Annotated in this window: 68 protein-coding genes and 1 pseudogene (1 of these 69 running past the window's edge); 20 read left to right on the top strand and 49 right to left on the bottom strand. The window is 34.7% G+C overall.

Annotated features, from left to right (window positions below; translation table 11 throughout):
- On the top strand, positions 1-532 hold the 3' portion of the coding sequence (locus tag RBB48_RS24045) for an acyl-CoA thioesterase/bile acid-CoA:amino acid N-acyltransferase family protein (RefSeq protein ID WP_257132265.1). The gene continues 650 nt to the left of window position 1, outside the view; 532 of the gene's 1,182 nt are visible here — the last part of the coding sequence; its start codon lies beyond the left edge, outside the window; its stop codon occupies positions 530-532.
- The gene (locus RBB48_RS24040; protein WP_257132266.1) at positions 451-633 is read left to right on the top strand and encodes an alpha/beta hydrolase family protein; all 183 of its coding nucleotides are present in this window, start codon (positions 451-453) and stop codon (positions 631-633) included. The genes RBB48_RS24045 and RBB48_RS24040 overlap by 82 nt, the downstream gene beginning before the upstream one ends.
- Before the next feature lie 46 nt (positions 634-679).
- On the opposite strand, the gene RBB48_RS24035 is transcribed toward RBB48_RS24040, so the two are convergent.
- The 6 genes from RBB48_RS24035 to RBB48_RS24010 form a co-directional block, all read right to left on the bottom strand.
- The gene (locus tag RBB48_RS24035; protein WP_142310377.1) at positions 680-1,360 is read right to left on the bottom strand and encodes a prolipoprotein diacylglyceryl transferase family protein; all 681 of its coding nucleotides are present in this window, start codon (positions 1,358-1,360) and stop codon (positions 680-682) included.
- An 18-nt stretch (positions 1,361-1,378) separates the two neighbouring features.
- On the bottom strand, positions 1,379-1,933 hold the full coding sequence (locus RBB48_RS24030; protein WP_000733169.1) for a TlpA family protein disulfide reductase: 555 nt from the start codon (positions 1,931-1,933) through the stop codon (positions 1,379-1,381).
- Between the two features lie 18 nt (positions 1,934-1,951).
- A complete protein-coding gene (ccdA, locus tag RBB48_RS24025; RefSeq protein WP_000990445.1) occupies positions 1,952-2,665 on the bottom strand; it encodes a cytochrome c-type biogenesis protein CcdA in 714 nt (237 codons plus the stop codon).
- A 53-nt stretch (positions 2,666-2,718) separates the two neighbouring features.
- Positions 2,719-3,531, bottom strand: a complete 813-nt coding sequence (locus tag RBB48_RS24020; RefSeq protein ID WP_306008179.1) for a M56 family metallopeptidase — start codon at positions 3,529-3,531, stop codon at positions 2,719-2,721.
- A 1-nt stretch (position 3,532) separates the two neighbouring features.
- Positions 3,533-3,949, bottom strand: coding sequence for a BlaI/MecI/CopY family transcriptional regulator (locus RBB48_RS24015; protein WP_000495070.1), 417 nt, complete (start codon positions 3,947-3,949; stop codon positions 3,533-3,535).
- A 107-nt stretch (positions 3,950-4,056) separates the two neighbouring features.
- Positions 4,057-4,455: a DUF3942 family protein gene (locus RBB48_RS24010; protein WP_306008178.1), complete on the bottom strand. Its 399-nt coding sequence runs from the start codon at positions 4,453-4,455 to the stop codon at positions 4,057-4,059.
- Between the two features lie 490 nt (positions 4,456-4,945).
- Between RBB48_RS24010 and RBB48_RS24005 the strand changes: the two genes are divergently transcribed.
- On the top strand, positions 4,946-5,644 hold the full coding sequence (locus RBB48_RS24005; protein WP_097889333.1) for a peptidase E: 699 nt from the start codon (positions 4,946-4,948) through the stop codon (positions 5,642-5,644).
- A gap of 56 nt (positions 5,645-5,700) precedes the next feature.
- Here the strand turns inward: RBB48_RS24005 and RBB48_RS24000 are convergent, their stop codons facing one another.
- Together RBB48_RS24000 and RBB48_RS23995 are read right to left on the bottom strand one after the other, a co-directional pair.
- Complete coding sequence (locus tag RBB48_RS24000; protein ID WP_306008177.1) at positions 5,701-7,110, bottom strand: MATE family efflux transporter; 1,410 nt, start codon at positions 7,108-7,110, stop codon at positions 5,701-5,703.
- A 99-nt stretch (positions 7,111-7,209) separates the two neighbouring features.
- A complete protein-coding gene (locus RBB48_RS23995) occupies positions 7,210-7,974 on the bottom strand; it encodes a DUF2087 domain-containing protein (protein WP_097889332.1) in 765 nt (254 codons plus the stop codon).
- Between the two features lie 256 nt (positions 7,975-8,230).
- Here RBB48_RS23995 and RBB48_RS23990 point away from each other — a divergent pair.
- Both RBB48_RS23990 and RBB48_RS23985 read left to right on the top strand, forming a co-directional pair.
- Positions 8,231-8,382 (top strand): annotated as a pseudogene (locus tag RBB48_RS23990) (MBL fold metallo-hydrolase); the annotation flags it as partial.
- A 513-nt stretch (positions 8,383-8,895) separates the two neighbouring features.
- Positions 8,896-9,318 (top strand): PH domain-containing protein, encoded by a 423-nt coding sequence (locus RBB48_RS23985; protein WP_097889331.1) that lies wholly within the window; start codon positions 8,896-8,898, stop codon positions 9,316-9,318.
- Between the two features lie 88 nt (positions 9,319-9,406).
- Here RBB48_RS23985 and fumC read toward each other — a convergent pair whose 3' ends face one another.
- From fumC to RBB48_RS23970, 3 genes are all read right to left on the bottom strand, one after another.
- The gene (gene fumC / locus RBB48_RS23980) at positions 9,407-10,795 is read right to left on the bottom strand and encodes a class II fumarate hydratase (RefSeq protein ID WP_262719565.1); all 1,389 of its coding nucleotides are present in this window, start codon (positions 10,793-10,795) and stop codon (positions 9,407-9,409) included.
- A 123-nt stretch (positions 10,796-10,918) separates the two neighbouring features.
- Positions 10,919-12,322: a Na+/H+ antiporter NhaC gene (nhaC, locus tag RBB48_RS23975; RefSeq protein ID WP_088062946.1), complete on the bottom strand. Its 1,404-nt coding sequence runs from the start codon at positions 12,320-12,322 to the stop codon at positions 10,919-10,921.
- Between the two features lie 324 nt (positions 12,323-12,646).
- Entirely contained in the window at positions 12,647-13,306 is a 660-nt protein-coding gene (locus RBB48_RS23970) for a class I SAM-dependent methyltransferase (RefSeq protein WP_088062945.1), read from the bottom strand.
- Positions 13,307-13,561: 255 nt separating this feature from the next.
- Between RBB48_RS23970 and RBB48_RS23965 the strand changes: the two genes are divergently transcribed.
- Positions 13,562-14,527, top strand: a complete 966-nt coding sequence (locus RBB48_RS23965; RefSeq protein ID WP_098230228.1) for a DMT family transporter — start codon at positions 13,562-13,564, stop codon at positions 14,525-14,527.
- Between the two features lie 16 nt (positions 14,528-14,543).
- Positions 14,544-15,215: a GntR family transcriptional regulator gene (locus RBB48_RS23960; RefSeq protein WP_046959020.1), complete on the top strand. Its 672-nt coding sequence runs from the start codon at positions 14,544-14,546 to the stop codon at positions 15,213-15,215.
- A gap of 56 nt (positions 15,216-15,271) precedes the next feature.
- Here RBB48_RS23960 and fbpA read toward each other — a convergent pair whose 3' ends face one another.
- Together fbpA and RBB48_RS23950 are read right to left on the bottom strand one after the other, a co-directional pair.
- Complete coding sequence (gene fbpA / locus RBB48_RS23955; protein ID WP_000098304.1) at positions 15,272-15,442, bottom strand: Fur-regulated basic protein FbpA; 171 nt, start codon at positions 15,440-15,442, stop codon at positions 15,272-15,274.
- Positions 15,443-15,635: 193 nt separating this feature from the next.
- Positions 15,636-16,535 (bottom strand): cation diffusion facilitator family transporter, encoded by a 900-nt coding sequence (locus RBB48_RS23950; protein WP_088062943.1) that lies wholly within the window; start codon positions 16,533-16,535, stop codon positions 15,636-15,638.
- 212 nt (positions 16,536-16,747) lie between these two features.
- Here RBB48_RS23950 and RBB48_RS23945 point away from each other — a divergent pair, with 212 nt between their 5' ends.
- A complete protein-coding gene (locus RBB48_RS23945; protein ID WP_098133610.1) occupies positions 16,748-17,821 on the top strand; it encodes a WD40/YVTN/BNR-like repeat-containing protein in 1,074 nt (357 codons plus the stop codon).
- A 39-nt stretch (positions 17,822-17,860) separates the two neighbouring features.
- On the opposite strand, the gene RBB48_RS23940 is transcribed toward RBB48_RS23945, so the two are convergent.
- Together RBB48_RS23940 and RBB48_RS23935 are read right to left on the bottom strand one after the other, a co-directional pair.
- Entirely contained in the window at positions 17,861-19,006 is a 1,146-nt protein-coding gene (locus RBB48_RS23940; RefSeq protein WP_306008176.1) for a DUF4179 domain-containing protein, read from the bottom strand.
- Positions 19,003-19,569 (bottom strand): sigma-70 family RNA polymerase sigma factor, encoded by a 567-nt coding sequence (locus RBB48_RS23935; RefSeq protein ID WP_097889327.1) that lies wholly within the window; start codon positions 19,567-19,569, stop codon positions 19,003-19,005. The genes RBB48_RS23940 and RBB48_RS23935 overlap by 4 nt, the downstream gene beginning before the upstream one ends.
- A gap of 419 nt (positions 19,570-19,988) precedes the next feature.
- On the opposite strand from RBB48_RS23935, the gene asnB reads away from it, so the two are divergent.
- Positions 19,989-21,812, top strand: coding sequence for an asparagine synthase (glutamine-hydrolyzing) (gene asnB / locus RBB48_RS23930; RefSeq protein WP_306008175.1), 1,824 nt, complete (start codon positions 19,989-19,991; stop codon positions 21,810-21,812).
- A gap of 42 nt (positions 21,813-21,854) precedes the next feature.
- Here asnB and RBB48_RS23925 read toward each other — a convergent pair whose 3' ends face one another.
- Positions 21,855-22,682: a PP2C family serine/threonine-protein phosphatase gene (locus tag RBB48_RS23925; protein WP_088062938.1), complete on the bottom strand. Its 828-nt coding sequence runs from the start codon at positions 22,680-22,682 to the stop codon at positions 21,855-21,857.
- A 124-nt stretch (positions 22,683-22,806) separates the two neighbouring features.
- Between RBB48_RS23925 and RBB48_RS23920 the strand changes: the two genes are divergently transcribed.
- From RBB48_RS23920 to RBB48_RS23910, 3 genes are read left to right on the top strand one after another with little or no spacing between them, the layout of a single operon-like run.
- A complete protein-coding gene (locus RBB48_RS23920) occupies positions 22,807-23,217 on the top strand; it encodes a MarR family winged helix-turn-helix transcriptional regulator (protein ID WP_000651933.1) in 411 nt (136 codons plus the stop codon).
- The gene (locus tag RBB48_RS23915; RefSeq protein WP_000545644.1) at positions 23,201-23,530 is read left to right on the top strand and encodes a DUF3147 family protein; all 330 of its coding nucleotides are present in this window, start codon (positions 23,201-23,203) and stop codon (positions 23,528-23,530) included. The genes RBB48_RS23920 and RBB48_RS23915 overlap by 17 nt, the downstream gene beginning before the upstream one ends.
- Before the next feature lie 36 nt (positions 23,531-23,566).
- Positions 23,567-24,427: an alpha/beta hydrolase gene (locus RBB48_RS23910; RefSeq protein WP_142314798.1), complete on the top strand. Its 861-nt coding sequence runs from the start codon at positions 23,567-23,569 to the stop codon at positions 24,425-24,427.
- Between the two features lie 18 nt (positions 24,428-24,445).
- Here RBB48_RS23910 and RBB48_RS23905 read toward each other — a convergent pair whose 3' ends face one another.
- The 7 genes from RBB48_RS23905 to RBB48_RS23875 all read right to left on the bottom strand — a co-directional run bounded on the left by RBB48_RS23905 (position 24,446) and on the right by RBB48_RS23875 (position 28,662).
- Entirely contained in the window at positions 24,446-24,817 is a 372-nt protein-coding gene (locus RBB48_RS23905; RefSeq protein WP_046959012.1) for a hypothetical protein, read from the bottom strand.
- An 89-nt stretch (positions 24,818-24,906) separates the two neighbouring features.
- Entirely contained in the window at positions 24,907-25,482 is a 576-nt protein-coding gene (locus RBB48_RS23900; RefSeq protein WP_000208291.1) for a histidine phosphatase family protein, read from the bottom strand.
- A gap of 157 nt (positions 25,483-25,639) precedes the next feature.
- Positions 25,640-26,281: a DUF3885 domain-containing protein gene (locus RBB48_RS23895; protein WP_306008174.1), complete on the bottom strand. Its 642-nt coding sequence runs from the start codon at positions 26,279-26,281 to the stop codon at positions 25,640-25,642.
- Between the two features lie 50 nt (positions 26,282-26,331).
- Entirely contained in the window at positions 26,332-27,423 is a 1,092-nt protein-coding gene (locus tag RBB48_RS23890) for a serine hydrolase (protein WP_306008173.1), read from the bottom strand.
- 98 nt (positions 27,424-27,521) lie between these two features.
- Positions 27,522-28,157: a cupin domain-containing protein gene (locus tag RBB48_RS23885; protein WP_060489788.1), complete on the bottom strand. Its 636-nt coding sequence runs from the start codon at positions 28,155-28,157 to the stop codon at positions 27,522-27,524.
- Between the two features lie 161 nt (positions 28,158-28,318).
- Positions 28,319-28,480, bottom strand: coding sequence for a peptidase (locus RBB48_RS23880; protein ID WP_087983163.1), 162 nt, complete (start codon positions 28,478-28,480; stop codon positions 28,319-28,321).
- Between the two features lie 65 nt (positions 28,481-28,545).
- Positions 28,546-28,662, bottom strand: coding sequence for a hypothetical protein (locus RBB48_RS23875; protein ID WP_002011946.1), 117 nt, complete (start codon positions 28,660-28,662; stop codon positions 28,546-28,548).
- Between the two features lie 41 nt (positions 28,663-28,703).
- Here RBB48_RS23875 and RBB48_RS23870 point away from each other — a divergent pair, with 41 nt between their 5' ends.
- Entirely contained in the window at positions 28,704-29,126 is a 423-nt protein-coding gene (locus tag RBB48_RS23870) for a YfmQ family protein (protein WP_073529983.1), read from the top strand.
- A gap of 52 nt (positions 29,127-29,178) precedes the next feature.
- Here RBB48_RS23870 and RBB48_RS23865 read toward each other — a convergent pair whose 3' ends face one another.
- Genes RBB48_RS23865 through RBB48_RS23845 form a run of 5 tightly spaced genes read right to left on the bottom strand, consistent with a single transcriptional unit; the run spans position 29,179 to position 34,973 of the window.
- A complete protein-coding gene (locus RBB48_RS23865; protein ID WP_000755323.1) occupies positions 29,179-30,012 on the bottom strand; it encodes a hypothetical protein in 834 nt (277 codons plus the stop codon).
- Positions 30,013-30,032: 20 nt separating this feature from the next.
- Entirely contained in the window at positions 30,033-31,295 is a 1,263-nt protein-coding gene (locus RBB48_RS23860) for an MBL fold metallo-hydrolase (protein WP_142291710.1), read from the bottom strand.
- A complete protein-coding gene (locus RBB48_RS23855) occupies positions 31,292-32,962 on the bottom strand; it encodes an ABC transporter permease (protein ID WP_088062931.1) in 1,671 nt (556 codons plus the stop codon). The genes RBB48_RS23860 and RBB48_RS23855 overlap by 4 nt, the downstream gene beginning before the upstream one ends.
- A 12-nt stretch (positions 32,963-32,974) precedes the next feature.
- Complete coding sequence (locus RBB48_RS23850; RefSeq protein ID WP_306008172.1) at positions 32,975-34,003, bottom strand: ABC transporter substrate-binding protein; 1,029 nt, start codon at positions 34,001-34,003, stop codon at positions 32,975-32,977.
- Positions 33,981-34,973 carry an ABC transporter ATP-binding protein gene (locus RBB48_RS23845; RefSeq protein ID WP_088062929.1) on the bottom strand — a complete coding sequence of 331 codons (993 nt, stop codon included), beginning with the start codon at positions 34,971-34,973 and terminating at the stop codon, positions 33,981-33,983. The genes RBB48_RS23850 and RBB48_RS23845 overlap by 23 nt, the downstream gene beginning before the upstream one ends.
- A 160-nt stretch (positions 34,974-35,133) precedes the next feature.
- On the opposite strand from RBB48_RS23845, the gene RBB48_RS23840 reads away from it, so the two are divergent.
- Positions 35,134-36,027: a LysR family transcriptional regulator gene (locus tag RBB48_RS23840; RefSeq protein ID WP_097889321.1), complete on the top strand. Its 894-nt coding sequence runs from the start codon at positions 35,134-35,136 to the stop codon at positions 36,025-36,027.
- A gap of 40 nt (positions 36,028-36,067) precedes the next feature.
- Here the strand turns inward: RBB48_RS23840 and RBB48_RS23835 are convergent, their stop codons facing one another.
- Together RBB48_RS23835 and RBB48_RS23830 are read right to left on the bottom strand one after the other, a co-directional pair.
- Entirely contained in the window at positions 36,068-36,592 is a 525-nt protein-coding gene (locus tag RBB48_RS23835; protein WP_088610065.1) for a DUF4398 domain-containing protein, read from the bottom strand.
- 126 nt (positions 36,593-36,718) lie between these two features.
- Positions 36,719-37,987 (bottom strand): MFS transporter, encoded by a 1,269-nt coding sequence (locus RBB48_RS23830; RefSeq protein WP_088062926.1) that lies wholly within the window; start codon positions 37,985-37,987, stop codon positions 36,719-36,721.
- A gap of 118 nt (positions 37,988-38,105) precedes the next feature.
- Between RBB48_RS23830 and RBB48_RS23825 the strand changes: the two genes are divergently transcribed.
- From RBB48_RS23825 to RBB48_RS23805, 5 genes are all read left to right on the top strand, one after another.
- The gene (locus tag RBB48_RS23825) at positions 38,106-39,320 is read left to right on the top strand and encodes a helix-turn-helix domain-containing protein (protein ID WP_088062925.1); all 1,215 of its coding nucleotides are present in this window, start codon (positions 38,106-38,108) and stop codon (positions 39,318-39,320) included.
- A gap of 66 nt (positions 39,321-39,386) precedes the next feature.
- Positions 39,387-39,566 (top strand): H-type small acid-soluble spore protein, encoded by a 180-nt coding sequence (locus tag RBB48_RS23820; protein ID WP_097889319.1) that lies wholly within the window; start codon positions 39,387-39,389, stop codon positions 39,564-39,566.
- 176 nt (positions 39,567-39,742) lie between these two features.
- A complete protein-coding gene (locus RBB48_RS23815; protein WP_088610064.1) occupies positions 39,743-40,078 on the top strand; it encodes an antibiotic biosynthesis monooxygenase family protein in 336 nt (111 codons plus the stop codon).
- Between the two features lie 2 nt (positions 40,079-40,080).
- Positions 40,081-40,686 (top strand): dienelactone hydrolase family protein, encoded by a 606-nt coding sequence (locus RBB48_RS23810; RefSeq protein ID WP_097889317.1) that lies wholly within the window; start codon positions 40,081-40,083, stop codon positions 40,684-40,686.
- Positions 40,687-41,046, top strand: a complete 360-nt coding sequence (locus tag RBB48_RS23805) for a hypothetical protein (RefSeq protein ID WP_097889316.1) — start codon at positions 40,687-40,689, stop codon at positions 41,044-41,046. It abuts the gene before it with no gap.
- 27 nt (positions 41,047-41,073) lie between these two features.
- Here RBB48_RS23805 and RBB48_RS23800 read toward each other — a convergent pair whose 3' ends face one another.
- The 19 genes from RBB48_RS23800 to RBB48_RS23710 all read right to left on the bottom strand — a co-directional run bounded on the left by RBB48_RS23800 (position 41,074) and on the right by RBB48_RS23710 (position 56,352).
- Positions 41,074-41,472: a DUF5367 family protein gene (locus tag RBB48_RS23800; RefSeq protein WP_141542714.1), complete on the bottom strand. Its 399-nt coding sequence runs from the start codon at positions 41,470-41,472 to the stop codon at positions 41,074-41,076.
- Positions 41,465-42,049 (bottom strand): TetR/AcrR family transcriptional regulator, encoded by a 585-nt coding sequence (locus RBB48_RS23795; protein WP_306008171.1) that lies wholly within the window; start codon positions 42,047-42,049, stop codon positions 41,465-41,467. The genes RBB48_RS23800 and RBB48_RS23795 overlap by 8 nt, the downstream gene beginning before the upstream one ends.
- 87 nt (positions 42,050-42,136) lie before the next feature.
- On the bottom strand, positions 42,137-42,307 hold the full coding sequence (locus tag RBB48_RS23790; RefSeq protein WP_088062919.1) for a DUF3951 domain-containing protein: 171 nt from the start codon (positions 42,305-42,307) through the stop codon (positions 42,137-42,139).
- Between the two features lie 62 nt (positions 42,308-42,369).
- A complete protein-coding gene (locus tag RBB48_RS23785) occupies positions 42,370-42,681 on the bottom strand; it encodes an AzlD domain-containing protein (protein WP_306008170.1) in 312 nt (103 codons plus the stop codon).
- Positions 42,672-43,397 (bottom strand): AzlC family ABC transporter permease, encoded by a 726-nt coding sequence (locus RBB48_RS23780; RefSeq protein ID WP_075310279.1) that lies wholly within the window; start codon positions 43,395-43,397, stop codon positions 42,672-42,674. The genes RBB48_RS23785 and RBB48_RS23780 overlap by 10 nt, the downstream gene beginning before the upstream one ends.
- A complete protein-coding gene (locus RBB48_RS23775; protein WP_088062917.1) occupies positions 43,390-44,226 on the bottom strand; it encodes a TrmB family transcriptional regulator in 837 nt (278 codons plus the stop codon). The genes RBB48_RS23780 and RBB48_RS23775 overlap by 8 nt, the downstream gene beginning before the upstream one ends.
- A 391-nt stretch (positions 44,227-44,617) precedes the next feature.
- Positions 44,618-45,748 carry an RNA-guided endonuclease InsQ/TnpB family protein gene (locus RBB48_RS23770; RefSeq protein WP_088062916.1) on the bottom strand — a complete coding sequence of 377 codons (1,131 nt, stop codon included), beginning with the start codon at positions 45,746-45,748 and terminating at the stop codon, positions 44,618-44,620.
- Between the two features lie 688 nt (positions 45,749-46,436).
- Positions 46,437-47,210, bottom strand: a complete 774-nt coding sequence (locus RBB48_RS23765) for a flagellar basal-body rod protein FlgG (protein WP_097891682.1) — start codon at positions 47,208-47,210, stop codon at positions 46,437-46,439.
- Between the two features lie 42 nt (positions 47,211-47,252).
- A complete protein-coding gene (gene flhF / locus RBB48_RS23760) occupies positions 47,253-48,572 on the bottom strand; it encodes a flagellar biosynthesis GTPase FlhF (protein WP_088610291.1) in 1,320 nt (439 codons plus the stop codon).
- A gap of 14 nt (positions 48,573-48,586) precedes the next feature.
- Positions 48,587-50,653 (bottom strand): flagellar biosynthesis protein FlhA, encoded by a 2,067-nt coding sequence (flhA, locus tag RBB48_RS23755; protein ID WP_064476528.1) that lies wholly within the window; start codon positions 50,651-50,653, stop codon positions 48,587-48,589.
- A 24-nt stretch (positions 50,654-50,677) separates the two neighbouring features.
- The gene (gene flhB / locus RBB48_RS23750) at positions 50,678-51,724 is read right to left on the bottom strand and encodes a flagellar type III secretion system protein FlhB (protein WP_001040117.1); all 1,047 of its coding nucleotides are present in this window, start codon (positions 51,722-51,724) and stop codon (positions 50,678-50,680) included.
- Between the two features lie 10 nt (positions 51,725-51,734).
- A complete protein-coding gene (locus tag RBB48_RS23745; RefSeq protein WP_270726158.1) occupies positions 51,735-52,496 on the bottom strand; it encodes a flagellar biosynthetic protein FliR in 762 nt (253 codons plus the stop codon).
- A 15-nt stretch (positions 52,497-52,511) separates the two neighbouring features.
- Positions 52,512-52,787 carry a flagellar biosynthetic protein FliQ gene (locus RBB48_RS23740; protein ID WP_001098085.1) on the bottom strand — a complete coding sequence of 92 codons (276 nt, stop codon included), beginning with the start codon at positions 52,785-52,787 and terminating at the stop codon, positions 52,512-52,514.
- Between the two features lie 33 nt (positions 52,788-52,820).
- Positions 52,821-53,579 carry a flagellar type III secretion system pore protein FliP gene (locus RBB48_RS23735; RefSeq protein WP_306008169.1) on the bottom strand — a complete coding sequence of 253 codons (759 nt, stop codon included), beginning with the start codon at positions 53,577-53,579 and terminating at the stop codon, positions 52,821-52,823.
- Positions 53,576-53,896, bottom strand: coding sequence for a hypothetical protein (locus RBB48_RS23730; RefSeq protein ID WP_000121176.1), 321 nt, complete (start codon positions 53,894-53,896; stop codon positions 53,576-53,578). The genes RBB48_RS23735 and RBB48_RS23730 overlap by 4 nt, the downstream gene beginning before the upstream one ends.
- 12 nt (positions 53,897-53,908) lie before the next feature.
- Entirely contained in the window at positions 53,909-54,268 is a 360-nt protein-coding gene (gene fliN / locus RBB48_RS23725) for a flagellar motor switch protein FliN (RefSeq protein WP_064449843.1), read from the bottom strand.
- A 10-nt stretch (positions 54,269-54,278) separates the two neighbouring features.
- Positions 54,279-55,265 carry a flagellar motor switch protein FliM gene (gene fliM / locus RBB48_RS23720; protein ID WP_088121777.1) on the bottom strand — a complete coding sequence of 329 codons (987 nt, stop codon included), beginning with the start codon at positions 55,263-55,265 and terminating at the stop codon, positions 54,279-54,281.
- Between the two features lie 14 nt (positions 55,266-55,279).
- A complete protein-coding gene (locus RBB48_RS23715; RefSeq protein WP_000775712.1) occupies positions 55,280-55,504 on the bottom strand; it encodes a flagellar motor switch protein FliN in 225 nt (74 codons plus the stop codon).
- A 62-nt stretch (positions 55,505-55,566) separates the two neighbouring features.
- The gene (locus RBB48_RS23710; protein WP_306008168.1) at positions 55,567-56,352 is read right to left on the bottom strand and encodes a lytic transglycosylase domain-containing protein; all 786 of its coding nucleotides are present in this window, start codon (positions 56,350-56,352) and stop codon (positions 55,567-55,569) included.
- A 255-nt stretch (positions 56,353-56,607) separates the two neighbouring features.
- Between RBB48_RS23710 and RBB48_RS23705 the strand changes: the two genes are divergently transcribed.
- Positions 56,608-56,873 (top strand): flagellin N-terminal helical domain-containing protein (locus RBB48_RS23705; protein ID WP_483861672.1); only part of this gene is annotated, 266 nt, incomplete at its 3' end.

Here is a 56,873-nt window from a genome sequence, read left to right as displayed (position 1 = left end):
CATTGAGTGGATGAAACAACGAGAAGAAGTCACCAAAAATTGGTTAGGTATACATGGTACCTCTCGAGGAAGTGAACTAGCCCTTTTATCAGCATGCTTTTTCCAAGAAATAAATGCTGTCGCCTCTCTAAATGGTTCCGCTATTGCATTAAGTGGTATTGTACCGTGGTCCGATGCTACAACATTACCTCCTGCTTGGACATATAAAGGGAAAGTATTACCGTATGCGTCTCCAATAAATCCCATCTCCGTCGCACTCGAATGTCGTAAAATGTTTGAAGAACATAGGGGAATGCCATATAGAAAGTGGTATAACGCTTTAACTTCAGATTCTAAAGTTGTTGAAAATGCTACTATACCAGTTGAAAAAATTAATGGAGATGTATTGCTAATTGCTGGTGAAGAAGATGAAGCTGATATTGTAAGATTATCAAAAAAGCAATTAATAGATTGGATACATTTCATTCTCCTCATTTTTATAAACAACTCGTATATAAAGGGGCTGGCCATTCTATCGGCATCCCCTATTTAAGAATAAATTATAACCAAGGGAGCAAAAAAGATAACGCTTTTGCTAGTATTGATTCTTGGAAGGAAACCATTCATTTTTTTCAGAAAAGCGCTCAATCCTAATGATAAAGAGGTATGCGTGTATGAAAATCTCATACATGCATACCTCTTATTTTTTCGGCACCAACAAAATCCCTAAACTAATAATAAAGAAGCTCATTATTTGCTGTATTGATAAACCAAATAAAACCGAATTTTGTTCACTAACAAGCGAAATAATGATATGAGCAAATCCCTCAACTATTAGAAAAACACTTATATTCTTTCCATTTCCGAGCCTTTCATTTTTCATCCATAACAAGCCGATTATACAAAGGGCGAGGATGATCTCGTATACGAAAATAGGGTGATATAAAAATTTAGATTCATATATTTTCACACCCCAAGGCAATGTCGTTTGTACACCTATTTTGTGGTTGAATAGAAAATAAAAAATAATGCTCATACATAGTCCAATAGGTAATGCATCAAGTAAAATACGAAGCGAAAATTGTCCCTTTTTACTTTTCCAAACAATGTATATACTCGCAATTACACATCCTGCTATAATATGCTGCATACTTCCTATAGCTAATAATGCTTGCACTGGCGCTTTAAAAGCCCATACTGGATTTAAAATTGCCGGTGCAAATTTCCATACAAATACGATGATAAGAAAGGCATTTGTTACTGCATCCATCATTTTTTCATATGGTACACTTTCGTTCTTCATCTTTCGTTTCATCAACATAAATCCAAATAAACTTCCAATTATAAGAGATACGGGTTGTAACCTCACGATCCACTCCATCAATACAAAATCCCCTCTTTAACTCTCAATTAATTTCTTAAATTTCTCTTCTAATTGATCTGGAGGTAATACGCCTCGTACTTGCTCTACGATAATTCCATCTTTATTAACAAAAAATGTCGTTGGTAACGAAAATACTTTATAATCTAATCCAGCTACTCCGTCCATATCTAGTAAAACAGGAAACTTAAATCCGTGACGATCTGCAAATGCACTCGCTTCTTGTACTGGATCTCCAATTGTCGCATTTACCGCAAAAATTTCAACATCCTTTTTATATTTATCATACATACGAACTAAGTCAGGTGCCTCCATTTCACATGGGCCACACCATGATGCCCAAAAATTAATAAGGTATGGCTTGCCTTTTGCATCATTTAACGAATACAGCTTCCCGTCTAACCCTTTTAATGTTATGTTTGGCGCTTTAAATCCTACTTGTGGTAATACTTCTGTTTCTTGTAACTCCGCTTGTTTTGCTTTTCTTTCTTTTTCTTCTTTCTTTGTATTATAAAAATTAACTCCGGCCCAAATTAATGCCCCGGCCAGTATAATCGCAATTAGTTTCTTCACTTTTCTTCCTCCTCATTTTTAAAAGCCTGTAAATCCACCGAATAGACGAATAAAGAATGCGGTAATTTTCGTCATTTGATTTGTATACAATAAAACCCCTGTTACAATCATCATTCCACCGCCAATTTTCATCATGACATTGGCATATGTAACAATCCATTTTACCTTCCCGATAAAGAATGCCATCACGAAAAATGGAACCGCAAACCCAAGAGTATACGCGGTAATATAAAGAAGTGCCCCTTCAGGATTTGTCGCACCAAGCATGAGTACAGCTGAAAATATCGGTCCAACACATGGCGTCCAACCCGCTGCATATGTCATACCGACTAAAATCGAGCGAATATATCCAGTCGATTTACTTCTGTATTGTACTTTTTTCTCTGCCATAAGCCACTTAGGTTGAAACAAACCTGTCATAAACAGTCCCATCAAAACAATAAAAACCCCACCAATTTGTTGAATCAATTTTTGGTTAGATGAAAATGTTATTCCAATCCAACTTACCGATAACCCTAACGCATAAAATATAACCGAAAATCCGATCATAAAAAATACGGTATGTATAATCGCTGATTTTTGCATAATTCCACGATTCTCTTTTAAATCTTGAATAGACACACCTGTAATATATGATAAATAAGATGGATATAGCGGTAAAGAACATGGTGATATAAATGACAATACCCCTGCCCCAGCTACAAGCCAAATTGTTAAATCTGCTGCATTCATTTTGCTCCCCCTAAAGCACTACAATAAGTAGTGTTAATTCTTAAAAAAAGAGGCTATATGCACTCTCCGACAATAAGTACAATCGACATACAGAATAAACCTAATGTTACATATAACGAATTCGTATGTAATGGAATATTGAGCTTAACAACTTTTTCATTTAACACTTGCTCGATTCGTAAATTTATTGCTGTTTTTGCAAATGAAGCTGTAACACATCGATTTTCCATTGTCTTTATTTTAATTAATTTTAATAACGCGCTACCTAATTCGAATGAAGATTTCATCTTTTGCATTGCATATTGATCTGCTGCTAGCTCCTGATACACATGATAGCGCTGCAATAACCCTTTTAATATCGGGATGTACACCATTCCTTCTGCTAATAACGTAAAACAAAATAATTTTAATGGATCTCGATTAGTTTGATGATATTCTTCATGGAAAATAATCGCATCCATTTCTTCATCTGAAAATGTTTGAAGCATGCCTTCTGACATGACAACTTTCGGACGAAATAACCCAATTGTAAATGCCGCAACTTCCGCGTTCGGCAATATATATATTTGTTTTCCTTTTCGAATGAAAGGGATAAGTACTTTTTGTAATTTTTTACTATAGAAAAATTGTTGCCAAATTCTTTTGCACACTATGAGTACTGTAAGTAATAGTAATCCAGCAATTATAATACGAATGAGCGATAATTCCTTCATATGTTTTTCTAATTGAAACAAGCAAAAATTTGAAAAAAAGAACGCCTTATTTTGAAACAGAAATGGATATGTAACGTAATACACTAACATACTGAAAAAGAGGGTACTAACAATTACTGCTAACAATACGATTTTACGCATTTGCCATTTCATTTCATTGATCCTCTTTTTTTAACTGACTCAATTTGTCTTCTAATTTTTTTATTAAAGTCGGATCAGCCTGCTCTAACTCATCTAGCATATGATTTACTACTAAATCTCCAAATTCCCCCATCAATTCCTGTGTCATTTTCTTCGTTTGATTGGATAAGAATTCTTCTTTTGTTTGTACAGTACGATATATGCCACTTCTTTTCACCGTCTGTTTTTCTAAGTGTAATTTCTCTACTAACCTGTTCATAACTGTCATAACAGTGTTAAAATTCACAGGTGATTCTTCACTTAATTTCTGCTGCACTTCTTTAATCGTAATACCCTCGGTAGACCAAACAATCTCCATAATTTTTGCTTCAAGAGGTCCAAAAAAGTGATTTAATCCTTGCTCATTTAATTTATAGTTTTGAGTAAACATAGTATGGCTCCTTTCACACTACAAATTGTAGTACAAATTAAATGAAAGGTCAAACAAGAATGATATACACTAAAATTCACTACCTATAAATACGTAGGCCATTCCATTCATTTTAAACCTAATTTCTCTCCAAATGTCTCAAAGAGATACTGCTCTAATATTTGTACATTAAACTTCTCATTGCGCCCAAGTGCAAATAATTCCCGATCCTTTGCTACGATAGTATCTAAAGGAATAACGACATTATCCACTATTTTTGTAATTTCAATGATGTTACTTTTTACATTTACCTCTGTTTTAAATTCAACATTTTCTAATACGATATGTGAACGTCTTCCTGATGTAAAAAAAGTAAAATTAGGATTTTTCACAACGCCAATTTCAGCCTCTAACGCATATAAATAGTGAAAAATTATATCTCTATGTCCATCTTTTATTATTTTTTCATCCTTCTCATCATCTAAGTATTCTTTCACCTTCGCTGCAAAATCAAATCGAAAATCCACCTTTTTCACGCTCCCTCTTTGTATTTTTATATTAAATAAATATATTGAAATAATTTTACCATATTGTAATACAAGTTCCTATTAAAAGTAAAAAACGATTTGTGAAATCTCTATTATTTCCGATTCCTTTTTAAAATATAAACACTAATTCAATTTGAATTAATGCTTTGTTATATCCATTTAAACATATTGTTTCCATATTTTGAAACAATAGTATGAAATATTATATATCGATAAAGTGAAACTTTAATCAATGGGAGTTTCGTTCATCCCCCACTGATTATCAGCCCTCACCAATTAAGATTTTACGGGCAGCCCGCAAATAGCCGGTTAATTTGTTTCAAATTCATTTTTCTATATAGTTATCACTACCTTTACTATTTCGATATACTTAAACTATATTTTCTACTTATTCATTACATGAGAGAAGGAATGTTACTCTCTTCTATCGAATTTTTATATAACAAAAATGATTAGGTGGTGCTTTACTATGAAATTAGCTGTCATTGGTGGCGGTGATTTACAAGATTCAAATCACTCGCCTATTAATGAGCGACTTATAGAATTAACAAATAAACAGTATCCAAAAGTATTATTCATTCCTACAGCTAGTCATGATGATGAAAGCTATATAAAGCTATTTTTAGACACGTTCGAAAAACAATTACACTGTGAAGTACAAATTTTACGTACTATAGCTGATACACCTTCTAAATATGAAATAGACGAAATGATTCAGTCTGCTGATTTAATTTATCTCGGTGGCGGGAACTATATTCAAATGGTTACAGAATGGAAAGAACTTAGACTCGATGAAAAATTACTATTGGCTCTGCAACAAGGAACGCTCATTGCGGGGTATAGCGCCGGTGCTATGTGTTGGTTCACATCTAGTATCCGATCAGATTATGAAGGTTCTGGTTATATAGAGTGTAACGGTTGGGGGATTGTTAACAAAAGGTTTTGTCCACATTATAATCAATTAAATAGAATGAACGCCTTCCATTCCTTTTTACAAAATCATCAAGGTAATATAGAAGGAATTGCACTAGAGGATAATTGCGCTTTATATATTACAGAAGAATCTTTTGAAATTATCGGTGAACCTGAAAAAGCGTGGGAGTTTTATATGAGCGATAACAAGCTCATTAGACAACATTTTGATATCACTTTAAAAAGCTATTTGTAAACATACACTTACAAAAAATGTCCCTAAGTATAATAGCTTAGGGACATTTGCATGATTTAACTCACTAGTCGTGTAATTCGTTTCTTCTGCCATGAAAGCTTATAATATGCATACTGTAATATTAAGCTGACAATAAATGCTGCTGGGTACCCAATCCATATCCCTTCTATGCCAAGACTTGTATGGTAAGAAAGGTAATACGCTATAGGTACTTCAACAAGCCAAATTGATACAACTCCGATAACAGTTGGCCATAATACTGTACCACTCGCTCGCATTGTCGCACTAATAATTTGCGCATGCCCGAAAATTAAATAACTCCATAACGTAATCATAACTAGGCTATGAGCAATTTCAATTGTAGTTTGACTCGTTAAAAATAGTGATAGAATGTCTCTTGAGAACAAGTAAATAAGAGATATTAGCACACCACCGATGACGTAGTTCATAATAATTCCGGCCTTCACAACTTTCTGCAATCTATCAAATTGATTCGCACCAATTGATTGTGCTGCAAAAATGGAAACTGTAATACCAAGGCTAACTGCTGGCATTTGTACATAACTTGCAACCTGGTTCACAACGCCATAAGCTGCTGTTGCATCCGAACCATAACGATTCACAAACGCGATTACCGCAATTTCAGATAATGAAACTAATATCATATTAATACTCGCTGGAATTCCTAGTCGTAACAATAGCTTCAATAATTCCCTATCCATGCGAAGATATTTCCTTACCGTACTATCTAATTGTAGTGGGTGATTTTTCTTCTTTAAATACACCAACATGACAATAAACGTAATAACTGTAGATATAACAGAAGCATAGGCTGCTCCATACACATCTAATTTCGGAGCTCCTAACCATCCAAAAATAAGAATTGGTAATAAGATCATATTTAGCGCTGTACTTACAATTAAAAAGTAAAATGGCGTTTTAGAATCTCCTGTACCTCTCATAAATGTTGTGTATGCAAAATATAAAAATAATACTGGCATCGATATAAATAAAATACGTGCATAATGAACACTTATATCAATAATATTTTCTGGCGTTCCCATTAGGCGCATAATATCCATCGCAAAAATACTACCTATAATCGCCAACACAACTCCAATAATAAATGTAAATGTCAGTGTCGTACCAACGATAGCTTTTAAACGATCTTCGTTTTTAGCACCAAACGCCTGACCAATTAAAATAGAACTCCCTGAACCAATACCAATTACAAATGAAACGAGTAAGAAAAATAGTGGAAAGAATGCTGATATAGCCGCTAAATCATTAACGCCAAGCCATCTTCCTACTACTACCATACCGAATAATTGTCCAATCGATTGTAATACATTACTTAATAGTAACGGTACTAAAAACATGGACATCGATTTCCAAATCGGTTTACTCTCACTTTCTAACTTATGTGACTCCGCACCTTCTTTATTATTATCTGTAGGTGGTTTCAAATTTCATTTCTCCTTTTATTAAAAATCTGTTTTTCAACTTCTATTTCTTTGTATAGTTGTTATAATAATGTGCCTCTATTTATTTTCTTTTCCATATTATCATAACTTTACCCAATATTGGCTTCCATCTGCTGTTCTATCTAAAAACCCATATTCGATTAAATACCTTCTTAAAGTTACAAAATCCGGGTATACTCTTTCTATGATAGTATTTACTTCTTTTTCAGTGTACTTTTTATTACTATCAAACTTCGTCACTAAATGGCGTAATATAATTAATTTGCGCTTTTGCTTTTTCGGAAATGTAGAAAGTGGTCCATCTAATCCTTCTGTAAAATGCGCTTTTAATACTTCATCATTTTCTTCTTCCGTAATATTGTAGCGATCATCTACCATCGTTGCGGTTCTATGGATTGGTACAAATTTCGTTTGTACTTTTGATTTTTCTTCTGACAGTTCCATTAATGCTAAAAACACTTTCGCTTGCTTCATTTTCTCTCGAAGTGTAAATCGATGATTACGAATGGTTGATGTACTTCCACCATCCATCTCTTTTACAATCTCTTTATCATTCAGCCCCATATGGAAAAACTGAACCATTTTCTTTTGCAAATCCGTTAAACCCGTATACTTTTTATCAAGGTTTAATAAATAATCAAACATAGACGTATGTTCATTTTGCACATGCAATTGCACAAACTTCTCTGCTTCATACAAAACTTGATTATCTTGATAAATAACCCCCTTAATAAACGCTTCTCCACAAGCTAAACAAATATACTCCTCTGCTTCCACTTCAAATACATACCCTTTCTTCAATTCTTCTACCGAAGCATCCCAAAACTTCTCTGAAATATCACTCATACTAAACACTCCTTTAAAATGTTTATCTAAAAACAGACGTTTCCCAATAACGTTTACTATCTCTTCATCATCTTAACATACAGTAAATAAACATTTCAACATTCCGTTTACCCATTTTACAAACTTTTATAAAAAACGTCTACTAAATAATTTTATAAAAAGAATTAAAGTAACAAAAAAGCGAATGTATTTAATACACTAATGAAGATAGGATGTGAAACAAAACATGACTATTCTGCAAGATCCTTGGTTTACTGTTAATCAAATTTACGGTTCACATCATACTCTTGGTCTCCCCCTACTATACTGAAAGAACTAAAATACGCTATTCAATATTTGAGTGATAACAACCTCGTTCTACACGGAACTGGTACTCACTCATTCCAAAACTTCAGCATTCAATTTTAACTACAAAAAAGGTATTTCCGTATATGGAAACACCTTTTATCCATTATATATTCTATTTATAACCTCGACTAAAGCCTTACTTACCTGTACAAATATATGCTTTCGATTTCCATCCTCAACAAATTTATTTGCACAACTACCCATGACCGTCATACAACTAATTATGACTAGCGCTAACTTTCTATTCTTGTAAGTCACTTCATACCTCTCCACTATTACAAAATTCCATTTAAATTTATCCCACTTTAATGGGCAGTAAGATCCCCACCTCAAAATTCAGCGAAAGCAAAGAAGTTAGGTGGGGGATCAACTGCCCATAAAAGTCCGATTGGTTTAACTAATAATCAGTGGGGGATGAAGAAAACCCCCACTGATTAAAGTTTCACTTTATCCCATCAGGAAATTTTACATGAATAATAAAACGTGTGAATATGCAATTATGCATATATATACGTTTTATTACGATGTTGTGATTTAATTTAGTTAGAGTACACGTAAACCGAGGTGACTAACTTGAAATTCAAAGCGAAAAAGAATCCATTTCACGTCATTTTCATTACATTATTTATCACTATTTTTCTCGTTTCGCTATTCTTCCAAAATGAAAATTCTATTTTTTTCACTCTCATGATGCTGTTAAATATCGTGAATCTTTCTTCATTCTATTTCTCTCACTACGACGTAACGGAATCATCTCTTGTCGTAAAACATGGTTTCATACTGCGTACTGAAATTCCATTTGAAGATATTCGCCATATTACATACTCTGGCAAAACACTTCGCTCAGAAAAGTGGACTAGGCAGCAATTAGAAGTCCATTACAATTTATTTGATTCTGTGACAACTTTCGTACCTCAAGAAGAAGAAAAGTTCATTTCACTCTTAAAAGAAAACTGTCCACAAATGAAAGTATTGAACATGCCTGCTAACAAATAATATATTTTGGCACTTGTAGTAATACAAATGGAAGTCATAAAAATAAATATCAAAAAAGCCAAGATTCTAAAGAATCTTGGCTTTTTTATTACTCTTTCGGAGCAATCATTTTTTTCGGATCGACAATTTCATTAAATTGTTCTTCTGTTAGTAGTCCAGATTGCAGTGCTGCTTCTTTTAACGTTAACCCTTCTTTATGAGCATACTTCGCAATTTTCGCTGCATTTTCATATCCGATATGCGGGTTTAATGCTGTAACAAGCATTAATGAACGATTCACATTCTCTTTAATTACTTCTTCATCTGCTTCAATACCAACTGCACAATTATCATTAAATGAAACAATTGCATCCGCTAATAGATGAGCAGATTGTAAGAAGTTATATGCAATAACAGGTTTAAATACATTTAATTCAAAATTACCTTGGCTCGCTGCAAATCCGATTGTTGCGTCATTTCCCATTACTTGCGCTACAACCATCGTTAACGCTTCACTTTGCGTTGGATTTACTTTACCTGGCATAATAGAACTTCCTGGCTCATTTGCCGGAATAATAATTTCTCCTAGACCACTACGCGGACCACTTGCAAGCCAGCGCACATCGTTAGCGATTTTCATTAAATCAGCTGCTAATGCTTTTAATGCACCATGCGTATATACAACTTCATCATGACTTGTTAATGCGTGGAACTTATTTGGTGCAGTAATAAATTGCTTACCTGTAAATTGGCTAATTTCCTCTGACACCATCTCCCCAAACTTAGGATGAGCATTAATACCTGTTCCAACTGCAGTACCACCAATTGCAAGCTCTTTCATATATGTATTGCTCTCTGCAATCATACGCTCTGTTTTTTCAAGCATACGGTGCCATCCGCTAATTTCTTGCCCTAATGTTAACGGTGTTGCATCTTGTAAGTGTGTACGACCAATTTTTATAATATGTTCAAATGCAGTTACTTTTTCTGCTAATGTCTCTTTTAATTTCGTAATTGCTGGCAACACGTGATTTTCTACTGCGATTACACATGCTACATGAAGCGCTGTTGGAAATGTATCATTTGAACTTTGAGACATGTTCACATCATCGTTCGGATGAATATGTGCGTCAGATCCCTTCTCTTTCAAAATTTGATTCCCACGATTTGCAATTACTTCATTCACATTCATATTTGACTGAGTACCGCTACCAGTTTGCCATACGACAAGTGGAAAATGTTCATTCCATTTCCCTGCGATCACTTCGTCAGCTGCTGCCACAATTGCTTCTGCTTTTTCTTCTGATAGCTTTCCTAATTTTTGATTACTAAGTGCTGCACTTTTCTTTAAAATGGCAAATGCTTTTACAATTTCAAGCGGCATTTGCTCTGTTCCAATCGGGAAGTTTTCTTTACTACGTTGTGTTTGTGCTGCCCATAATTTATCAGCTGGAACTTTTATTTCTCCTATTGTATCTCTTTCAATTCTGTACTCCATTTTTTCATCCCCTTGAAAATAAAATACCTACATTTCTCATTTTAACAGACTTTCACCCAGATGATAAGGATTCTCACTCGTATATATAAAAAAATACCTTCCGCCATCGCAGAAGGTATTTTTTTATGATGCTTGCTCTCCTTTTTCAACGTCATCTACATACCAAATGAATTTGCCTGTGTATCCGTAAATAACCGCCAAAATTAATGAAACAAAGCTTAACCACATAAACGGAACGTATGAGAACGTTGCTACACCTAAAATACCAGCCATAAAAATACCATTATCAGACCATGGAACCATACCTGAAGTTAACGTTCCACCTACTTCTGAGTTACGTGCTAATACACGTCGGTCTATTTTTAATTTATCATAGCTATCTTCCATAATTTTCGGTGTTAAAATTAGTGATACGTACATCGCACAACCAAATATATTCGCTAAGAATGCTACGATTAATGTAGACAATGTTACATTACCTGCAGAATTTAATTTCTTCTCAAATTTAGATACGATTACTTTTAAAACTCCTAGTTTTTCAAGTAATCCACCAAATCCTAAACCGAAAATAATAACGGCTACTGAGCCAAGCATACCGTTAATTCCACCACGGTTTAATAACTTGTCAACAAATTCAACACCAGATTGAATTGAGAATCCATTATACGCTGTTCCAATCGCCTCTCCAAAGTTCATTCCTTGGAAAAGAGTTGCCCAAATTGCACCAATTAAAGCTCCCATTGCAATTGTTGGCATAGACGGTTTCTTCATCGCTAATAGAGCGATAACAACGACCGCCGGAACAAGCATCCATATTTTAATATCAAATTCCTTTAATAAAGCTTCTTTTAAAAACTCTACTCGATTCAAATCTACATTATCGCCGCCATACATCCAACCAGCTACAGTAAACATAATGCTAGTAATAATATAAGCCGGAACATCTAATACGAGCATAGCTCGAACGTGAGCAATAACGTCTACTTTTGCCATAGACGCTGCAAGAACTGTACTATCAGAAAGTGGTGATAATTTATCGCCGAAATAAGCTCCTGAAAGAACTGCACCAGCAACAAGCGGAAGTGGTAAGCCAAGTCCTTCACCAATCGCCATCATAGCAATACCTGCTGTTCCTACTGTTCCCCATGATGTTCCTGTTGCGATAGAAGTAATTGAACAAATAATTAATGTTGCTAATAGGAATATGCTAGGGTGAATAAACTCTAATCCATAATAGATTAATGTTGGTACTACGCCACCAGCAATCCAAGTTCCAATTAAAGCACCTACCGCAACTAAAATCAGTATTGCTTCTAATCCGTTAGAAATCCCTTTCGTAATTGCATCTTGCAATTCTTGATAACGAAATCCTAATCTTAATCCAAGCGCAATTACTAAAAACCATGAAATAAATAGCGCTAATTGAATTGGGAGATCAAAAATCGTTTGGAAGGAAAAGACAACAGCAAGAAATAGTAATAAAAGAACTATGATTTCTAGCATCGATGGTAATCTTACACTTTTCATTTTTTTCTCTCCTTACAAGTCGATAACATGACGTATGTCGTCTTACATGTATGTAATATACAATTAGCGAAGACAAAACAAAATTTTCATATTATTTCGATTTATTTTTCCAGTATAATATAACACCTTTTCTATTGTAAAAGTAGATGTTACTTTTCGCAATGGAAAATATAAAAAATGTTACATTTTTATATAGAACAATCCAAAAATAACTTTTTTAATATTTGCCACAACAAAACTTTTTACTATTATCCTCCCCTTTTAAGGAATACCATTTTTCTCCACAAAAAAGCACACATCATTAAAATGATGCATGCTCTACTTTTATTTATACATATTTTGTATTTCTTCTTTATTTTTAAGTATTTCCACAAACTGATTGCTACAGCCTTTCGGAAATAACACTCCGAGCCCATATGAATGCTCAAACTGAAAATGAGGGTACTTCGCCTTGACCTCATCCCAAAATTTATATACACCGAAGTTTCGATCTTTCACCTCAATATCATGAAATAACACAATACCGTTATTCGCAAGTTTCGGTAGCCATGTTTTATAGTCATGAGAAACTGCTTCATACGTATGATAGCCATCAATATGCAACAAATTTATCGTTCCATCTTGAAACTGATCCACGGCCTCATCAAAAGTAGACCGAATTAAATTCCCTATTTGAGGATAACTCGTGCTCACGAATTTACTCACTATTTGAAAAACACCTTCTCCATATGGACCTGTGTGCTCATCTCCTGCCCAAGTATCTACAGCAAAGCATTTTGTAGATAATCCTTCATCTTTTACCCCTTGGCAAAAACTGAAAAAAGAAGCTCCTAAATGTGTACCTAACTCAACTAATATTTCTGGCTTTTCAAATCTTACTAAATCATAAGCGAAGTTTAAATGTCCCACCCAAGCAGAATTCATACGAATATATGGATTGTATTGATCAAATTCAAATGTTGGTTTATGAGTAACCCAGCTCATCACATTTCTCCTTCTACACATATTTTTAACAAACCAAATTACTCTTATCTTTATTTTTTTATCCTCTTGATTATGATTTATTTTTATAATTTTATCTCGCTTTATTTCACCTCCTCACTTGTATCGTAAACATAACTGGAACTACTAAAATTCCTACCTTCTAACACAGAAATTTCAGTTTATTTTTTATTCATTTCGTGATATATTGCATATTGTATCCGAAACGAATTTGTAGAAAAGGAGAATGAAAACTATATGGATCCAAATCGTTTAAAAGGAATCATAATGGTTGTAATTGGTGCTTGTTTATGGGGATTGTCCGGAACAGCTGCACAACAACTTTTTCAATATGAAAATGTTTCTACTGAATGGTTAGTTACAATTCGATTGCTTATATCTGGCGTTATCTTGCTCCTTATTTCATCATTCGGAAAGAGAAAAAAAGAAATATTCGGCATATGGAAACAAAGATCTAATGCTACTAAAATGATATTGTTTGGCCTATTCGGTATGCTTGCTGTACAGTACACGTACTTCGCTTCTATTAAAGAAGGGAATGCTGCCGTCGCAACATTATTACAATATTTAGCTCCTATATTTATTACTGTATACTTACTTTTCAAGTGGAACGTTCGGCCATCAAAAATTGATTTCATTTCCATTACCCTTTCATTAGTAGGCACTTTTCTCTTACTAACAAATGGGTCTGTTCATAACTTGGCTGTTTCTACACCGGCTATTATTTGGGGTATTTTATCTGGATTATCTCTTGCTTTTTATAGTTTATATTCAAAGGGATTACTAGAAAGATGGTCTTCCTCTGTCATCGTTGGATGGGGCATGATTATTGGGGGTATTGGCGTTACGATTCTACACTTTATTTCTACAAACGAATTCATTTTATTATCGACTATGAAATATGTAAAACTAAGTACCCTACCGCTCATCACATTTGTCGTCATTTTCGGAACACTGATTGCATTTTATTTATACTTAGACAGCATACGATACCTGACTCCGAAAGAAACGACATTATTCGGTTGTACTGAACCACTCGCAGCTATTATTTCTTCTGTACTTATATTACACGTACCCTTTCAATCTTTTCAGTTATTAGGGGCTTTTTGTGTCATTGTAATGGTGCTCATCTTAAGCCAAAAACCGGATGAAGGGAAACAGGAATTAAAGTTTGTTCATGAGAAAAAAGAAAATATACAATGAAAGGATTGAATTCACTATGCCTATCCCTCAAAATTATAAAAAACAAGGAAGAGTTTCGGCAAAATCACTCGTTTTAAATCAACTACAAGATTGGATTATTGAAGGTGTACTGCAGCCTGATGAAAAAATTAATGATGGGGAATTGGCTGAAGCACTAGGAGTAAGCAGAACACCTGTAAGAGAAGCACTTCAAATATTAGAGCTTTCTGGATTAGTGGAAATGGTACCTGGGCAAAAAACAAAAATTGCTCCTATTAAGTTAGACGACATTCCTATCATTTATGAAACGATGGCTGGTCTTCACTCTATTATAGGAAAGCAAGCACTTCAAAACATTACAGACGCTGATCTGAAACTACTTTCTGAAATAAACGCTGATTTTCAGCGCTCTATAGAGAAGAAAAACGCAAAACAAGCTTTAAAACTAGATATACAATTTCACAATACAATTTCTTCTATTGCTAAAAACCAATATATTGAACCCTTTCTAGAAAATATGCAACTTCATGTTCTACGCCTTGAATATTTGTTTTTCCAAAACTTTGTTCCAGCAAGTCAATCTATTGAAGAACATCACTCTATCATTCAAGCATTGCAAAAGCAGGACGAAAAACAAATGGAACAAATGATGTCTCAAAACTGGCTCCGTCCAATGAAAGAAATATCAAAAATAATTTCTACGAAATAATAATAGAGCTGGTTACACAAAATCGTAACCAGCTCACCTTTTACTAATCTATATAGTTATGCCTGAATATCTGCATATTCTTCCATATCTTCGTACTCTTTTTCCAATTCCTCTAAAGACAGCTCGTATAATTGTCGGTCGCGAATTTTAAACACACCTGCTCCAATTAACTCATCAATTAAATGCCTCTTACGATTTTCAACAGCAAAACGGAGTTGACTACTCATCTTTTAAAAAACTCCTTTCTACAATCATTGAAAATGATAATCTTTATCAATTACCATTTTTGATTATAAAAGATGACTCTTTATAAGTAAAGTAATTTCATGAAATATTTACCTTACAAAGTATTTGTGGCCACATTATATATATGTATGCCGTGCGAAAAATGTTATGACACATTTTCTTATCCTTTTTCTTTCATACTTTGCAAGTTGTCTCAATATGATTAAATTCACCATCTATTTCTACTTGAATAGTGACATGTTCTACATGAAACTTCTCCTTTAATACATCCGTAGCCTCTTTTAATACATTTTGCGTTTCATCACCTTTAATAATCAAATGGCAAGTTAATACTTGAAAATCAGATGTGACAGACCATATGTGCAAATCATGAACTTCTTTTACAACCGTAATATTTAATAATGTACTTTTTACCTCTTCAACATTTATGTGCTGGGGTGCACCTTCCATTAATATATGGACGGTATCACGTGTTACACGCCATCCACTAATAATGACTAAAATAGACACAAGAATACTAGCAATCGCATCAGCAACAGTCCATCCGAAAAATTTAATACATAGCGCTGCAATAATCGCTCCGACTGATCCTAATAGATCGCCTAATACGTGTAGGAAAGCACTTCTTAAATTCAAGTTACCCTTCACATCTCCGCCTCTCATTAATATCCAAGCTGATAAAATATTAATAAGCAGACCAAGTACAGCAATAATGAGCATCCCATTACTAGCAATCTCAACTGGTTCTTTAAAACGGCGAATTGCTTCAATAAAAATGTATACTGAAATGACAATAAGAACGACACCGTTACATAATGCCGCTAACATTTCGACTCGCTTATACCCGTATGTTTTCGCAGCTGTTGCTGTTTTTTCTCCAAGCTTAAACGCAAGTAAACTTAATGCTAAGGATACTGCATCACTTAACATATGCCCCGCATCAGATAGTAGTGCTAAACTATTTGTTACAAATCCCCCAATCACCTCAGCAATCATAAAACTTGTCGTTAATACGAAAGCAATTAGTAACGCCTTTTTATTGTTAGAATGACCGTGATCATGTGAATGCCCCATACCAATACTCCTTTAAGTGCAATATCTGTACATTAGTATGAAACAAACTCCCCGTCTTTATCCCGTATTAACTGCCCGTAAACGCCCGCTTCCTCTGTATACACACTTCGCTTCTTTTTAAATAAGTCCTTTTTCTCAACAAAAAATAAGACTACTTCTTTTTCAGCTTCATATTGTTTACTAATGAAAGAATTTTTAAGGAGGTTACTAAAATGAAACGTTTATTTCTCTGTATGGAACGTGAACTAGTTGTAGTGAAAGAACAATATGGTAACTATGAAACAACGTATCACTTACAAAATATGCAACCTACCTGTATCGCAGTTGATCCATTCCAAAAGAATCGTGTATATTGCGGCACATTTGGACGAGGTTTATGGCTAAGTGACGATGGCGGGGATTCGTGGAAACCGATTGGAGATTCATATCGTTACTTTGATTTCCCTAAAGAAGATGGTATTTTACACTCTTCGATAACTTCCATTACGATAAGTCCTAATGAACAAGTTAACGGCTATGGCGTCGTTTATGTCGGCTCAGAACCGAGCGCTTTATTCCGTTCTGAAAATGGTGGTGAAACGTGGACTGAACTTAAAAATATGAAATCATTATTATCTTCTTATACGTGGGCTTTTCCGCCTAGACCTTTTACCCATCATGTACGCTGGATTACAGTTGATCCAAACAATCCAAATACAATCCATGTTTCAATTGAAGCTGGTGCTGTTATTCAAAGTAATGATAGAGGGCATACTTGGATTGATAAAAAATTCGGTGCTCCTATCGATGCGCATCAATTGCTTATGCACCCTGAAGCTCCAAATCGCCTTTATGCATCATGTGGTGATGGTTTTATGGGCGGACCTGATCGCGCATACCTTGAAAGTTATAACAGTGGAAACAGCTGGATCTCATGCAGTGAAGGACTTGAACACCATTATTTATACAGCATGGCTATCGATCCGGCTGATTGTGATACAATTCTCGTTTCTGCCGCACCGAGTGCTGACCTCGCTCATCACCATATTCCTTATGAATCTTATATTTATCGTAAAACGAAAGATACTCCTTTCGAGCAAGTACAACAAGGTCTACCATCTGCAATCGGTACAGTCATTTCGATGTTTGCGACAAATCCAGCAGAACCACATACATTTTACACTTTAAATAACAACGGCGTGTTTCAATCCAATGATAGCGGCGAATCGTGGGAACAACTAAACATTCCGTGGAAAGATGAGTATAAAACGCAGCATCCGCATGCATTGCTCGTAACTAATTCTTAACGAAAAAAGACTGCCTAATGGTTTTAGGCAGTCTCTTTTTTATTTCTTTAAGTCAATTACAATATCATCTAACGCAATACCCTTATTGCCTCCCAATCTTCGAGGCACAAAACGCTCCTTTACTTCTCCTCCAACTATTGTTACCGAGCCATAATTTTCAGGAGTGTGAATTCTTAAATTAATGTAAGGCGTTATTATTAACTTAGTCGCATTCTCATTAAGTTGTTGGAATGTTTCACTCCAATTAAAATTATAAGGATCTTCACCTGAGCCTCCATTTCCTTCTCCATAATACTGATTACCTATATCATCTCTCACTTTTAAATCAACATCCACTCCATCCCATACACCTCTTATTTCTTGAGCTACTTCTTGGTTGTAATATAGAATAAACGACATGGGTGTTATTTCCATTCTCTCCATATTAACTTTTACACCGTCTTTTTCTGCACTACCTCTAATCAATTTCTCTTTATTTTCTATTCCTTTTAGATTAATATTAAAATTCCAATCTCCTTTTATCTCTTCTTCTGTTTCTAAAATGTTTATACTTTGTATACTCCATTCAACATTCACTGTAGTTCCTTTATTACTAACTAGATCACTACTTGTTTTTATTAAACCTTCATATTTCCTATCAGCGACCTTAATAATTTCATTGCTTCCTGATTGGGCACCTGCTCCTTTAATAGTTAAAAAATCCAACGTACTTGGATTTTTACCTAAATCTCTGTTACTTTCTATAGAATAGTTTATTGATACTGTCTTACCATCGAAAATCGCATTATTAATCGTTATCTTAATTCCATTGCTTTCTTTTGTCATATTTAGTACTGTGGCGTATTGTTGATAATTATTATGAAGCCCCGTTTTCTTCTCTGCGTCCGCTTTATAATTTTCATATAACCCTGTTCTACCATTATCTAAAAATCGGAATATGTCACCTACAATTGGCAATCCCCCGGCATATGTAGGAAACCCGATACCAAGCGTTGCAACTGATAATCCTACTAAAATAGATGCAGCAGCAACACCTTTTTTCCAACTTTTCATCTTTTTCTTCGTACGTATCGATTGTTTTACATTACGTTTCACTTTTTCTTTTTCAATTTCAGAAGCCTCAATTTCCTCAAGTTCTTTTTCATCTATATCAATATCATTTAATAGTTCATAAATGTCTTTCATATTGCACTACCTCCAAAACTAATTTTCGTAGCATTTTGTTGTAGTTTCTTTTTTCCACGGTACACACGATTATCGATCGCTGCCCGAGTTAACCCTAACTTATCTCCTATTTCTTCTGTCTTCATACCGAGAAGATATTTCATAATGAACACCTTTTGATCTAACGGTTCTAATTGATTAATAAGCTTCAATAACTCTTCCCTATCTTCCATAACGATTAATTCATCTTCCGCTGACTTTTCCGTACTAATATGAAACTCATCTGAAATAATTTCTACTTTTCTAGTCGCTTTCCGGTAATAATCAATCGCCTTAAATTTTGCAATCGCCGCTATCCATTTTTTAAAGTCACTCGGCTCTCCATGAAATTTATTTGCGTTACTCCAAATGGAAAGAAATATATCGTTTACACATTCCTCTATTAATCCATCATTTTGAACCGGAAGAAGGACTTTATGCGTTATTCCTTTTATAAGTGGTAAATATGTATCGACAACGAATTCTAGCGCATCTTCTTTTTGCCGTTGTAATCTTTTTATAAAATTTTTCTCATTTGATTTCATGTAGCGATTCCCCTTATTTTTTTGTAAAAGCTTTTACACCCTATATAACGTCTTACAAAATATTTTCTCTCATCTCTTTTTATTTTTTGTATGTTATGGAATACTTTCCCTACGCCATTGTCTCACATAACTATGTATTACAAGAAAATTTTCTCAAGTCTGCAATTTAATTCATGTAGTACACTATTTATATAGTCATTCTTTAACCTGGTGTACATTTTACCCCGCATTAACGGGCAATAAATCCCACCTCAAAATTGGGCGAATGCGAAGAAGGTAGGTGGGAGATAACTGCCCGTAAAAGCCCGATTGGTTCAACTAATAATCAGTGGGGGATGGAAAAAAACCCCACTGATTAAAGTTTCACTTTATTTCATTAATCTACTTTTCAACATTTTAAACTAGGAGATGAGATGTGTATGTGTGGAATTACAGGCTGGGTAAATTGGAATAAGGACCTTTCCAATGAACATGTTATTTTAGAAAAGATGGCAAATAGTATCCAGCATCGCGGTCCGGATGCTGAAGGATTTTGGTTTTCACCTCGTGCGGCCTTTGCACACCGTCGGTTAATCGTAATTGATCCAGAAGGCGGGACACAGCCGAAGACATTTCGTGCTGGTGATTATGTGTATGCTCTTACTTATAATGGAGAAATTTATAATTTTCGCGAGCTTAGAGAGCAACTTCAAAAATGTGGTCATGCATTTGAAACGCATTCGGATACAGAGGTGTTACTACATGCTTATTTAGAATGGAAAGAAGACTGCGTACAACATTTAAATGGTATTTTTGCCTTTGCAATATGGGATGATCAAAAGCAACAATTATTTTTAGCACGTGATCATTTAGGCGTAAAGCCACTCTTTTATACAGAAAGAAATGACAGTATTATTTTCGGATCCGAAATAAAAGCACTATTAGCCCATCCATCTGTCCCTGCTGAAATTGATGCAGATGGCATAAACGAAATATTTGGATTAGGATTATTTCGAACTCCAGGATGTGGCGTCTTTAAACATATTCAAGAAGTGCGTGCTGGACATTCTATAACGTTTACACGTGATAAAAAAGTAGTTAAGAAATATTGGAATTTAGAAAGTAAAGTTCATACAGACTGTACTGAGGATACATCATCACATATTTTATCTCTTTTGCAAGATACAGTAAAAAGACAATTAATTGCCGATGTTCCTCTCGTTTGTATGTTATCAGGAGGATTAGATTCTAGCGGTATTACTGCTCTAGCGGGTAAAGAGTTTGCAGCGGAAAATAAAACACTTCATACGTATTCCGTTGACTTTGTAAATAGTGCAAAAGATTTCGAGCTGACATTTGCTCGCACTGGTTTAGACGCTCCTTGGGTAAAACGTGTTTCCGAACATGTAGGGACATCTCATCATGACATTATTGTGAATGCTGAAGAATTAGCAAATCACTTATTCGTCCCTCTCCGTGCAAAAGATTTACCGAGTGCTGGCGAAATGGAAACTTCACTCTATTTACTATTTTGCGAAATGAAAAAAGATGCAACTGTAGCTTTATCCGGCGAATCTGCTGATGAAGTATTCGGTGGGTACCCTTGGTTTCATCAAGAGGATTTACTATTTGTCGATAAATTTCCTTGGCTAACAAATTGGAAAAACACTTCCCCTCTTCTACTAAATGAAGTAAATAACCAATGCAAATTAGAAAACTATATTGATGCACGCTTCCAAGAAGCGATTCTTGAAGTACCTACTCTTGAAGTGGAAAGTAAAAAAGCCGCGAAACAACGCCAAATGTTTTATTTATTTTTAACGAGATTTCTCCCGTTCTTACTTGATCGTAAGGATCGTATGAGTATGGCTGTAGGCTTTGAAGTACGTGTACCGTTTTGCGATTATAGATTAGTTGAATATTTATGGAACGTTCCTTTCAATATAAAAAGCATTGATAATATTGAAAAAGGCATTTTACGTAGAGCACTGCAACCTGCTTTACCTGACGATGTACGCAATAGAAGAAAAAGTGCTTATCCAACTTCACAAGATCCACATTATTTACACACAATCCGTCATTTATCACTCGACTTGTGCAGTAATAAAAACAATCCTATTTTCTCACTTATTAATCATTCCACATTACTTGCCATTGCCGATGAAAGCAATAAAGAAATTAACAATTTTGAAGCAAGAAGTGCTATGGAATATATGCTACAAGTAAATGAATGGTTGAAAACGTATCATATTCATATTGCTTAACAAAAAGGAGTTCAAGGATAACAACCTTGAACTCCTTTTATATTAATTAGCGCATTTTTTATTTTCAGTATCAATGGACCATCCAATAATTGTGGCACAATCTCTACCTTTCCACTGCAGTACATTTGTTAATACTGGCTCAATCTGTAAGCAACTTCCGTCGTGCAATATTTCTACTAAAGATTGATCATCATCAAATTTTCGTTTATCACACTCTAAAATACCGTCCGTTGCCATTACAATGTGATTCATTCCTTTTTCTAATCCTCTGACACCTGATGTAAAGCAAGGTGTATTTGCAGCAAAAATATTTTTCCTACCAATATATTCGTAATTCTTCCGTTTATTTAACCGCCCTTTACCATTCTTCGTTTTTTCAGAATGGAATAAATATGCGAAGCAATCACCAACTGATAGCCAATATAAAAATTCGCCTTTTCGCAAACAAATTAAGCATGCAAGTTCCTCATCATCTTGATCACATTTTTCAATAAACAATTCATCTGTAAATAACGCTAATAAGTACATATGCGTATGATGAAAAGCTAAATGTATCGGGTAAGAAAATAACTCTTTTAGTTTCTCTTTTCTTGCTGAAATTGCTTCTATTATATAATCAATATTTTTTGTTTTGTGGTGTGTATCAAAAATCATAACAAATTCAAATTGTAATTCAGGATCCCACCAAGCAAGTACCGCATCTCCTCGTTCATATGCATCACTCTCTTGATTTCCCCCATATACGCCGACTGAAAGAGGACCACATTTTTCAACATGTATTTCATCTACATACATCTGTTCATGACTCATCCATTTGAATGTATTCACAGCTATCATCCTCTCTCTTGCTAAATGTATACCTTTACACATAGATTACCTTATATTTCAATAAAAATAAACTTTTTCAACATTTTTTATCCAAATAAAAGGATTTTATTTCTACGTTCACGAATATATCTTACTATACGATATAAAAACAGGGGGATTTATCATTATGAAAGACATCAATCAACATTGGGAAAGCATTTATTATCACTTACGATATGAGTATGAGGACAACCTTTCTCACCAAGCCATTCGTATTTTACAACTCATTTCTCGTGAGAAAGATATAACAATTGGAAAAGTCGCTACTGAGCTTAGTCTCTCTCATAACACAGCATCAGAACACGTAAAGCGCCTTATTCAAAAAGGATTTATTATAAAAGAAAGAAACAAACAAGATGAAAGGGTCGTAAACCTTACTTTAACGAAAGAAGGCATTGAAATATTAGAAAAGCATACTTTACTAGATAAAGAAAAGATAAAAATATTAGAATCACAGTTATCAAAAGAAGAACAACAATTAATTGAAAAAGCCTTTTCGTTATTAGCGAAGGAGGCAAAATATGCATTTCCTCGTTAAAGTAATCGTTTCTGCACTTATTATTGGCGTTATTACTGAAGTCGCTAAACATTATAGTACGATAGGCGGCTTTATTGCTGCCCTTCCTCTTGTAAGTTTACTAAGCCTATTTTGGATTTCTTTAGAAGGCGGGAACAAACAAGAATTAAGTCAATTTGCTATAGGCGTATTATATGGATTTCCTGCATCCGCACTACTACTATTTATCGTCTATATTGGTCTAAAAAACTCATTTTCACTTAGTACATCTGTCCTGTTTGGTATAGGTGTTTGGTGTATCGTTTTTGCTTGTCAAAAATTATTTCAAGCTTAGTTAGGAGGGTTTATTATTTATAAATTTGTAGAGGTATTGGAGCAAACTATAGAAGTATATACAAAAGGAAGTAGTAAACAAACGGTAGTTATTCAGACCGGAATGGGTTGCTCATTTTATGATTGGCTCCCTATTATAGAAAAACTTTCACAACATTTTACAGTCATTTCATACCATCGCCCAGGTTACGGAAAAAGTGAACTAGGAAATTATTCGCGTACTACAAGACAAGCGACAAACGAACTTCATATGTTACTACATGAACTTGCTATTCACGAGCCTATCATTTTAATCGGTCATTCCTATGGAGGCTTATGTGCACAACATTTTGCGATGTTACATGAAGATAAGCTGCAAGCACTTATTTTAGTTGATTCTACTTCTATGAGCTTACACCGATTAGATGAACTGCATTTACCAATTTCTGATCAAACGGATTCGGATGATATGTGGCTTCAAAAATATAATACATACTCCAAAATGGATATAGACATGCTTAATAATGAACTAAAACCTATACTCGTTGATCAATCAAGACAGTACATTGAATTTTCTACCTCCCCTCTATTATATAAAGCGACAGTTTCCGAACTATGTGAGTGGAAAAATTGTGCTCGCTCAATAAAAGAGCTATATAAAACATTAAAAGTACCGTTAATCGTTATCGGTAGAGACCCTCAATATTCTATTACTCAGTTGACTGAGGGTGGCATGCCAAAAGAGGAAGCGACACAACTTGAATCAATGTGGCAAGAACTGATTCATGAACAATTACACCTTTCAATATATAGCCAATATATACTTGCTGAACATGCTGGTCATGGTATAGAAAATGATCGACCAGATATTATTATTGAAGCAATTCACTCTTTGCAAATAAAAAAAGGAAGCAACTAACGCTGCTTCCTTACTTATCTATTCATAATCTTCTTCATCATCGATTTCTTCATAATACGAATTCCCATTACTTACATATATAGGACCATTCGCAACGTCAATACGTAATACCCATGCCCATGGCACAGCTAAACGCTTATGTATTGCTCGCCAAAAGCTCATTGATTTTCTTTCGTACTCCTGGAACTCCTGAAGTAACTCTTTGTAGGAGGAACCGTCTAACTGAATATTTGCTTCTAACAAACGAGAATGGGCATAGTACTGCAGCTCTAGTTCAGCAGCAATTTCCATTTCTTCTTCCGTTGCCATACCAATAATTGCTCCATCTGCTGGTACAATTTCAAATACGTTCTGAACTTCAATAAGCCCTTCTTTCTCTTTCTCAAACATGTAAACAGCCTCCTTTAACACATATTTTTTATGTTACAAAGTCATACTTCTACAATAACTTCTCCCTTTCCTCTTTTTTTGATAAACTTTTACAAATTATTTATCTGATAATCTGTAGACTGTATTCTTTCAGCAGAACTGAAACAATTATTATCAAAAGTTAATTTATACACGTCAGGCATATGAAGGGTTTTCCAAAACTGAAAATCATATTTCGAATCAAAATAATTCATTAGTAATACCATAATATTCCCATGAGTACCTATTACAATATTCTTACCTTTATATTTTTTTAATATACTTTGCATACATATTACAGCACGTCTTTGCGCTACATCATTTGATTCTCCGCCTTCGTATGCAAAAGTCCAGTCTTCCCATACCTTCTGAAGAGCATCATTAAAATCCTGTACTGGTTCTTTACTTAATAGCCTTTCCCGTAAATCTTCTTCCAGTTGTATTGATAAATTATATGTATTCGCAATTCCTTGCACAGTTTGCATTGCCCTTTTGTACGGACTAGAAATCACAACATCAATATGTTTATCTTTTAATAAGCGTGTTACATGCTGCGTATCTAACAAACCTTTTTCAGATAAAGGCCTTTCCCGTTCTTCTTTTGTATATGTAGAGTGGGCATGGCGAACAAAATATATTGTCGTCATTCATTCATCCCCCTTTTCTGTTTCTATCCAAATTCAATACATTACCATCAAATCCCTTTACCTTTATAATAAGTGCTGTCAAATTTGAATGTTGATTTTCATATTAATAAAAGGGAAACACCTCTATGGTATTTCCCTCATTTAAAATAGACTACATTCAATTAAATACTTTATCAATTTTATTTCTGTCGTATTCTAATATCCAATCATTATATGTATGATAAATATCTCTAATTGTATTAGGAGAGGTAGCTAATACATCACAACCCCTATCATCATAAACGTGAAATATAGTATTCTTGTTAATATTTATGAAATACACCCTATGAAAAATACGCGGTTTTATTCCCATATCTTGATTACAAATTGCTTTTAGCATAGGAATGTATTTCAAGTCTGAAACTTTACATTTCAAAGTATATCTATGAGTTTTATATACCCCGTCTTCATCGTCTTCTGGAAAAATATAAGGGATTGTATTTTTCTGTAACTTAAACAAATCGGACTTCTCTTTTACATACTTAGAAAAGATATTCAATTTGTGTTTGAAAATTTCACCGTCTGCATAGTCATTTACATCCACTACGATATAAATATCATCTTCTGTTGCATGTAAAGACTGAAATAAAGTAATCGCTCTATTATAAACGCCTTCTAAATATGGGCAGTTTTCATAAATGTTATTGCAATCATAGTTCACACCTAATCTAAAGCGAATACCAATATCCCCATTATAAAATAGAGGTGGTCTAAGTTCTAAATTTGGAAACATTTCAAGCTTATACTCATTCAACCTCATCTCAACACCTACCTTTAATAGCACCTTGTTTACATAATAAAATTATTCTATTATAATTTATTTTTAAATTCCTCACTTGTTATAATGTCTCGAATAAAATAATCTACATTATTTCTCAGCTTTTGATATGCAACTTGATCTTCTATATCGTTAAACATAATGACAACTTCTACTTTATTCCCTTTCTTATCTGTAGTATACAAGCTTTTTGTCAATACGAATGCGGTAGAACCACCTTTTTGACCAGCATATTCGAACTTACTATTTTTAACTGTTCCTTTAAAAATGTTCTCGATTTCTTCTTGCATTGATTTTGGAAAATAATTTCTACTATTTATTTTTTCCATTATACTCATATAATCTTTAGCGTTTGCACTCACTAATCGATCTGACCAAATTCGCTGAAATTCCATATCTACCTTTAATGGAATATCCCGTTTTTTCCATTCTTCTTCATCTTTCATCCATTCATGAATTTGTAACACATGTTTATTATACTCATCCTTTGACATGTTACGTATCATTTCTAATGATTGATTTTCTGGCTCATGAAGCTCTTTTTCTACATACCCTCTCATATATAGTGAAGCAGTATACGAAGAGAATTTGTCATGACTAGTAAGCTCTAATTCTTTTATACTTTCATTTACCCTTTCTATTCCAAGCTTATCTAACAAATATGTTGTATTTGCATTAGAACTATAATGAATCATCCCTTTAGCGACTTCTTCTAAAGCGATCTGTCCATTTTTCACTAACTCTCTCGCTTTGGCATCTTCTAACCAGTCAGGATGAGCTCCACCATCAGTGTTTTTAACGTAATATTTTTCTAACTCCTGCAATGAAATTTGTTCATCCCGACTTATTTTTCCTTCTGACACTTGCTTAGCAAATTCAACTGCTATTACAATTTTGGCCATACTCGCTAATGGCAATTTTACATCTTCATTTATAGATGTTAATACTTCCCTATTTTTTCTAATTAGTAATGAACATGTTTTATCACCTTTATGCTCTTTTATGTACTGTAATACGTAATTAGGATCTTCTTTTGACAAATAGTACTTCATAATAAAAAAGAAAGCTATAGCGGCTACTATAATAATTCCTGCAATAATTCCTATAATCTTTAATATGTTCACAATATGCCCCCCTTTACTAAGTTCCCTACTATATAATTATAACGAATTGAATTACAAAATTATACAAAACAGAGTAACTCTTCCTAAAAAAGAAAGAGTTACTCTATTTCACATGATGTTATTTGTCCATTTAACGTAACGACTATATTTGAGTCGCCACTTTCTTTAGCACCTTTTAATCGATTGGAGTTAGGAGGACCAATGACAACTGACTCCTTAATTTGTGAAAGGTCCTTCCCTAATTTTTCCGCACTTACACCGTATGCAGCTTGAAATACTTCTGGCGGTGTTAATCTAAGTATGTCTGATCCTTCTGCTGTTTCAAACTGATCGTTATTGAAGAACAAATGTAATTGTACTTCTTCTGTTACCGCTGTGATCCAATGCCACCATCCCATTGGAATAAAGACGGTTTGCCCCGCTTTTACATGATAATTTTGCAATTGATTCGTTTCCGGATTTAAGATAGATGTAATCGCTTCTCCTGATACAACAACATCTAATTCCCACGCATTCGGATGCCAATGTGGTTCCCGCATGTGCCCTTTTGTCATAAATAAATCGACAAACGCTCCACCGATCATTGCTGGTAACTGCGTTGACGTAACTTCATAAGCAACGTTTTTCTCATCTCTTTTAAAAAAGATGTTTTTTCTCGAATCAAAGAAAAGGTTTGGAGTTCCTGAACTTTTCTTTAAATTTTTATTATCTGGAACATAACCTGAACTACTCATTTTATCCCTCTTTTCCACTCCGAACATTTCTAGTTTCACACTGTAGCGTATGGAAAAAATGTATGAATGTGCCTATCATTCACATAACAAAAAAACATGCCTTCATAAGGAGAGCATGTTTTGTGATATTCTTCACATTATTTAGTTAAAAAATAAATTTTTTACTTACCATGATGTAACATTAAATCACTAAGTTCTTCTTCAATGTGATTTAATTTCGCAACGCCTTCTTTCCATTTATGAATATAACGTGAAACCCCAACGATAAATAAAATGATAATTGTGGAAAGAATAATACCATACACGATTGTTACAGTACTCATAGTTACACTTCCTTATAATTAGTAATGTGGTTATTAGTTATATTTTTATTATAAACCTTTTTCTCTTAAAATACTTCGATTTCAACTTTTTGTAACAAAATTGATTTTTCTAATATTTCATTCGTAAAAATGGCATATTTTTCACAAATTATACAAAACTTCACCATATGTACTATTACCATATGAGTTATATTATTTAATAGGAAAAAGGGGATGATATACTATGACGACTTGGTTTATTGTTATGTTAGTTGTATTTGGGGCATTTAAAATTATCGTTTCGAGCCTTCCTAACACTGTTATTGAATCCATTATTAGCAAGTACGAAACACATCCGCAACTTGAAGAAGAGAATGCGACTGTTACAATCAATGGAAATAACTTAGAAGGCGAACAAAAATCCAAAATTATTCATGATTTTAACGAAGGTTTATTTTTAGATCGCTATTATGCACCGCCACACAATGAGGGTACGCCTTTAATAATCAATGCAAAACGTGGCAAAAAAGATTTTACATTTTATATTTATAGTCATGAAGAGCATGTTGATGTTGTAAAGCAACATAAAAAGAAAGTAGTTGCTTATAGTTTACGCTCTAAAAACCTTCAAAATAATGATATGTTCGTGTCAGCTGATTTAGCTTAATACTCATATATTAGAAAAAGGAATCCGTGGAATATGGATTCCTTTTTACTATTCACTGAAAAATAAGCTCTGTCTTCAAACTATCTTTCGGTAACAACCATCCTTTTTGTTCTAAACTCTTCATTAATAATTCTCTTTGTTTTGTTGCAATACTTTCCTCTTTTGTTTTAAACGATACTTCTATTACGAAATCATCTTCTATTTTCCCTGTATTACTTAGTGGCCAAACTTCAATATTCGTTTTAATATTTTCAAATTCAGCTGTATACCGTTTCATTAATACAGGACCGTAAATACGAGAATTGTTGAGCATTTCTTCTCCCCAATTCGTATACAACCATTTGTTCATTTTCCCTGGCAACTTTTCTATTAACATGTTTTGAGCATCTCGTTCGTTTGGTAAATCAAGTACTCCATACCCTTTAGCACTGTAGCTTTTCTTATTTGAAATACTTAACGTTTTCTTCTCAAATCCCCAATCTATTTCTGCCTCATAGTTATCAGTTTTACTATCAAATCCATCCTTTTTAGCCACTTCTAGTGCATCTTGAATTACACCATTTTGAATGGGATATCTTTTTTTATATGTTAGCTCAAAATCTTTACTAAATTCTTTCTTTCGAATTCTCGCAAACCAACCTTCATTACTTAAATTTTTATTTGCCGTATCTAAAAATTGCACTTGTATTCTTTCATAATTTGTACCAGCCTTGAAATATTCTAGTACCTCTTGATTTATCTCTTTGTTATAACCTAATACTTGTTCTGGTTTTAATAATAATTTCACTTCAAAACTAGGTGTCATCGGACTGGCAGCAAACCCTTCCTTAACGTTATAAAGGAAACAACAAAAGAAAATGCTTACGAATACAAATACTTTTTTCATATACCTATCCCCTTTACATTTCAAATGACTTCTATACGTTCCATAGTAAGTGAATGTACATTTTCATACCCTGCCGTGCTAAGCTTTTTCTGTAATCGATCCGTATCCTCTTTCAAAGCGTGTACTAACACCGTATGTTCTGGTAATAGTGTATTTAACATTGCCTTAACGTCACTTATACTTTGATGAACTTTATAAGGAACTCGCTTCACCCTACATTCTTTATTTACACGTTCTTTCATAACCTTTTCTGCAAAACTCCCTTTAGCAATATGTCCTGTAAATATAATGGAATTTCGTTCTTCATATCGCAGTTGTTCATAATATAACTGCGCTCGTTTCGTTTGCATATTCGCATCACTCATTACAACTATTCCATAACTATTTTGCGTACCGATGTCATGATCCATAGCGATTATGTTTCTTTTTAAACTCTCCATAAGCCCTTCAAGTTCTTCATTATTTTTGAGCCAATCTTTATATGCGAACATCTCCTCAAATCCATGCAAAATTTCTTGATCTACTATAATGGGAAGTTCTTTATATTTTTTATACAAATACAATACGATATCTTGCGCCCTACCAAGCGGTGGCAACGGTAGTAATGCTATTCCTTTCTTTTGCGCAACTCCCTCAATTTCTGTACATAGTTCGTTTACTCGTTCATGTTGCGAAACATCATCAGTATGATAAGCTGCATCAACAATTGCGACTTTTATATCAGCGCGCAAATTCTCAGGTAAATTAGCTCGTAGTATGTTAGACTCTGCTGAGTAATCGCCAGAATAAAATACATATGTATGACTCATGTCCACTAAAAACCAAACAGCCCCCAATACATGCCCACTATACCCCCATTGAAAACGCAATGTAGGTGTAATCTGTATCCATTCATTCGGATTACTAATTTCATCAATATATACATAATTTAAATCTTTAACATTTTGGTCGTTATAAGGTACATTCCATCCTTGCGTCAAATTATAGTTTCTCCATTTTTCATAATAAACGGGAAGTTGCTCCTTCGTATAACGAGTCGTCCAAATTTTTTTCTTATATCCATACTTCGCTAATAAAGGTAAGCCCATCGTATGATCTTCATGAATATGTGATAAAAATACTGCATCTAAAAACGGTACAACTTCCCTCTCTATTTTTGGATAACTATCCTCATATGATCGATTAATACCACAATCAAATACTATTTTCGTCTCTTTATTTTTTACGAAGTAGCAAGAACGACCGTATTCTCCCGCTCCTCCCCATACTTCTATCCTCATCATGCTACCCCTTTTCGTTTTTGCTCCATATGTTGCAGAAGTAATAAACATATTGTTGTAAGTCCAACTGAAACGACAGCCATTGCCATGCCAATAGATACTTCTCCTTGTTCAAATTGAGCAAAAATAAATGTTGCTGAAGTTTCTACTGATGGAGGCAGTACGAGAAGGGATGCTACTAACTCTCTTATCGAGATTGTAAATGTCATCGCCCACCCAGCAAGAACTCCCGGGATAATAAGAGGTAATATTATTTTTCTAAAAATATAAATATAATTTCCAGAAAAAATACTTCCTGCCTGTACTAGAGAATCATCAATTTGCACGAGCGATGCTTTTACATATTGCACCGTATAAGGTAAAAAAAGAACAACGTACGTTACGATAACCATGACTGGCGTATTGTAAATTGACATGGGCATATAGGGTGAATTCCAAAATAAAATAAGCCCTACAACCATCACGATTCCTGGTACCATATTCGGTAACATACCGCACATATCAAGCCATTTTTCAGAAGAGTTTTTCCCCTTTCGAATCATAAGCGCCAAAAACACTCCAATAGTAGCAGCAATAATCGCTGTTATAAGTGAAAAAAGAAAACTGTTCCATAAAGCCTCTAATCCTGGAGATCCAATTGTAAACAATGCTTCATAATGGCTCGTTGTAAAGTTGTTTATATGTAAGCCACCGCCTCTTAATTTTGATAATGAAGCAATCATTATAGAAAAATACGGGATTCCAATTGATACGATTAATAAACCAATTACATAGCCCCATGCTACAATGCGTGTAAATATAGACAAAGTATACCTTTTAGACTTCACACCTTTTCCACTAACCATTGCATATGAATACTTTCGATTCAATACATTTTGCATATACCAAATGAGCATACACGCACTAAGTAATAAAGAAGATAATGCTGTTGCACTACTAAAATCAATCGGCCAACTCGAAATAAATTTATGAATCTCTGATGTTAACACATGAAATCCTATTCTTCGTCCGAATGTAGCCGGTGTTCCAAATTCAGCGATCGTCTTTACGAAAATGAGTAAAGCACCCATTACATAACTTGATACTAATAGCGGCAATATTATTTTTCGTAAACGATAGAAAAAGTTTCCACCATGAACTGCTGCCGCTTCTTCTTTACTACTTCCAATTTGAAGTAACGTGTTTTTCAACATGAAGTAAAGAAATGGGAATAAATGCAGACTCATAATTAAAACCATACCACCTAAACTAAAAAACGAAGATGAAATCGTCTTTAGCATCGGAAAAAACTGTTCGAAATAGCCGTTCGGTTGCATGAACAAAATCCAGCCCATCGATCCAATATACGGCGGAGTCATAAATGGAATCATAAAAATAATATCCAATTTACTATACTTTCCAACATCTGTTTTGCTCATAATGAACGCCAATGGAAATGCAAATACGGTTGCTCCTATTACTACGAGTACACCTAGAAGCATCGAGTTTAGAAAAATCCCAGCTAATCCACCACTCTGCATCACTTCAAAAGGCTTTAAAAAATTCCAACTACTATTTTCATATACGCTAGAAAATAAAATGAGGAAAAGCGGAATGACGATTAACATCGCCACAAGTAATAACGCTACCGTCATTCCAACTTGTCTTACTGATACGAATCGATTTACCATGTAATCACCATCTTATTGAAATACTTTCTTAAATTGTTTTCCTATTTCATCTTGTTCTTTCTCAACTGTTTTCCAATCAATATTTAATACCGGAATCTCTTCTACATTCGGTCTATTTTCTGCTTTTATATCTGTTCTGCCTGGTAATAAATACGCTTTAGCAACTTGTTTTTGCACATCATCTGATAATAAATAATCAATAAACTCTTTTGCACCTTCTACATTTTTACTATCCTTCATAATACCTGCTGCACGTGGACTAATAACTGTTCCGCTTTTTGGATACACAATATCAACCGGTTCACCCTTTGCTTTTGCACTGTACGTCATATAATCAACACCAGCAGCAATGACCATGTCTTTCGCACCTGTTACTACTGGATCTAACGCTTCTTGGTTTGCCCCTGCTACTGTAACTTCATTTTTCTTAAGCTGTTCAAATAAATTCCAACCATCTTTTCCATTCTTTTTCACATATCCTGTTACAAAGTCTAAAGCTGAACCTGAAAGTGCTGGATCTGGAAGATTCACTTTTCCTTTCCATTCCGCTTTCGTTATATCACTCCAATCTTCCGGCGCTGTCTTCACATTTTTTGTGTTATACACAATTCCTAACGCTGAAGCACTATATCCGAAATAATTTCCTTTATCGTCCGACCATTCAGAACGAAGCTTATCAGCTTGTTTCGCTTCTTTATAAGCTAACGTTTGCCCATCCTTTTTTAATCCTTCCATCGCTGGTAATGATGCAAGTACGACTACATCAACGACTGGATTTTTCTTTTCAGCTTCCATTCTCGCTAAAATCTTACCTGTTGTTCCTTGAAACATTTCTACTTTTATACCTGTTTTCTTTTCAAAGTCCTTTTGAATCTTTTCTGCTAATCCTTTTGGTCCTGCACTATATACAACAATTTTCTTTTCATTCGTATTTTTACTTTTTGCATCTGCATTACCTGTCTTTGAACTACACCCTGTTACTACAGCAGAAAATAATAACGTACATACAAATAAAGACTTAAGCGAACTGAATCTCTTCATACGATTCTCCCCCTATATGATGAATACATTTTTTTGGCACATATAACGATACTGGTTTACCGATGCTTAATTTACTATTGTGATAAACTGTCCATATTCCAAGTGCACCCATGTTTACTTTCATTTCATACCGTTCTCCTACATATGTAACGTGCTGAATTTCACCTGTATACATTTCGCAAACTTCATTTTTCGTCCAGCTCACATGCTCTGGACGAATCATTTGTTTACCCTCTACAAGCCAATTTGCCTTACCAACAAATTTTGCAACAAATTCATGAGATGGCTTCACATAAATGTCTTCTGGTGTTCCTTTTTGTAATACTTCTCCTTGTTTCATGACAATAATTTGATCTGACATTGACATTGCTTCTGTTTGATCGTGCGTGACATACAATGCCGTTAAACCAATTGAATGAACGATGTCCATAAGCTCTAATCGCATTTCTTCTCGCAAAATTGCATCGAGTGCACTCAGCGGTTCATCAAACAAAATAAAATGCGGTTTTGTTACAATTGCTCGAGCAAATGCGACACGTTGCTGCTGTCCACCAGAGAGTTCATGCGGATATCTTTTCTCCATCCCTTGCAAGCGAACTCTCTTTATTGCATCTTCTACTTTTTCCCGCAATTGATTCGTTTGCTTTGTAGCTCTTAAACCAAATGCAACATTTTCAAACACTGTCATATGCGGCCATAAAGCAAAATCTTGAAATACCATACCGATATTACGTTCATGAGGAGATGTTTTTATTTTTTTTGCACCAGAATACATGCACTTATCCCCAAAATATATTTCACCTTTATCTGGCTCTTCAAGTCCTGCAATCATTCTAAGTAAAGTCGTTTTCCCGCATCCCGAAGGTCCTAAAAGTGTGGTGAATTCGCCTTGTTTCATAACAATTTGTAATGGTTTCAACGCCTGTGTTTTTCCAAAGTTCTTTTCTAATCCATGAATTTTAATATCCATCGTATCACCTCTCTCCCCTTACTCTTAACCTGCTTTCATTCTATATGGAAGATTTATACTGAATGTTAATGTACTGTAAAGATTAAATTAAAAAACTTCTAATAAACTATTTATTTCTATAGATTTTTTCTATAGTTAGAAGAAAAAGGAGCAACTTGCCATGAATCTCTTAAAATTAGAAATTGTAGTGCTTATTAAGAAATATAAAAAACTTACACTTGTTGCAGAAAAACTTGGTGTTAAACAACCTACTATTACATTCCATATAAAAAGCTTAGAAGAGGAACTTGGTGTACCTTTATTTGAGTTACGATCCGGGAGATATTTCTTAACAGAGGCTGGTGAGGCATTGCATCATTATGCTTGTAAAATAGATGCACTTATGAAAGAAGCTAGGCGGGTCACGCAAGAGTTTAAAGATTTTCATAAAGGTGCTATAACAATTGGCGCTAGTTATGTACCAGCGACTTATCTTTTACCAGAAATGATTCACCAATTTCAATGCGAATTTCCAAATATAAAAATAACACTCATGGTAAAAACAGCTCCTGAAATTAGAACGATGCTACAAAATCATGAAATTGACCTCGGGGTAATTTCTGCAGCACCGTTTGATGAATCCCTTTTAAAACAGACGAATGTAATGCCTGATACACTTGTTCTTGCTTTCTCCAAAGAACATCATTTTTCAAAAAAAGAAAATGTATCACTACAAGATATCGAGAGGGAACGTATATTATTGCATCGTAATCCATCTACAACGAGAGATTTACTTACACAATGGACGTTAGCACATAACATTACGTTCCAATCTGAAATTGAATTAGATTCATTAGAAACGATGAAACAAATTTTAAAATACGGTAATGGAATTGCTTTTATTTCTAAACTCGCTATCGAACAAGAAATACAACGACATGAACTATGCTACATACCTATCCCTGGATTTGAATTTCAACGTAACATTTATACGATTCATCATGAGGACAGATGGAATTCTAAAATTATTTCTTTTTTACTACATAGCATCACTTCTTATGCCGCAAAAAATTAAAAGGCTGTCGTTATGCACGACAGCCTTTCAAACTATAACTCTATTTATTTTTCTTCGCTTCAACTTTTGCCTGCGCCTCTTCAGCCTTATCTAATGCTTCTGAAACTTTCTTCTCTTTTTCTTTCACGTCATCTATACTATCGACCGCTTTAATGAGTTTATCGATTCCTTCTTCTTCTACTTTTCTCCGCTTTGCCACTCTTTCATTTACTTTCTTTTCCACATCTTTTGCTTTTTGAAGCATATCCTCTGCATTTGATGTCACAGCTTTTTCAAGTGCATCGTCTTTTTTCTTTTGTAATACCTCATTTGCAATATCTTTCGTCTCTAAATACTTACCATCTTTTAATGATGTAGCTCCGCGCTCCAATAACTGAGCGACTTCTTTATATGCCTTCGCTTCATTTCCTGTTTTCTCTTTTTCCGCTTTTTCAAACCACATCGTTGCATCACTATATTTTTCATCTTTCAATGATTGCATACCTGTATCAATATACGTGCCATAATTACTACATCCAGCCATTACGGCTAACAGAAAAAGCATAACAAAACTTAATTTTTTCATGATGTTTTCTCCTTTTCTTTGTCTGCTCACTATACTGTAACATACATGAAAAAGAGTTTCAAAAACTAAAATACTAATTTGGTCATTTCCATGATGATAAGTCAAATTTTTATTATTTTCTTATTTTTAAGCAGACATATCTACTTGTTTTTTCGCCATATGTTGCTTTACTCCAACTAATACAACTAACAATAACCCCCCGCCTATCGTCATCATAACAATGCTAGTTGGCAACATATCTAATAATAATCCATATACAATCATACCGAGTGGTGCGATTGCAGTAGCAATTGTTTCAAGTAGGCCAAACACACGCCCTAAGTAGCTCGGATCTGTCGTTTTTTGCATATGTACTTGCATCGGAATATTTACAATCATAATTGCTATACCCGTTAACATCATAAAAGCAATATAGTAAATAAAACTTGCCCCTTTTGAAATGGTAACTACCAATGGGAAGACTGTACATAAACTTAAACCCGCAAACAAAAACAGCCCAGTATAAATAGAACGAAACGGATTATTCACTTCTTTACGCACCGATAAAGCAATCGCACCCATTAACATCCCGACTGCTAACATTCCCTCTACAGTACCGAGTTGCTTTGAAGATAGATGCAATGTATGGACGATAATATATGGAAGTGCTACGGTTAGCCCACACGCAAAAAAGTTTACCCACAATGCTATTTTCATTAAACCATATATTTCATGCTGTCGTTTTACATATGAAAATCCTTCTTTTATACTCGTCAAGAAACGCTCTTTACTCTCAGCCACTTCTTTTTTGTATAAATCAAATACAATAAATAATTGCAAAATAACTGCTAAAAAGAACGTAATACTATTTAACAAAAAGAACGACTTAATGGAAAAGAAACCAAATACAACTCCACCAATAATCGGCCCTAAAATATTTGATAAAGAAGCTGCCGTTTGATTTAAAGCACTCGCTTTTTGAATACGCCCCGCATCTACTAAATTAGGAATAGAAGAAGTTAATGCAACAGAATAAAAACTTGCACAAATTGATAATAATGCCGCTGAAATATAGATAAAAAGAAGTGACGGTCCAAATATAGTAGCAAGAATAAACATAATAAGCATCGTTAAACTACTTAATAAATCAGTGCCAATGACAAGCCATTTTCGATTCACACGATCAGCTACAGCACCTGCAATCGGACCACAGATCATCCTTGGTAGTGATCCGCAAACGAGCGTAATAGCAAACCCCATCCCTGAACCAGTTGTCTTTAATACGTATAACCCCATTGCGAATGTATAAATACCTGCCCCTAATAAAGACGTCATCTTTCCAATCATCATCAAAATAATATTTCTCGTTGCAACTTTCATTCTTGAATCATTTTCTCCTATACTTATATCTCCCATAATGACTTTCTCCCCTTAAAAGTTAAATTGTGTTAAACTTATTATATAATCAACTTTCCAATTTTTACAACAAAAAGTTAAATACAATTTAACTTTTTAATTATAAAGGAGCAATAATATGGCAACTCTCGGTGAAAAAATTAAAGCGTTACGTAAAGAAAAAAAACTTACACAAACAGAACTGGCAGGTTCGGAACTTACAAAAAGTATGCTTAGTCAAATTGAAAATGGAAAAGCTACCCCTTCCATGAAAACATTACAATACATCGCTGAAAAGCTTGAATGTGAAGCGAGTTTTTTATTAGAAGATGATGATGGAGAAATTGTGGAACTCATTACAAAAATGGAGCAACTCATAAAGAAAAACAAATGTGATGAAGTGTACGAGACTTTACTACCTATCGTTCAAAAAGAGCTCCCTTCTACTTTAAATACGGCTCGTATATACAAACAATTCGTAACTGCTGCGGTGATTATGAAAGATTACAACATTGAATCTTACGTAGAAAAAGCTGTTTCTATTTTCGAAAAATATAAGTTATACCGAGACAGTACGGAAACAAAATTAAAATTATCTTTTGCGATATTCACACGTAAAAAGTATGCAGAATGTTTACAACTTATATCTAATATTAGAAATGATTATGAAGAGAAACATTTAGAAATGGATCTTATTATACATATTGATTTATGTTTATATGAAGCCATCATATTACTGGCATGTGGCGATTATGAAAAATGTGAAGAAACGATATTAGAGACACTCACATTTTCAAAAAAACATCAAGTGTATTATAAAACAGATGTATTTTACCGGATTTTATCTTATCAAAAAGTCATTACAGTTGATAAAGAGCGTTATTTATATTACATAAAGAAATCTGAGCAATTTGCCATTTTTACAGAAGATACTCTATCCATTGCGATGACTAATATTTTAAAAGCCTATTACTACAACACGATTACTAATGAATATACAATCGCATTAAAACATCTAGAACAATATCGAGAAAAACTAAAAGATCAGCCCATTTTTCAAGACGACGGATTGTATTATCTTGAAAAAGGAAAATCTTTATACGGATTAAAACGTTACGAAGAAGCTTTAGAAGCATTACAACGTGGCATTATACCGGATTATATGAACCATCCATTGGATCAATCGTGGCTTACAACAGCAGGTGCATATCGTGCACTTTGTTACGTTAAACTGAATGATAAAAAAAGAGCTCTTGAAGAAGCAACAAAAGCAAATGAAATGATACAATCGTATCCGGATTCTATTTTCTCTTCATTTATTAAAGAAACATTACAAATAATACAAAAACTTTAAGAATGTCTCGAAATGGTATATTATTCCTCTTTTTTAGCAAAGATAATAATGATGGGAGGAATATAAATGAATATTCAACGTGCAAAAGAGCTTTCTGTTTCATCTGAACAAGCAAATGTCAGTTTTCAAGGCATGCCTGTTACAATTCAACACGTCGATGAAAACAACGAAACCGCCCGCATATATGAAGTTAAAAATCCAGACCGCGAATTAACGGTCCCCGTTAATAGCTTAGAGGAAATATAAAAAATGCCGCTTCGATTTTGAAGTGGCATTTTTCTTACTTTCATATAAATTCTCTATACCCCCTTGTTTTACAACAACTAAAAAAATAAGAATCTTCTACTTCTTTTCTTTTTTTAACCTGCTAAAATACAAACTATAAATGAATTATTCGCACTATATATTAAGGGGGAAAGATAATGAAATCTGCTTTAGAAAAAAACAATCATTATTATGCAGTTATATTCACTTCTCATTTATCAAATGATACGACAGATTATAGTACCGTTGCCGACAAAATGGAGGAACTTGCAAAGCAGCAACCTGGATTTTTAGGTGTAGAAAGTGCACGAAATCATTCGGGACTCGGAATCACAATTTCTTATTGGGAATCACTTGCGGCAATTGACAATTGGAAACAGAACGCCTTACATAAAGAAGCGAAAAAAAGAGGTCGTGAGCAATGGTATGAAAACTTCCACCTGCGTATCTGCCTTGTTGAAAAAGAATTTAAGTTTCATAGAGGTACATTGTAACGATGAAGAAAAAATTAGCTCTCGTTATTGTTCATGAAATATATGGTGTGAACGACCATATGCATCACGTTACCCAACACTTCACTTCATCTCATATAGATGTATTCTGTCCTAATCTTCTACAATCGCAACATGCATTTCATTATAGTGATGAAGAAAAAGCATATCAACATTTTGTAAATAATATTGGATTTGATGATGGAAAAGAACAAATTAAAGAATTCATCAATACTCTTTCAAGTAATTATACACATATTGGACTTATCGGATTTAGTGTTGGCGCTACCATCTCCTGGCTATGCAGTAACAATCCGAAAATAGATTTTATTATCGGCTGTTACGGTTCCCGTATACGTGACTATATTCATATAAAACCAACATGTGCTACCTTACTTATTTTCCCTGAAAAAGAAGCTAGTTTTTCAGTATCCTCTTTCATTCAATCGTTGCAGCAACAAAAAAATCCTTTATTAGAAATAAAACAACTACACGGTGAACATGGATTTCTAAATCCGTACACAGAAAAATATAACGAGCACTCTACAAAGCAAGCATACAATGTAATAGATGCATTTCTTGTAAAAAACACTTTTATAAAGGAGCTATAAATGACGCTTACATTATTCTTACTTATTTTCATATTCATTGCCTTTTTCTCAGCACTAACTATCATTATTGTAACTATAAAAAAGGGGGAGTTTTCCAACCGCCCCTACTTACAATCTATTATCGTTTTCGTTTTATTTTCCACAAATTGGATTTTATATGTAACATCTTTTTATTCGTTACTCCCAGAGAAAGTTAGCAAGTTTATATTCTTGCCGATTTGGTTTTCCCTTTGTATGTTAGGGCTTATCGTTTTCTGGCGCGAATGGAGAAATAATCGTGTGTTCTCGATATGTATCGGTTTTCTTTCCTTTATTAGTTTTTTATTTGGGTTATTGTTGTTACTTCTGTCGGGGATGTAATTGTTGTAAAGAGGATAACATACCTCTTTACAACAACTTTTTTCGTTCCATGGCGAAAGGGATTAGTAAATATAAAGCATAAGCAATAACCATCCAAATGGTAAATGATATAATTTGCTGTGAGGAGAATTGTGAGAATAGATTAGAAGAATTATATAAAATGTAAGTATCTAAAATTAAACCGATTGCTGTACCGCATATACCTAACTTAATAACTGCATATTTTGTAGTATCTAGTTTTTTGTATAACCACATTACAAAGTATAAAGCTATAGCCGTTCCTAATTCAAGAAACGTCAATTGTAGAAAAAATCTATTTGAAGTATATTCTAATAAAATGGAAGAACCAAAAATAATGAAAAATGCTGAAGCAAAAAACCAAACGCCAATCGAAAATAAAATGGTGAGCCAAAGTCTATTATCCACTGACATTACCTCCCTTTTGTAGCACTGTAAGCTTTTCCAAGAGCATATACAAATCACCATATACTTTGTCTGTAGAAAAAGATGGATTGAATAATGCTTGCAATGCCAATCCGTCAATTAATGCATTACATAAAACGCTCCATGTTTCCGTTGAAATTTGAGATGTCATTGTATCTCCTATTTTTTTATTTAACACGCCTTTTAATTTTTGATTTTCATAATGTAACAATCCACCAATTTTATCTTTCATCGCATCATTTTGTAATCCACTTGCTACTAATTGAAAGAACAAATGATGATACATTGAATCTTTCACACATCTACTTTCCGCGGACTTTAAAGCCTTCTCTAACTGTACATCCTTTCCTATTTGTTCCCACGATGCTTTACAAAACGATTCAGTTACTTCAAGTAATAATTGATCCTTCGTTTTAAAATGATAATATACGGTACCTTGTGTAACTTGAGCACTTTCTGCAACTGCTTTTAATGTCAACTTTTCCATCCCTTGCTCTGCAATAATTGCTTTTGCCGCTTCTAATAACTTCTTCTTATTAACAACATTCGGTTTTGCCACTTCTACGACCTCCTTTTAAGTTAGTTGTATAACTAACTTAAATTATACAGAAAACTCAGATAAAAGAAAAGGAAGAAAAGCCAACATTCAACTTTTCTTCCTTTTATCTTTACCTTTAGCTTTCACTGTCACTGATTCACAAGGTGTATAATATATTTGAGGTGTCGCCTTATCAACAAACATCATAAACGTAATAAAGCCGATAATAAAGAAAATAAACAACGTTAACAAAATTGCTCCTATCGTTAAAAGTATCATAACACCACCCCTATATTTTTCATGTTATTACACTTTTCGCTATTATATGAGCGTAATCCTTTTTAGAAAAAGAAACGTAACAAAATAATCACACTCACTCCCGTTAATACTGTACCTAATAAACTACGAGTATATATTGCAACAAGAAATGTCGGGATTGCTGCGATAAGGTAATCCCACTGTATCGTCTCATGCATAAATAGTACTTGTGCTAAAAGTGCTGCTAATATCGCAATTGGTATGTAATTTAGCCATTTTAAACCCCAGTCTGGAATTTGTAGTTTGCTAAATACGAGTAGAGGTAAAATACGTGGCACGAGTGTGACAGCTCCAGCTGCTAGTAAAAGTAATAGTACGTCTAATCTCATTTCCATTTTTCAATCACAACTCCAATCGTCGCAGCTAGTAATGTTGCGATAATAACCGCTATACTATCTGGCATAAATAAGTGTGAAACGTATGCGATCATAATCGCTACAATTGCAACAGTAAGATGAATTGCTAGTTTCGGTTTACTACTTATGAGCTGAAGTACAAATAATCCGATAAACATTGCTGGTAATGCATAATCCATCCCGTACGTATGTGGATCTGGTATCCACTCACCAAACAGCCCGCCAATAATAGTAGCAAGAATCCAATTTAAATATGCTGTTACATTTAAGCCCATCATCCACCTGTCGCCTACATATCCTTTTTGCGCTGCATGCTGCACTGCAACGCCGAACGTTTCATCTGTAATTTGAGAACCGATAAATACGTTTTTTAATAGCGGAAGTTTCGTAAAGTATGGTGCAAGCGCAGCACTCATTAGAAGGTGGCGTAAATTAACAAAAAAGACGGTGAAAATGATTGCTGAAGCAGGAGCACCGGCTGCATACATACCAGCTAATATAAATTGGGCAGAACCTGCATAAATTAAAGTGGACATAAATGCAATTTCAATGATGGAGAAACCTGCTGTTTTTGCAATTACACCAGCTGCTATACCGATGCTTAAATAACCAAATACAGTTGGTAAACAATCTTTTACTCCTTGCTGAAATGTATCATCGCTCTGCAAAGCTACATGTGCCTGAGCTTTACTCATTCGTATCATCCTCCATTCTTTCCATCGTTCTTTTTCCTGTTACGACATGAACTAAATCTATATTTTCACGCCACAACGTATCTAACTTATCAGCCCCAAATTCCTTCGTAATTTCTTCGACCATAATATCGTGCCGCACATACTCTGTAGCAACGAGAACTAAAGCTGGGTCATACGTTGTAACGGCCCATGAAGTGCTATCATTTGAGAAGTTCGCAATTAATACTTCCTCTCCATCACGAGCAATAACAGTTAAATGACCACCCATTCTCTTTTCAACAACGTGGGGCGTCATATAATTATGGTGAAACGTCGCGCCTATTTTTGTATTTGGAGCGCCAAATAAGATTGAAAATATATGTACACCTTCCTCTTCCTTTTGACGAATATATGGCTCAATTTCATGCACTTGATCTTCCCAAACAGAAATCCATAGCTCTTCCTTCGCCCTATTAATTATATTGCATATTTCTTTTACAACACGATCATTGGAGCGAATATGCGAAATTACATCTATTTGTCGCTCTTGTTCTAAACAATTTAATTTCCGGTCTAAAAATTCAAAGGACTTTTCAAAATCTTTTCGCATTCGATCCATTAACTCCGTAGCTGGTACTGGTACATATTTCACTGGTTCAGTAGGAACGATATGCACTGCTCCTTTATCCATCAATTTACCAAGCACTTCATAAATCATCGAACGAGGTACTCCTGTCTGTTTACTCACTTCATACCCAGTTACTGGGGAATGTTTTAGTAGTCCAATATAAGCTTTACATTCATACTGGGAAAAACCTAACTTTTGTAATTCCTTTATAATTTCATCCATCAGTACCCCTCACAATCTATATAACTCTCATTTCAAAACGATGTATGTACGTTAGTAGTTATTAGTATACCTACTAATATAAAAAAACAGAACTGTAAAGTCAATTGATAATTCTGAAATTTCATCCGAAAATAAAAAGCCTTCTAATTAAAAGGCTTTTTTTACATACTATTCCACTTATTTTAGCTGCAACGTATTTGATAGATTCTCCTCCAAATGCTCCCGTAAAGTAGAACCTGTATACTCTTCCGATACGATAAACTTAACTAAATCTATACAATTCAATCAAATTTATACAAATTAGTGCTTCATCGTGTTCTCGCAACCCCGAGGGGACGAGGGATATAACACTCCACACGAGGCAGTATCGTTACCTCCTATTATCAAGCATTTATTTTACCCATCTTGATAAATTTATCGAAGCATTTACATCCCTATCGTGATGGCTATTGCATGAAGCACAACACCACTCACGTATTTTTAAACTCCACTGTCCTTCTGGTTGAACTGAATGGTCGTATTTTACTCCGCAACATGAGCAAATCTTGCTTGAGGCGAACCATTTATCAGCTTTTACATACTCAATGCCATACTTCTCGCACTTGTATGATAAACATTGAAAGAAGAAGTTTAATTTTTGAAATGAAAATGCTTTCGATAGTTTTTTGTTTTTTAACAGGTTTGAGATAGATAAGTCTTCCACAACAATCCTCATTGGTTTGGTTTTCACCAATTTAGCTGTTGCTTGATGGATATGGTTATTTCGGATATTCATAATTTTCCTAGATAACCGCAGGTGCTCAGTTTTGGCTTTTTCATATCCGGCAGATTGAATTTTTACACCTTTTTTAAATCTCCTAGACATATCTCTTTGCGCTGACTTTTTCCTTTTCAAAAGTTTTTTAACCTTAGCATCTTTGTTTATATTTCGTTCTTTCGTACCATTAGAAGCTACAAACAGCTCTTTTAAACCAACATCCACACCAATCGACTCATTGGTTAGTTCTTGTGATGCAAAGTCTTCTTGGAACCCTACACTAATCCACCAGTGACGCCCATCAAAGGTAACTCTTGGATTTGATGGCTTTTTGTTTCTTGGTAGTTGTTGGCTTGTTTTCACTTCTCCAACGGACTGAATATGAACTACTTTCTTTCCTATAATCAGTCTTTCATAATTAGCATAAAATCCTTGGATTAAATCTTTTTTGGATTTATAAGAAGTGTGAGAACCATTTTTGTACTTTTTGAACGAATGTTTCCTCGCCTTATCAAAATCTTTTGAAGCCTGTTTGGGAACTTGTGCGTTGATGTCATTTAACCACTCATATCTCTTTCGCTTCTTGATCTTTGTAAATCGTTTCTGTAAAGCTAACTGTGAAACAGATTTTCCAAATAGCTTATAGTATCTATCACTCATTCTTTTACAATAGTTATAAGCGAATCTTGCAGCACCAGCATGGTTTCTAAGCACTTTTTCTTGTTCAGGCGTTGGAATCAGTCTGACTTTCTTCGCCAATATCATCAGAAGCGTACTCCACCAGCATTCTCCTAAGACTACTAGGATACAAACCTGTTAATTCCGATACTTGACTAACTCGTGAAAATTTCATTATTATTCTCACCTCATTGAATCCACCATAGCACATACGTTCTATATATTCAATGAAGTTTGATAGATTCAATAAAATTTATCTCGTTCAACTAAGGGCGCAATTCCTTAGCCAGTTCTCTTATGAACTTCTCATGTTTTCACATGAGCGCAGACTATATGTTTATCTCTTTAGAGATAGAGGATTTTCCACCACCATAGGCTTGTGGTGTACTCTCGTCAGTTATACGAAATAGTCGTTGAACGTTCATCTTATCCATTTTGACTTAGATGATTCGAGGCGGAAGACCCATTATTCTAATGTTTAGGATTTAACCTTGCACCATCTGATTGATTTTTTCTGCTTTCGCGACATTCACACTCGCTATTTCTAGCCACGTTGTAGTTCAATCAGCTTTAGGGATTGCCCGCAGTTAACCCTCACTACTAGCCAATCACTTGACTAGCAGGGCTTGCTGATATATTTAATTCACTTAGTTAAATAAACATTGCTATCATTATGAAATTCTATCTTCACAATAACGATGTTGATAATTATTATCATTTCATGATGTAACTGTAATAAAAGCAATAAAAAAAGACTTCCGCTAACGGAAGTCTCCTATCTCAATATTTCGTTCGCTTCTTTTTCATAAATTTTATCAAATGAAGTCATAACGCGTTGTGACGCTGAAATCATTTTTTGATCCGTCATAAGATCAGCCATCTCTTTCGTCATATCTACATTTGAATTTTCTAGCATATGATTTTTTACTGTCCCTACTCCGTTCGGTAAATCAGCAATGTTTCCTTCTGCTAGTGTAAAGCTTTTGTTCTCTCTTTGTACGAGACGATTATTCGCTTCTGCACCTACTGTTTTTGTTTGCAGGCGGGCAATATTATTTTGTGTTACTGCATCATATAACGTACCGTCTGCTTGTACAGCTACTTTTGCTCCTTCTGGAATACGAATACGTTCATTATTCTCTCCCATTACGAAAGCGCCTGAAGTTGTTTGCAGGTAACGATCACTATTTAATGTAAAACTACCGTCTCTCGTTAAAAACGTTTCATTATTTTTAGATGTAACGAAAAACGAAGCTGTGCCAGCAGTTCCATCATCTAAAAAGAAATCTGTATCACTATTTGTCATTTGTATATTTCCTTGTACTAAGTTCACATGCGTTGCGGCTGGTACTACAGCGTAATCAGTTGAACCGATATTTGTCACAGCCCCATCTCCGCGGCGATATGTGTCTTGTACATCAAATACTTTCGAAGTCATATTTTCTGCTTTAAATCCTGTCGTTTGAGCATTTGCAACGTTATTCGAATGAACATTAATACGCTGCATGTAATTCATCATACCCATAGAACCTATATAAAGACCGTTCATATTCGATTGAATAAGGCAAGTGCCTTATTCTTCACCTCTTTTCTATGATGTTTGCAACATTTGTTTCGCTAAATGTTCAGCTGTAGCGATATGTATATGTTGCTTCACGTCTTGTCCGTCTGTCATTAATACAATTGGAGCTGATGATACTGCTGGAATTTTCAATAATTCACCACTACTTGCTGTTTCATCAAATTTCGTAAATACGATACCATCAATATGAATATCTTTAAAATTTGTAATGATTTCAATCATGTCTTTACTTTTCATCGAAGCTGATAACGTTAAACAAATATAATCTGGCTCTACTTGTCCCATCGTTTCAATCATTTCTTCTACTGTTTCTGACGCACGATAATTTTTTCCGGCTGTATCAATTAAAATATAATCGACGCGCGCTTCTTCTTTAAAATACGTAAGCGCTCTTGTCATTGCAGCTTCATCACGTACAGCGATTACTTCAAATCCAATCGTCTTGACGTAATCTTGCAGTTGCTGTACTGTTCCAATGCGCGAATGATCTGTCGTAATAAAACCGACCGTTTTTTTCTTACCGTGAAACTGCCATGCCATTTTCGCAAGTGTCGTCGTTTTTCCAACTCCAGTTGGACCGATTAATGCAATTGTTTGCACTTCTTTTTCAAAAACGTTTTCCGTGTTGAAATGGGATCTCATATCTTCCAATATGTATCCGATCACTTCTTCTTCTGTAATCATCGTTGCATTCTCAAACTTCACTTTTAACTTCTCAGCATATGCATGAATGAAATATTGTTCTACATCGTTTTGCTCTAGCATGCGAATTACTTTTTGAATAATAAACGGTACAGATTCTTGGTTTTCTTTTTTTACAACCACTTCTTCTTTCTTGACCGGAACAACTTTTTTCACAGTTTTTTGCTTTTTTGTTACTTTCGCTACTTTCGTTTCTTCCGTCTGTTTCACAACGACGATACCTTTTTCAAACAGCTTTAATAGTTTCTCTTTCTTTCTTGTCCATTCTTCACTATTTCCTGTTTGCATCGCCGCATATGACATAGAAGTCGTCACGTTTTCTAAATTGTGCAGTACCGATTGAATTCCGTTCGCCTTCACAATTTGTTCTGAAGAATCATTGACAACATCCATTAGTTGTTCATGAAATTGAGCTGTGCCTTCATTCACTTCTTCCTGTTTATCCTCTGGAAAAGCAACTAGCATTTCATAATTCTTTTTCCAAAAAAACGGGATATTTCGTTTTACACTTTCATCGACAACGTAATAATAATCTGTACCATATTGGTCAAATAACTTTCGATACAATTCATTTTTCGAAGCTGCTTTTATTCGCATTAACGCTTCTTTCTTTTCTGTACTTTCCATTACTTCACCCCCTACTATTCAATATAGGCAATTTGATCTACAACAATTTCCGGTGCTAATTCGCTAATACAAAGTACTTGCGCTTCTACTTGATAACGCTCAAGAAGTCTTACAATCGCAAATCTGAAATCTTTTCTACGCGTTAATAATACTGGTTCTCTTCCCATTAAACGAGCTTGTTTAAAGACACGCTGTACTTGTTCAACAACACGTGTTTCTAAATCTAAATCCCAGTTTAATAAGTAACCTTGGTATGAATTATTTACAACATCCGCATCTAACTCTATTGAATCTGAGAAGAGCGCCGCATATATTTTACCGTCAGGATTTTTCGCATTTTCACAAATCACTTTTGAAATACATTCACGGACGAATGACGTTACACCGTCTACATGATTTTGATAAATTTCTTTTCCGTCAATAATACCTTCGATAATAGTTGGTAAATCACGAATAGAAATACCCTCTTTTAGCAATTGTTTAATAACATTTTGAACGAGTGATAAGTCGATTTCTTTCTTCTTAATCTCTTCTAATAAAACACCGTTATCATTTTCAAGCGAGTTAATTAAGTCTTTTACATGTTGACGCTGAATTAACTCATGAAGATTACGTCTAACGACAACATCTAAATGTGTAATTAATATGCTAAGTGGCTCTAATACTTGATAGCCTTTCATTTGTGCATCTTGTACCATATGCTCTAAAATCCAATATCCATCTTCACCGAAAATTGGATCTTTCGCTGGTTCTGCATCTAAATCGGCCATTACATTCGGTGTTTTCAATGCTAATAAATAACCTGATTTTAAAACACCTTCAGCTGCCTTCGCACCTTTAATACGAATAATGTAACGTCCGCGTGGTCTAAAACTCGTATTATCTTTAAAGTTAATGCCAGGAACGTTAATACCAAGGTCGGTAATAATCGACTTCCTCATAAGAACAACTTTATCACGAGCTGTTTCCCCGTTAATCTTCTGCTTTACAAGGGCTGCTAAATCTAAACCGAGTTCTACTATAATTGGATATTTATCTGTAAATACTCCGAATGAATCTTCCACTTGTTGCAGTTGCTCATCTTCGCCTTGAATCATTTCTAATTCTTTTTGAAGCTCGTCTTCTTTTTCTTTCTTTATTCGGTTTTTATTACGAATTCCTAAGAAAATAATTGTCCCACCAACAAGAGCAAACGGTAGAAATGGTAGCGGAGTGAAAATACCCATCGCAATAAATAAACCACCAAGCGCATATACAACAACTTCATGTGCTAATAACTCTTTAAAGATACCTTCAGTTACCGTATCCGCTGAACCATCAAATACACGTGTTACGATAATACCTGTTGAAATCGCAAGCATTAACGAACCGATTTGGTTTACGATTCCGTCACCGACAGTTAGCTGTGTATAGTGAATAGCTGCTTCAGCAAAACTCATGCCCTGCTGCATCATCCCGACAATTAAACCGAAAATAATGTTTACGAATAAAATGACAATCCCGAAAATAACGTCCCCTTTAATGAACTTTCCGGCACCATCCATCGCTCCGTAAAACTCTGTTTCCATATTTAATTTCTTTCGTTTTGCCTGTGCATCTTTTTCAGTAATAATACGCTGGTTTAAATCAGCATCGATCGACATTTGTTTCCCGGGTAAAGAATCAAGTGTAAAACGAGCTGCAACTTCAGCTGTACGAGATGCACCGTTTGCAACGATAAACTGGAATATGATTAATACTATGAAAATAACGATACCAATTAATAAGTTCCCGCCAATAACAAACTGACCGAACTCTTCAATAACATGCCCCGCATTTCCGTCTGTCAAAATCGCTCGCGTCGTCGATACGTTAATCGATACGCGGAAAATCCCGATTAATAACAGCATCGTCGGAAATGACTTTAATTCATCCCACTCGTTAATACTTGTTGCTCGCATATAAATAAGCACTGACATACTTAGTAAAAAAACGATAACGATATCAAGTATAAATGGTGGAAGTGGAATTAAGAGCGCCACTACGAATGACGCTGCTAAAAAGATAGAAAAATAGGTTCTTGCAGAATCTATCTTAAACACAAGAGATCTCCTCCAACCGCGCTATTATACTTCAAGTTCATTCGTTTGAATTAAATAGCGCATAACTTCAATTACAGCTACGTATAAATCTTCTGGAATCGTCTCATCTTCCTCGACTTGATAATATAAAGAACGAGCAAGCGGACGGTTTTCCACCATTGGTATTTCTTGTTCGCGGGCAAGCGTTCGTATGTATAATGCGAGCTCATCTTCCCCTTTTGCAACGACAATTGGCGCCGCATCAACCTGTTTATTGTACCGAAGTACGACCGAAATATGAGTCGGATTGTTTACAATAAACGTTGCACCATCCATCTTCTTCGCAATTGTCCCTTGCAAGATCGCATGCATAAAGTTTTTTCGCTTTCCCTTTACTTGCGGGTCCCCTTCATTATCTTTATGCTCTCTTTTTACTTCTTCTTTTTTCATCTTAATATCTTGTTCGTACTCCCATTTTTGATAAATAAAATCAATAATAGAAAGAACGATTAATATAATTAAAATAGCTAAAAAGATAAATTTAATTTGCCTAATAATTTCAGTAAGTGACGCAGTCCAGTTAAATCCAATCATACTAACGATTTTCTCTAAATTCTTTTTAAAGAGAACGTAAGCAACGTAGCCGATTAATCCCATATAAAATAGTGATTTCAAAATATCTACTAAACTTTTACGACTAAACAATCTCGTAAAATAGTTTTTGGGGTTAATACGCGACGCTTTCGGCTTAATAACTTTAGAAGAAAATAAGAAACCGACTTGAATCATATAATTAAATAAATGAAAAGCGTATACGAGTATTAATATCGGCGCGGATACTTTTAATAATAAAATCCCCATTAAATAAAAATACTCAGTTGAATCTGTATTTTTTCCAATTTGATCAAACAGCACCGCTACAGAGTTTGCAATCTCATATCCGAGCCAATCTCCGAAAAAGTAAACGACAACTGCTAATACAAGTATAGAAAATAAATTATTTAAATCTTTACTCCGGGCAATATTCCCTTCTTCACGCGATTTCTTACGCTTCTGCGGGGTGGCCTTTTCTGTTTTATTATCCTTTGCCATGCGCGTCCCCCTACTTCGTTAAGAAAAAATTAAATAGTTTCGTATATTCCTCAAGCAATACATCCGTCATATTTTTAAACACATAACCGAGCATTGGTACACTCATCGCAATAAACAAAATACCACATGTAATTTTAATAACATACGCATTCATAAAAACGTTTAATTGCGGAGCGTTTTTTGCGATTAAAATTAAAACAAAGTTAATGATAAATAAACTTCCCATAAGCGGAAGAGCAATTTCAACCGCTGATGTAATCGCAAATAATAACGTTGCGAGTAGACTATCTAAAAAACTAGTCGTCAGCAATTTTGAAATCGCCTCTGTATATTGAAACGACTTTAAAATCGTGGCAACGAAATAATTAATGCCGCCAAGTGAAATAAAAATAATGAGGAAAAATATATCAAAAATGGTTGATAGTAAAGTAGACTGTGCACCTGCATTTACATCAAACAAACTTGCCTGTGATAAACCGATGTCAAAGTCTAAAATATGTCCCGCCATTTTCGGAATGTTCCACAGCATTTCTACAATTTTTGAAAGTGATAATCCAATTACAATTTGCGTACCTGCATAAGCTGCTACGTCCCAAGTTGTCTTTATGTGAGAGACATCAACTTGATCGGCCACTGTTATGGAAAGAGCAAGTCCAAATGTAACCTTCGCCATTGCTGGAATAGATCGGCCTGAGAAAAATGGTAAAAAATATAAAAATGAAGTAATGCGGCAAAACGCAAAAAACGTCGCCGCCCATAATTCCATATTCATTTCAGTTCACCTATCTTAGTACGAACGCAATAGCGATGGGATTTTATCAAATAAATCTAAAATAAGCGTCGTTAACTCTTGAAACATCCACGGACCTAAAATGATAATAACGAGTACGATACTCGCCATTTTCGGTAAAAACGTCAGCGTTTGCTCTTGAATTTGCATCATCGCCATAATGACAGCGATGATAATAACGACAATCATACTTACGCCGGCAACCGGCATTAAAATCATAACCCCTTTATAAAAAAAGGTTTGAAAAATATCTATAATTGGTGACGTATTCATTTATATGACTCCTATCACATAGCATCAAACGCTTCAGGCGACTGTTTTAAACATAATGTCGACGATTTTTGTATATCCACCTAAATATACGAAAACGAGTATTTTAAACGGTAAACTTAAAATCATCGGCGGTACCATCATCATCCCGAGGTACATTAACAGTGTACTAATAATCAAATCTATAAATACAAACGCTAAATAAATGAACATCCCCGTTAACAATCCTTTTTGGATTTGCGTTAACGTAAAGGATGGTACGAGCGTAAATAAGGAAAGATCTTTCAAATCTTTCGGCAACTCTTCTCCGCGCACTTTCAGCATCATTTTTAAATCATGCTTATACGTATGCTTTGACATATACTCTTTCATAATCGGAGCTGTCGTCTCTGCAGCTTGACTTACTGTTATTTTCTCTTTCGTCATCGGATCCCACACATCGCTCTTTAGCTGCCCAAGTACAGGCTGCATCGTAAAGAGTGATAAAAATAATGCAAGTCCAACAAGCACTTGGTTTGGTGGTAAATTCATTACTCCAAGTCCTTGACGCGTAATCCCAAGAACGATCATAAAATAAGTAAAATGTGTAAATAATAGAACGATAGATGAAGATAATGACAAAAGTGTAACGAGCGCAAATAGCTGAACGCTTGAATTACTCGTAAACTCTTTTCCATTTTCGAAATTAATAAAACCGTTTTGGGCGGCATACGCTGGATTTACAAAAATAATTGAAAAAACGATAGAAAATACGAAAATAACGGCTAATACTGATAAATGTTTCTTTATTCTCATGATGGATCCTCTACTTTTTTCGTTTCACTCTTCACCGCGTCTTCTAGCGCTTGTTGAAACTGATTTCCTGTTCCTGTTAATTGCACGGATTGCACACCGTTATTACTAATAACAGTGAACACTTGCTTGCCGTCCACTTCAAATAAAAAGGCGCTCGTTTGATGATTTAAATAAACGCCGTCCTTCACTTGAATATGGCCATTTTCACCTTGTTTAAAAAACTGCTGTTTGCGCGTCTTTTTCGTCATATAATATGCACCGTAGCCGAGCGCGCCAAACAGTAAAACGACTTGAAATAAGGTCGTCATATACGACATATGACTCCTCCTCTACTCTTTATCTTGCATTTGACTTTGCGCTTTCATAAGCGCGGCTTGCTTCTTGTCAGCTTCAATTTCAGAAATGATAATACCGAACTTTTCGTCCATTACGATCGCTTCACCGATGCCGACTTTCATATTACTTAAATACACATCTACTTTATGTCCTAAGTTTTTCTCTACTTCCAGAACATCGCCCACTTTTAATTGCTTCACATCACCGAGCGTAATAGATGCCTTCCCAAGCTTTACACCAAGTTCAATAGAAATATCTGAAACAGTATCAATATGTGCCTTACCTGCTTCATTTCGCTTTCCTGCAAAATCTTCTAATCCCATTAATGATACAGGAGATACTTCATGCTTCATATGGATCCTCCTACTCTACAAAACTTTTAAATAAGAGCGCCTTACGCGTTCCATCTTTTCCAATAAAACAATTAAATTTATGCTTTCCATCTACATAACCGAGTAATTCATCCGAAACTTTCGTATGAAGCGGAATAATATCGCCTTCTTCAATTTGTTCAATCTCGCCCATTGTCATTTTTTGCTCACCAATTGCAACGTGAACAGGTTTGTACACTTGATTTACTTTCACTTCCACTTCAGACGTATACTTTTTACGTTTATCCGAAGAATGTTCGACAATATTTTCAGATGTTAACTTATCCATAATTTCTTCAACAGATAAGAATGGAATTCCGATGCGCACCGTCGTATCCCAAAACTCTGTTTTCATATTTACATTCAGTAATGAAATAATATCGCTTGCTGTCGTAATCTTTAATGCATTCGGGTCTGTCTCCGTCGTTACAAATTTTGGTTCAATCGCAACAACGCTTTCAAATGATTGCTCTAAATTTTTACAAAGGAGCATAAAAATATTATCCAGTGTTAAAAACTCAAATGCGGTAAGTGGTCTGCGCATCGTAAAGTTACGCTTACTATCTCCACCAAGCCAACATTCATGAATATAAATAACGAACGCTAAATCAATTTCAATGACAATTTCTCCAAGCTCTGGAAGGCCAAGATCAATAACGCAATATAAATAGTAATCTTTCGGCATTTTCTCCACATACTCACTCGTGAATGGAACTTGTTCAACCGTAGAAGGCTCTAACTCAATCGGAATACGCATACGCGCTGACAACGTCTGTGACGTCTGTTTACCAAATGTAGAGGCAATTGCTTGCAAGCTACGTAAATGCTCAACACCGAACTTCTCCGGTCTATTAAAATCATACTCTTGAAATTTCTCTTGCTTTCCTGCTTCTTGTGCGAAAGCTGGCATTTCCTCGCCTTCATTTACCGCCTTCAGCAGGGCATCAATTTGCTCTTGGCTTAATTTTTCGCCACTCATGACAATCCCCTTCCCTACCTTTTCAATTCAACGATTTCAACGTACATCTTCCCGTTTTTCGTCAAAATCTTTCCGGTTCCAATCTCTTCATTCTCAAGCATAAGACGCACCGTATTTTTCGTTGAATTTTCAAGACGATACAATGTACCTTTCGTAATATGAAGCAAATCTTCAATTTTCTTTTTCGTATTTCCGATTTCAAAATAAATTGTTAACGGAATATCATCTTGTAATTTCAAATCTAGCCAACTCCCATATCATGTTCACGAAAATTTCATGTTCTCTCTATATATGAAACTTCTTATTTTGAAACGTCGATATTTAATATTTTTTTAATATATCCTTGCGTTTCTTTAAATGGTGGTACGCCTCCGTACTTTCTCACATTACCAGGACCCGCATTATAAGATGCAAGCGCTAATACGAGATCGCCGTTATTTTTCTTCAAATAACCGCTTAACTCTTTCACACCGCCCTCAATACTTTCAGCTGGTGAAAATGGATTTTTTATACCCATCTCTTTCACATTCGCTGGCATAAGCTGCATAAGACCCATCGCACCTGCATGTGACACCGTTTTCGGATTAAAATCAGATTCTACTTCAATCATTTTTTGAATTAACGTTTTCGGAATTCCGTATGTACGACTTACACGATCTATAATATCCTCATACTTCCCTTCATTGGAAGAACGTATTTTTTGAATATTATACTTCTTCGTTAATCCCCACGTATCAACAGCCTCATTTTTCGTTTCTGGGAAACGTCGTTCAAACTCTTTTTGTGCGACTTGTACTTCATCTACGCTCTTCGTTTCAGCCTTTTCTTCAGGCTTACTCGCTTCCTCTACTTTATTAATAGATTCTTTCGGTTTATTTACGACCGTTTCTATTTTCGTAGATTGTACCGGCTGACTCATATCCTCTACATTTGCCGGCTGCGTAGTACCCCTCGTCTCCTTCGCAGGTTCACTCTGCAACTTCTCTTGAAAACGACTACTAACGAATGCTTGTGGACTACTTAGCTTTTGCTGAATTTGTCCTTTCTTATATGCAAGCACTTCTTTTACTATATTTCCAACTATCATAATATCACCTTTTCGGTAAACAAAGATAATCTAATATTAGAGTTTTTTTTAAAAGTTTGCAATAATCCTTTTGATAATATTGTAATAAAAAAATGAACAAATAGGAAATTATCATTTTTTTATATTCATTAATTACAATTATTCGTTGACACGATATATACCAAGGATTACAATTAATCTCGAAATTGATTTTTTTGCATATTTATGTTTAACAATTAACAGAAAAATCAATATAAAAAAATGGGGGTTCTTAACATGAGAATTAATACAAACATTAACAGCATGCGTACGCAAGAATACATGCGACAAAACCAAGACAAAATGAATACTGCGATGAATCGTTTATCTAGCGGTAAATCTATTAACAGTGCGGCTGACGATGCTGCTGGTTTAGCTATCGCTACTCGTATGCGTGCGAAAGAAGGCGGATTAAACGTTGGGGCGCGTAACACACAAGACGCTATGTCTGCTTTACGTACTGGTGACTCAGCATTAGGCTCAATTTCTAACATCTTACTTCG

Origin of the sequence: Bacillus sp. MMSF_3353 (genome assembly GCF_030733445.1) — a bacterium.
Taxonomy (GTDB): domain Bacteria; phylum Bacillota; class Bacilli; order Bacillales; family Bacillaceae_G; genus Bacillus_A; species Bacillus_A wiedmannii.
Note: the sequence above shows the minus strand (reverse complement) of the source record. Positions and strands in the feature narration are given on the sequence as shown.

What these genes read in the sequence shown, in the direction of transcription:
- RBB48_RS24035 (WP_142310377.1), bottom strand. Translation starts at nt 1,360, where the DNA reads ATGGAGTGGATCGTGAGGTTACAACCCGTATCTCTTATAATTGGAAGT.
- ccdA (WP_000990445.1), bottom strand. Translation starts at nt 2,665, where the DNA reads ATGAATGCAGCAGATTTAACAATTTGGCTTGTAGCTGGGGCAGGGGTA.
- RBB48_RS24020 (WP_306008179.1), bottom strand. Translation starts at nt 3,531, where the DNA reads ATGAAATGGCAAATGCGTAAAATCGTATTGTTAGCAGTAATTGTTAGT.
- RBB48_RS24015 (WP_000495070.1), bottom strand. Translation starts at nt 3,949, where the DNA reads ATGTTTACTCAAAACTATAAATTAAATGAGCAAGGATTAAATCACTTT.
- RBB48_RS24005 (WP_097889333.1), top strand. Translation starts at nt 4,946, where the DNA reads ATGAAATTAGCTGTCATTGGTGGCGGTGATTTACAAGATTCAAATCAC.
- RBB48_RS23995 (WP_097889332.1), bottom strand. Translation starts at nt 7,974, where the DNA reads ATGAGTGATATTTCAGAGAAGTTTTGGGATGCTTCGGTAGAAGAATTG.
- fumC (WP_262719565.1), bottom strand. Translation starts at nt 10,795, where the DNA reads ATGGAGTACAGAATTGAAAGAGATACAATAGGAGAAATAAAAGTTCCA.
- nhaC (WP_088062946.1), bottom strand. Translation starts at nt 12,322, where the DNA reads ATGAAAAGTGTAAGATTACCATCGATGCTAGAAATCATAGTTCTTTTA.
- RBB48_RS23970 (WP_088062945.1), bottom strand. Translation starts at nt 13,306, where the DNA reads ATGAGCTGGGTTACTCATAAACCAACATTTGAATTTGATCAATACAAT.
- RBB48_RS23965 (WP_098230228.1), top strand. Translation starts at nt 13,562, where the DNA reads ATGGATCCAAATCGTTTAAAAGGAATCATAATGGTTGTAATTGGTGCT.
- RBB48_RS23960 (WP_046959020.1), top strand. Translation starts at nt 14,544, where the DNA reads ATGCCTATCCCTCAAAATTATAAAAAACAAGGAAGAGTTTCGGCAAAA.
- fbpA (WP_000098304.1), bottom strand. Translation starts at nt 15,442, where the DNA reads ATGAGTAGTCAACTCCGTTTTGCTGTTGAAAATCGTAAGAGGCATTTA.
- RBB48_RS23950 (WP_088062943.1), bottom strand. Translation starts at nt 16,535, where the DNA reads ATGGGGCATTCACATGATCACGGTCATTCTAACAATAAAAAGGCGTTA.
- RBB48_RS23945 (WP_098133610.1), top strand. Translation starts at nt 16,748, where the DNA reads ATGAAACGTTTATTTCTCTGTATGGAACGTGAACTAGTTGTAGTGAAA.
- RBB48_RS23940 (WP_306008176.1), bottom strand. Translation starts at nt 19,006, where the DNA reads ATGAAAGACATTTATGAACTATTAAATGATATTGATATAGATGAAAAA.
- RBB48_RS23935 (WP_097889327.1), bottom strand. Translation starts at nt 19,569, where the DNA reads ATGAAATCAAATGAGAAAAATTTTATAAAAAGATTACAACGGCAAAAA.
- asnB (WP_306008175.1), top strand. Translation starts at nt 19,989, where the DNA reads ATGTGTGGAATTACAGGCTGGGTAAATTGGAATAAGGACCTTTCCAAT.
- RBB48_RS23925 (WP_088062938.1), bottom strand. Translation starts at nt 22,682, where the DNA reads ATGTGTAAAGGTATACATTTAGCAAGAGAGAGGATGATAGCTGTGAAT.
- RBB48_RS23920 (WP_000651933.1), top strand. Translation starts at nt 22,807, where the DNA reads ATGAAAGACATCAATCAACATTGGGAAAGCATTTATTATCACTTACGA.
- RBB48_RS23915 (WP_000545644.1), top strand. Translation starts at nt 23,201, where the DNA reads ATGCATTTCCTCGTTAAAGTAATCGTTTCTGCACTTATTATTGGCGTT.
- RBB48_RS23905 (WP_046959012.1), bottom strand. Translation starts at nt 24,817, where the DNA reads ATGTTTGAGAAAGAGAAAGAAGGGCTTATTGAAGTTCAGAACGTATTT.
- RBB48_RS23900 (WP_000208291.1), bottom strand. Translation starts at nt 25,482, where the DNA reads ATGACGACAATATATTTTGTTCGCCATGCCCACTCTACATATACAAAA.
- RBB48_RS23895 (WP_306008174.1), bottom strand. Translation starts at nt 26,281, where the DNA reads ATGAGGTTGAATGAGTATAAGCTTGAAATGTTTCCAAATTTAGAACTT.
- RBB48_RS23885 (WP_060489788.1), bottom strand. Translation starts at nt 28,157, where the DNA reads ATGAGTAGTTCAGGTTATGTTCCAGATAATAAAAATTTAAAGAAAAGT.
- RBB48_RS23880 (WP_087983163.1), bottom strand. Translation starts at nt 28,480, where the DNA reads ATGAGTACTGTAACAATCGTGTATGGTATTATTCTTTCCACAATTATC.
- RBB48_RS23875 (WP_002011946.1), bottom strand. Translation starts at nt 28,662, where the DNA reads ATGGTAATAGTACATATGGTGAAGTTTTGTATAATTTGTGAAAAATAT.
- RBB48_RS23870 (WP_073529983.1), top strand. Translation starts at nt 28,704, where the DNA reads ATGACGACTTGGTTTATTGTTATGTTAGTTGTATTTGGGGCATTTAAA.
- RBB48_RS23865 (WP_000755323.1), bottom strand. Translation starts at nt 30,012, where the DNA reads ATGAAAAAAGTATTTGTATTCGTAAGCATTTTCTTTTGTTGTTTCCTT.
- RBB48_RS23860 (WP_142291710.1), bottom strand. Translation starts at nt 31,295, where the DNA reads ATGATGAGGATAGAAGTATGGGGAGGAGCGGGAGAATACGGTCGTTCT.
- RBB48_RS23855 (WP_088062931.1), bottom strand. Translation starts at nt 32,962, where the DNA reads ATGGTAAATCGATTCGTATCAGTAAGACAAGTTGGAATGACGGTAGCG.
- RBB48_RS23850 (WP_306008172.1), bottom strand. Translation starts at nt 34,003, where the DNA reads ATGAAGAGATTCAGTTCGCTTAAGTCTTTATTTGTATGTACGTTATTA.
- RBB48_RS23845 (WP_088062929.1), bottom strand. Translation starts at nt 34,973, where the DNA reads ATGGATATTAAAATTCATGGATTAGAAAAGAACTTTGGAAAAACACAG.
- RBB48_RS23840 (WP_097889321.1), top strand. Translation starts at nt 35,134, where the DNA reads ATGAATCTCTTAAAATTAGAAATTGTAGTGCTTATTAAGAAATATAAA.
- RBB48_RS23835 (WP_088610065.1), bottom strand. Translation starts at nt 36,592, where the DNA reads ATGAAAAAATTAAGTTTTGTTATGCTTTTTCTGTTAGCCGTAATGGCT.
- RBB48_RS23830 (WP_088062926.1), bottom strand. Translation starts at nt 37,987, where the DNA reads ATGGGAGATATAAGTATAGGAGAAAATGATTCAAGAATGAAAGTTGCA.
- RBB48_RS23825 (WP_088062925.1), top strand. Translation starts at nt 38,106, where the DNA reads ATGGCAACTCTCGGTGAAAAAATTAAAGCGTTACGTAAAGAAAAAAAA.
- RBB48_RS23820 (WP_097889319.1), top strand. Translation starts at nt 39,387, where the DNA reads ATGAATATTCAACGTGCAAAAGAGCTTTCTGTTTCATCTGAACAAGCA.
- RBB48_RS23815 (WP_088610064.1), top strand. Translation starts at nt 39,743, where the DNA reads ATGAAATCTGCTTTAGAAAAAAACAATCATTATTATGCAGTTATATTC.
- RBB48_RS23810 (WP_097889317.1), top strand. Translation starts at nt 40,081, where the DNA reads ATGAAGAAAAAATTAGCTCTCGTTATTGTTCATGAAATATATGGTGTG.
- RBB48_RS23805 (WP_097889316.1), top strand. Translation starts at nt 40,687, where the DNA reads ATGACGCTTACATTATTCTTACTTATTTTCATATTCATTGCCTTTTTC.
- RBB48_RS23790 (WP_088062919.1), bottom strand. Translation starts at nt 42,307, where the DNA reads ATGATACTTTTAACGATAGGAGCAATTTTGTTAACGTTGTTTATTTTC.
- RBB48_RS23785 (WP_306008170.1), bottom strand. Translation starts at nt 42,681, where the DNA reads ATGGAAATGAGATTAGACGTACTATTACTTTTACTAGCAGCTGGAGCT.
- RBB48_RS23780 (WP_075310279.1), bottom strand. Translation starts at nt 43,397, where the DNA reads ATGAGTAAAGCTCAGGCACATGTAGCTTTGCAGAGCGATGATACATTT.
- RBB48_RS23775 (WP_088062917.1), bottom strand. Translation starts at nt 44,226, where the DNA reads ATGGATGAAATTATAAAGGAATTACAAAAGTTAGGTTTTTCCCAGTAT.
- RBB48_RS23770 (WP_088062916.1), bottom strand. Translation starts at nt 45,748, where the DNA reads ATGATATTGGCGAAGAAAGTCAGACTGATTCCAACGCCTGAACAAGAA.
- RBB48_RS23765 (WP_097891682.1), bottom strand. Translation starts at nt 47,210, where the DNA reads ATGAACGGTCTTTATATAGGTTCTATGGGTATGATGAATTACATGCAG.
- flhF (WP_088610291.1), bottom strand. Translation starts at nt 48,572, where the DNA reads ATGGAAAGTACAGAAAAGAAAGAAGCGTTAATGCGAATAAAAGCAGCT.
- flhB (WP_001040117.1), bottom strand. Translation starts at nt 51,724, where the DNA reads ATGGCAAAGGATAATAAAACAGAAAAGGCCACCCCGCAGAAGCGTAAG.
- RBB48_RS23745 (WP_270726158.1), bottom strand. Translation starts at nt 52,496, where the DNA reads ATGAATATGGAATTATGGGCGGCGACGTTTTTTGCGTTTTGCCGCATT.
- RBB48_RS23740 (WP_001098085.1), bottom strand. Translation starts at nt 52,787, where the DNA reads ATGAATACGTCACCAATTATAGATATTTTTCAAACCTTTTTTTATAAA.
- RBB48_RS23735 (WP_306008169.1), bottom strand. Translation starts at nt 53,579, where the DNA reads ATGAGAATAAAGAAACATTTATCAGTATTAGCCGTTATTTTCGTATTT.
- RBB48_RS23730 (WP_000121176.1), bottom strand. Translation starts at nt 53,896, where the DNA reads ATGTCGTATATGACGACCTTATTTCAAGTCGTTTTACTGTTTGGCGCG.
- fliN (WP_064449843.1), bottom strand. Translation starts at nt 54,268, where the DNA reads ATGAAGCATGAAGTATCTCCTGTATCATTAATGGGATTAGAAGATTTT.
- fliM (WP_088121777.1), bottom strand. Translation starts at nt 55,265, where the DNA reads ATGAGTGGCGAAAAATTAAGCCAAGAGCAAATTGATGCCCTGCTGAAG.
- RBB48_RS23710 (WP_306008168.1), bottom strand. Translation starts at nt 56,352, where the DNA reads ATGATAGTTGGAAATATAGTAAAAGAAGTGCTTGCATATAAGAAAGGA.